This is a genomic window from Arthrobacter sp. SDR-2R (assembly GCF_057747955.1).
On record NZ_CM173231.1, the window covers coordinates 3,588,282 to 3,644,803 of the forward strand.

Annotated in this window: 52 protein-coding genes, 1 tRNA gene and 1 riboswitch (2 of these 54 cut by a window edge); of the genes, 11 read left to right on the forward strand and 42 right to left on the reverse strand. The window is 65.9% G+C overall.

Annotated features, from left to right (window positions below; all coding sequences use genetic code 11):
* On the reverse strand, positions 1–621 hold the 5' portion of the coding sequence (locus AC3ANU_RS16510) for an aldose 1-epimerase family protein (protein WP_134164550.1). It extends 342 nt beyond the left edge of the window; only the first 621 of its 963 coding nucleotides appear in the window; its start codon is at positions 619–621; its stop codon lies beyond the left edge, outside the window.
* Between the two features lie 98 nt (positions 622–719).
* Here AC3ANU_RS16510 and galT point away from each other — a divergent pair, with 98 nt between their 5' ends.
* Together galT and galK are read left to right on the forward strand one after the other, a co-directional pair.
* Complete coding sequence (gene galT, locus AC3ANU_RS16515; RefSeq protein WP_134164551.1) at positions 720–1,877, forward strand: galactose-1-phosphate uridylyltransferase; 1,158 nt, start codon at positions 720–722, stop codon at positions 1,875–1,877.
* Positions 1,874–3,064 carry a galactokinase gene (galK, locus tag AC3ANU_RS16520; RefSeq protein WP_134164552.1) on the forward strand — a complete coding sequence of 397 codons (1,191 nt, stop codon included), beginning with the start codon at positions 1,874–1,876 and terminating at the stop codon, positions 3,062–3,064. The genes galT and galK overlap by 4 nt, the downstream gene beginning before the upstream one ends.
* Before the next feature lie 106 nt (positions 3,065–3,170).
* Here galK and AC3ANU_RS16525 read toward each other — a convergent pair whose 3' ends face one another.
* The 28 genes from AC3ANU_RS16525 to AC3ANU_RS16660 all read right to left on the reverse strand — a co-directional run bounded on the left by AC3ANU_RS16525 (position 3,171) and on the right by AC3ANU_RS16660 (position 32,111).
* Positions 3,171–4,088: a Bax inhibitor-1/YccA family protein gene (locus AC3ANU_RS16525; RefSeq protein WP_056393472.1), complete on the reverse strand. Its 918-nt coding sequence runs from the start codon at positions 4,086–4,088 to the stop codon at positions 3,171–3,173.
* 151 nt (positions 4,089–4,239) lie between these two features.
* Entirely contained in the window at positions 4,240–4,953 is a 714-nt protein-coding gene (locus AC3ANU_RS16530; protein ID WP_018770189.1) for an ABC transporter ATP-binding protein, read from the reverse strand.
* Positions 4,940–5,887 (reverse strand): ATP-binding cassette domain-containing protein, encoded by a 948-nt coding sequence (locus AC3ANU_RS16535; RefSeq protein ID WP_018770190.1) that lies wholly within the window; start codon positions 5,885–5,887, stop codon positions 4,940–4,942. The genes AC3ANU_RS16530 and AC3ANU_RS16535 overlap by 14 nt, the downstream gene beginning before the upstream one ends.
* The gene (locus AC3ANU_RS16540) at positions 5,884–7,131 is read right to left on the reverse strand and encodes a branched-chain amino acid ABC transporter permease (protein ID WP_018770191.1); all 1,248 of its coding nucleotides are present in this window, start codon (positions 7,129–7,131) and stop codon (positions 5,884–5,886) included. Before AC3ANU_RS16540 ends, AC3ANU_RS16535 begins: the two co-directional genes overlap by 4 nt.
* On the reverse strand, positions 7,128–8,135 hold the full coding sequence (locus AC3ANU_RS16545; RefSeq protein ID WP_018770192.1) for a branched-chain amino acid ABC transporter permease: 1,008 nt from the start codon (positions 8,133–8,135) through the stop codon (positions 7,128–7,130). Before AC3ANU_RS16545 ends, AC3ANU_RS16540 begins: the two co-directional genes overlap by 4 nt.
* 156 nt (positions 8,136–8,291) lie before the next feature.
* Complete coding sequence (locus AC3ANU_RS16550) at positions 8,292–9,524, reverse strand: branched-chain amino acid ABC transporter substrate-binding protein (RefSeq protein WP_018770193.1); 1,233 nt, start codon at positions 9,522–9,524, stop codon at positions 8,292–8,294.
* Positions 9,525–9,766: 242 nt separating this feature from the next.
* Positions 9,767–9,840 (reverse strand) — tRNA-Leu (locus tag AC3ANU_RS16555).
* Positions 9,841–9,951: 111 nt separating this feature from the next.
* Complete coding sequence (locus AC3ANU_RS16560; RefSeq protein WP_488314881.1) at positions 9,952–11,418, reverse strand: NAD(P)/FAD-dependent oxidoreductase; 1,467 nt, start codon at positions 11,416–11,418, stop codon at positions 9,952–9,954.
* 34 nt (positions 11,419–11,452) lie between these two features.
* Positions 11,453–12,862, reverse strand: coding sequence for a S8 family serine peptidase (locus AC3ANU_RS16565; protein ID WP_488314882.1), 1,410 nt, complete (start codon positions 12,860–12,862; stop codon positions 11,453–11,455).
* A gap of 3 nt (positions 12,863–12,865) precedes the next feature.
* Positions 12,866–13,813: a Ppx/GppA phosphatase family protein gene (locus AC3ANU_RS16570; protein ID WP_134164555.1), complete on the reverse strand. Its 948-nt coding sequence runs from the start codon at positions 13,811–13,813 to the stop codon at positions 12,866–12,868.
* Entirely contained in the window at positions 13,810–14,481 is a 672-nt protein-coding gene (locus AC3ANU_RS16575) for a DUF501 domain-containing protein (RefSeq protein ID WP_018770197.1), read from the reverse strand. The genes AC3ANU_RS16570 and AC3ANU_RS16575 overlap by 4 nt, the downstream gene beginning before the upstream one ends.
* 27 nt (positions 14,482–14,508) lie before the next feature.
* Entirely contained in the window at positions 14,509–15,189 is a 681-nt protein-coding gene (locus tag AC3ANU_RS16580) for an FtsB family cell division protein (protein ID WP_488314883.1), read from the reverse strand.
* Positions 15,190–15,326: 137 nt separating this feature from the next.
* Entirely contained in the window at positions 15,327–16,607 is a 1,281-nt protein-coding gene (gene eno, locus AC3ANU_RS16585; RefSeq protein ID WP_018770199.1) for a phosphopyruvate hydratase, read from the reverse strand.
* Between the two features lie 118 nt (positions 16,608–16,725).
* Positions 16,726–17,298 (reverse strand): MazG nucleotide pyrophosphohydrolase domain-containing protein, encoded by a 573-nt coding sequence (locus tag AC3ANU_RS16590; RefSeq protein WP_018770200.1) that lies wholly within the window; start codon positions 17,296–17,298, stop codon positions 16,726–16,728.
* Positions 17,299–17,359: 61 nt separating this feature from the next.
* Entirely contained in the window at positions 17,360–18,496 is a 1,137-nt protein-coding gene (locus AC3ANU_RS16595) for an adenosine deaminase (RefSeq protein ID WP_018770201.1), read from the reverse strand.
* Positions 18,497–18,549: 53 nt separating this feature from the next.
* Positions 18,550–19,275: a DedA family protein gene (locus tag AC3ANU_RS16600; RefSeq protein ID WP_018770202.1), complete on the reverse strand. Its 726-nt coding sequence runs from the start codon at positions 19,273–19,275 to the stop codon at positions 18,550–18,552.
* A gap of 134 nt (positions 19,276–19,409) precedes the next feature.
* A complete protein-coding gene (locus tag AC3ANU_RS16605; RefSeq protein ID WP_018770203.1) occupies positions 19,410–20,039 on the reverse strand; it encodes a DedA family protein in 630 nt (209 codons plus the stop codon).
* Between the two features lie 6 nt (positions 20,040–20,045).
* On the reverse strand, positions 20,046–21,362 hold the full coding sequence (locus AC3ANU_RS16610) for a thymidine phosphorylase (protein WP_478222149.1): 1,317 nt from the start codon (positions 21,360–21,362) through the stop codon (positions 20,046–20,048).
* The gene (locus AC3ANU_RS16615; protein WP_018770205.1) at positions 21,359–21,766 is read right to left on the reverse strand and encodes a cytidine deaminase; all 408 of its coding nucleotides are present in this window, start codon (positions 21,764–21,766) and stop codon (positions 21,359–21,361) included. Before AC3ANU_RS16615 ends, AC3ANU_RS16610 begins: the two co-directional genes overlap by 4 nt.
* A 5-nt stretch (positions 21,767–21,771) precedes the next feature.
* Entirely contained in the window at positions 21,772–23,097 is a 1,326-nt protein-coding gene (locus AC3ANU_RS16620) for an ABC transporter permease (RefSeq protein ID WP_018770206.1), read from the reverse strand.
* Positions 23,094–24,488: an ABC transporter permease gene (locus AC3ANU_RS16625; RefSeq protein WP_056393460.1), complete on the reverse strand. Its 1,395-nt coding sequence runs from the start codon at positions 24,486–24,488 to the stop codon at positions 23,094–23,096. The genes AC3ANU_RS16620 and AC3ANU_RS16625 overlap by 4 nt, the downstream gene beginning before the upstream one ends.
* On the reverse strand, positions 24,481–26,052 hold the full coding sequence (locus AC3ANU_RS16630; protein WP_018770208.1) for an ABC transporter ATP-binding protein: 1,572 nt from the start codon (positions 26,050–26,052) through the stop codon (positions 24,481–24,483). Before AC3ANU_RS16630 ends, AC3ANU_RS16625 begins: the two co-directional genes overlap by 8 nt.
* Positions 26,053–26,231: 179 nt before the next feature.
* A complete protein-coding gene (locus AC3ANU_RS16635; RefSeq protein WP_018770209.1) occupies positions 26,232–27,341 on the reverse strand; it encodes a BMP family lipoprotein in 1,110 nt (369 codons plus the stop codon).
* 254 nt (positions 27,342–27,595) lie between these two features.
* The gene (locus AC3ANU_RS16640) at positions 27,596–28,612 is read right to left on the reverse strand and encodes an NADP-dependent oxidoreductase (RefSeq protein WP_488314884.1); all 1,017 of its coding nucleotides are present in this window, start codon (positions 28,610–28,612) and stop codon (positions 27,596–27,598) included.
* Complete coding sequence (locus AC3ANU_RS16645) at positions 28,609–29,040, reverse strand: organic hydroperoxide resistance protein (RefSeq protein ID WP_134164562.1); 432 nt, start codon at positions 29,038–29,040, stop codon at positions 28,609–28,611. Before AC3ANU_RS16645 ends, AC3ANU_RS16640 begins: the two co-directional genes overlap by 4 nt.
* Before the next feature lie 41 nt (positions 29,041–29,081).
* Complete coding sequence (locus tag AC3ANU_RS16650; RefSeq protein ID WP_018770212.1) at positions 29,082–29,516, reverse strand: MarR family winged helix-turn-helix transcriptional regulator; 435 nt, start codon at positions 29,514–29,516, stop codon at positions 29,082–29,084.
* A 144-nt stretch (positions 29,517–29,660) separates the two neighbouring features.
* The gene (locus AC3ANU_RS16655; RefSeq protein WP_018770213.1) at positions 29,661–30,878 is read right to left on the reverse strand and encodes an amidohydrolase; all 1,218 of its coding nucleotides are present in this window, start codon (positions 30,876–30,878) and stop codon (positions 29,661–29,663) included.
* Positions 30,879–30,977: 99 nt separating this feature from the next.
* Positions 30,978–32,111 carry a mannose-1-phosphate guanylyltransferase gene (locus AC3ANU_RS16660; RefSeq protein WP_134164563.1) on the reverse strand — a complete coding sequence of 378 codons (1,134 nt, stop codon included), beginning with the start codon at positions 32,109–32,111 and terminating at the stop codon, positions 30,978–30,980.
* A gap of 320 nt (positions 32,112–32,431) precedes the next feature.
* On the opposite strand from AC3ANU_RS16660, the gene sdhC reads away from it, so the two are divergent.
* The 5 genes from sdhC (at position 32,432) to AC3ANU_RS16685 (ending at position 36,788) form a co-directional block, all read left to right on the forward strand.
* The gene (gene sdhC, locus AC3ANU_RS16665) at positions 32,432–32,767 is read left to right on the forward strand and encodes a succinate dehydrogenase, cytochrome b556 subunit (RefSeq protein WP_026265921.1); all 336 of its coding nucleotides are present in this window, start codon (positions 32,432–32,434) and stop codon (positions 32,765–32,767) included.
* A gap of 3 nt (positions 32,768–32,770) precedes the next feature.
* Positions 32,771–33,232 (forward strand): succinate dehydrogenase hydrophobic membrane anchor subunit, encoded by a 462-nt coding sequence (locus tag AC3ANU_RS16670; RefSeq protein ID WP_018770216.1) that lies wholly within the window; start codon positions 32,771–32,773, stop codon positions 33,230–33,232.
* A gap of 108 nt (positions 33,233–33,340) precedes the next feature.
* Entirely contained in the window at positions 33,341–35,140 is a 1,800-nt protein-coding gene (gene sdhA, locus AC3ANU_RS16675; RefSeq protein WP_018770217.1) for a succinate dehydrogenase flavoprotein subunit, read from the forward strand.
* Between the two features lies 1 nt (position 35,141).
* Positions 35,142–35,924, forward strand: a complete 783-nt coding sequence (locus AC3ANU_RS16680; protein ID WP_134164564.1) for a succinate dehydrogenase iron-sulfur subunit — start codon at positions 35,142–35,144, stop codon at positions 35,922–35,924.
* A 90-nt stretch (positions 35,925–36,014) separates the two neighbouring features.
* A complete protein-coding gene (locus AC3ANU_RS16685) occupies positions 36,015–36,788 on the forward strand; it encodes an alpha/beta hydrolase family protein (RefSeq protein WP_018770219.1) in 774 nt (257 codons plus the stop codon).
* A gap of 25 nt (positions 36,789–36,813) precedes the next feature.
* On the opposite strand, the gene AC3ANU_RS16690 is transcribed toward AC3ANU_RS16685, so the two are convergent.
* Positions 36,814–38,115 (reverse strand): ABC transporter substrate-binding protein, encoded by a 1,302-nt coding sequence (locus tag AC3ANU_RS16690; RefSeq protein WP_488314885.1) that lies wholly within the window; start codon positions 38,113–38,115, stop codon positions 36,814–36,816.
* Between the two features lie 304 nt (positions 38,116–38,419).
* On the opposite strand from AC3ANU_RS16690, the gene AC3ANU_RS16695 reads away from it, so the two are divergent.
* Positions 38,420–40,708 (forward strand): hypothetical protein, encoded by a 2,289-nt coding sequence (locus tag AC3ANU_RS16695; protein ID WP_488314886.1) that lies wholly within the window; start codon positions 38,420–38,422, stop codon positions 40,706–40,708.
* A 45-nt stretch (positions 40,709–40,753) separates the two neighbouring features.
* Here AC3ANU_RS16695 and AC3ANU_RS16700 read toward each other — a convergent pair whose 3' ends face one another.
* The 10 genes from AC3ANU_RS16700 to glyA form a co-directional block, all read right to left on the reverse strand.
* Positions 40,754–41,725, reverse strand: coding sequence for a YihY/virulence factor BrkB family protein (locus AC3ANU_RS16700; RefSeq protein ID WP_186447786.1), 972 nt, complete (start codon positions 41,723–41,725; stop codon positions 40,754–40,756).
* A gap of 58 nt (positions 41,726–41,783) precedes the next feature.
* Positions 41,784–42,488, reverse strand: a complete 705-nt coding sequence (locus AC3ANU_RS16705) for a 2'-5' RNA ligase family protein (RefSeq protein ID WP_081620213.1) — start codon at positions 42,486–42,488, stop codon at positions 41,784–41,786.
* Positions 42,489–42,492: 4 nt separating this feature from the next.
* Complete coding sequence (trpS, locus tag AC3ANU_RS16710; RefSeq protein WP_018770224.1) at positions 42,493–43,536, reverse strand: tryptophan--tRNA ligase; 1,044 nt, start codon at positions 43,534–43,536, stop codon at positions 42,493–42,495.
* Positions 43,537–43,551: 15 nt separating this feature from the next.
* Positions 43,552–44,385 (reverse strand): exodeoxyribonuclease III, encoded by an 834-nt coding sequence (locus AC3ANU_RS16715; protein ID WP_488314887.1) that lies wholly within the window; start codon positions 44,383–44,385, stop codon positions 43,552–43,554.
* Between the two features lie 10 nt (positions 44,386–44,395).
* Positions 44,396–44,959, reverse strand: a complete 564-nt coding sequence (locus AC3ANU_RS16720; RefSeq protein ID WP_488314888.1) for a hypothetical protein — start codon at positions 44,957–44,959, stop codon at positions 44,396–44,398.
* A gap of 77 nt (positions 44,960–45,036) precedes the next feature.
* Positions 45,037–45,882 carry an ABC transporter permease gene (locus AC3ANU_RS16725; protein WP_488314889.1) on the reverse strand — a complete coding sequence of 282 codons (846 nt, stop codon included), beginning with the start codon at positions 45,880–45,882 and terminating at the stop codon, positions 45,037–45,039.
* The gene (locus AC3ANU_RS16730; protein ID WP_488314890.1) at positions 45,879–46,763 is read right to left on the reverse strand and encodes an ABC transporter permease; all 885 of its coding nucleotides are present in this window, start codon (positions 46,761–46,763) and stop codon (positions 45,879–45,881) included. Before AC3ANU_RS16730 ends, AC3ANU_RS16725 begins: the two co-directional genes overlap by 4 nt.
* Entirely contained in the window at positions 46,756–47,697 is a 942-nt protein-coding gene (locus tag AC3ANU_RS16735; RefSeq protein ID WP_018770229.1) for an ABC transporter ATP-binding protein, read from the reverse strand. The genes AC3ANU_RS16730 and AC3ANU_RS16735 overlap by 8 nt, the downstream gene beginning before the upstream one ends.
* Positions 47,698–47,858: 161 nt before the next feature.
* On the reverse strand, positions 47,859–48,761 hold the full coding sequence (locus tag AC3ANU_RS16740; protein WP_018770230.1) for a bifunctional methylenetetrahydrofolate dehydrogenase/methenyltetrahydrofolate cyclohydrolase: 903 nt from the start codon (positions 48,759–48,761) through the stop codon (positions 47,859–47,861).
* A gap of 3 nt (positions 48,762–48,764) precedes the next feature.
* Complete coding sequence (gene glyA, locus AC3ANU_RS16745; protein WP_018770231.1) at positions 48,765–50,063, reverse strand: serine hydroxymethyltransferase; 1,299 nt, start codon at positions 50,061–50,063, stop codon at positions 48,765–48,767.
* Positions 50,064–50,209: 146 nt separating this feature from the next.
* Positions 50,210–50,295, reverse strand: a riboswitch (ZMP/ZTP riboswitch).
* 43 nt (positions 50,296–50,338) lie between these two features.
* Between glyA and purU the strand changes: the two genes are divergently transcribed.
* Together purU and AC3ANU_RS16755 are read left to right on the forward strand one after the other, a co-directional pair.
* Entirely contained in the window at positions 50,339–51,199 is an 861-nt protein-coding gene (gene purU, locus AC3ANU_RS16750; protein WP_142068086.1) for a formyltetrahydrofolate deformylase, read from the forward strand.
* 98 nt (positions 51,200–51,297) lie between these two features.
* Positions 51,298–51,816, forward strand: a complete 519-nt coding sequence (locus tag AC3ANU_RS16755; protein ID WP_488314891.1) for a gamma carbonic anhydrase family protein — start codon at positions 51,298–51,300, stop codon at positions 51,814–51,816.
* A 16-nt stretch (positions 51,817–51,832) separates the two neighbouring features.
* Here AC3ANU_RS16755 and AC3ANU_RS16760 read toward each other — a convergent pair whose 3' ends face one another.
* Both AC3ANU_RS16760 and AC3ANU_RS16765 read right to left on the reverse strand, forming a co-directional pair.
* On the reverse strand, positions 51,833–53,569 hold the full coding sequence (locus AC3ANU_RS16760) for a flavin monoamine oxidase family protein (protein ID WP_268002795.1): 1,737 nt from the start codon (positions 53,567–53,569) through the stop codon (positions 51,833–51,835).
* Positions 53,566–54,996 carry an amino acid permease gene (locus tag AC3ANU_RS16765; RefSeq protein ID WP_018770235.1) on the reverse strand — a complete coding sequence of 477 codons (1,431 nt, stop codon included), beginning with the start codon at positions 54,994–54,996 and terminating at the stop codon, positions 53,566–53,568. Before AC3ANU_RS16765 ends, AC3ANU_RS16760 begins: the two co-directional genes overlap by 4 nt.
* A gap of 214 nt (positions 54,997–55,210) precedes the next feature.
* On the opposite strand from AC3ANU_RS16765, the gene AC3ANU_RS16770 reads away from it, so the two are divergent.
* Positions 55,211–56,522: the 5' portion of a PucR family transcriptional regulator gene (locus AC3ANU_RS16770; protein WP_134164626.1), read on the forward strand. 308 nt of this gene lie beyond the right edge of the window; only the first 1,312 of its 1,620 coding nucleotides appear in the window; its start codon is at positions 55,211–55,213; the stop codon falls past the right edge of the window.

A 56,522-nucleotide genomic window follows, 5' to 3' on the forward strand; every position in this document is an offset into this window, starting at 1 on the left:
GGCCGAACTGCGGGGAATCAATCGCTCATCGGTCACCAGTTGGGTGCCGGCGGCAACGGTCAGCTGCAGTTCCTCAACCGGGGTGTCACCAAGCCGCAGGTAGGGGTGGGCGCCCAGAACGAATGGGGCGGCCGCCGCCGAGTCGTTCGTGAGGGTCTGCCTGACCTGCAGCCCCAGGTCTTCCGAAAGCCGGTACTCCACCCTGTGGCGCACCAGGAACGGATAGCCGTGCTGCGGGAAAACTGTGGCCTCCAGTGCCACGGCGTCCTGCGACTCCGCAACCGCCGCGTAGCCGGTATTCCGAAGCAGGCCATGGCTGGCGTTGTTGCGGGACACTTCGGTGATGTCCAGCTGCTGCTTCCGGCCGTCGAGGAACCAGACCCCGTCCTCCACCCTGTTGGCCCAGGGCGCCAGGGTGATGCCTGCCCCACCGGGGGCGATCTGATCATCGCCGTAGGTTTCGGTCAGCAGGACCCCGCCCCGGCTGAAGGAGCGGAGCCCTGCAGCGAGCTCCGTGACCACGGCGACGGCGTCGCCCCGGCGAAGCTCGTATTGCCGGCCGGTGGCGCAGGACAGGGCGGATGAGCGGGTGGAGGTTCCGTGTTCGGAAGAGGCTGTCATGGGCATTACCGTACATGGCACGAATGGCCCTTCCATCCCCCTTTGTTACTTTTTGTTGTTAACTATTCATTCTTGATCGTTTATGCAAGACTTTTTGTATGACAGGGATTACCAGTACCAGACTCTCCGATGGGCGGGAGCTGATCTACTTCGACGATGACAGCACCAGCACGTCACGCGCCGGGCACCTCACCACCGACCACCGCGGCCTGCCCCCTCGCGGGGAGCCGGGCGAGGTGCGCTTCGATGCCCTGACGGACGAATGGGTGGCCGTCGCCGCGCACCGCCAGGCCCGCACCCACCTGCCGCCGGCAGACCAGTGCCCCATCTGCCCCACCACGCCCGCCAACGCTTCCGAGATCCCTGCCCCGGATTACGACGTTGTGGTCTTCGAAAACCGGTTCCCCTCGCTGGGACCGGCCCTGGGACCCGTGCCTGACAACGCCGCATGGGGAACGAAAGGCCCGGCGTACGGCCGCTGCGAAGTAGTGTCGTTCACCCCCGACCACACCGGGTCCTTCAGCGGCCTCAGCGGGGAGCGGTCCCGCACGGTGATCGAGGCCTGGGCGCAGCGTACCGCTGCCTTGAGCGCCATGGCCGGCGTCAAGCAGGTGTTCCCGTTCGAAAACCGCGGCGCGGACATTGGCGTGACACTGCATCACCCACACGGGCAGATCTATGCCTACCCCTACATCACCCCGCGGGCCGGCACCCTGGGGGCGGCCGCCCGGAAGTACTACGACGCGCAGGACGGCAGGGACACCCTGACCGGTTCCCTGCTGCGGGCCGAACGGGAAGACGGCAGCAGAATGGTCCTCGAAGGCACGCATTTCAGCGCCTATGTGCCCTTCGCGGCCCGTTGGCCGCTGGAGATCCACCTCGTCCCCCACCGCCGGGTGCCGGACCTGGCTGCACTGGGCGGAGAGGAAAAGGACGAGCTGGCACACGTCTACCTCGACCTGCTCAAGCGGGTGGATGCCCTGTACCCCACGCCCACTCCCTACATCTCCGCCTGGCACCAGGCGCCGCTGGATGACTTCCTCCGGCCGGCGGGCTACCTCCATCTTCAGCTCACCTCCCCGCGCAGGGCGGCCGATAAGCTGAAGTACCTGGCCGGCTCCGAAGCGGCCATGGGCGCTTTCATCAACGACACCACCCCCGAAATTGTGGCGGAACGGCTGCGCAGTGTTGCGGTCCCGCCGTCGTCCGTGCCTGCCGCCGCCAGGGCGGCCACCCCGGAAGGAGCTTCCGCGTGAGCACCCAGGATCCGGCCAAGGCCGCGCCCGCATCCGCACCCGCCGCCCAAAGTCTCGGCGCCCGCTTTGAACTCGAGTTCGGAGGCGCTCCCGACGGCATCTGGCAGGCACCGGGCCGGGTTAACCTCATCGGCGAACATACGGACTACAACGAGGGCTTCGTCCTCCCCTTCGCCATCGACCGCACCGCCCGGGTGGCCATCGCGGCCCGCCAGGATTCAACCGTGCGGCTCCTGTCCACGTACGGCGACCAGGGCGTGGTCACCACCACCCTCGGCACCCTGCGGCCGGGAACAGCGAAGGGCTGGACCAAGTACCCCCTCGGCGTCATGTGGGCCCTCCGGGAGCGGGGCATCACCGTTCCCGGGCTGGACCTGCTCCTGGACTCGAACGTCCCGCTCGGTGCCGGCCTGTCGTCGTCGCACGCCATCGAATGCGCCGTCGTCACGGCGCTCAACGACCTCACGGGTGCCGGGCTGTCGGCCCAGGACATGGTGCTGGCAACCCAGCGTGCGGAGAACGACTTCGTGGGTGCGCCCACCGGGATCATGGACCAGTCAGCGTCCCTTCGCGGCTCGAAGGGCCACGCCGTCTTCCTGGACTGCCGGGACCAGAAGGCAAGCCTGGTTCCTTTCGAGACCGAACCCGCAGGCCTGGTGCTCCTGGTGATTGACACCAAGGTGTCGCACTCCCACGCCGACGGGGGCTATGCGTCACGCCGGGAATCCTGCGAGCTTGGGGCGGAAGTGCTGGGGGTTAAGGCACTGCGGGACGTCGAGGTGGCTGACCTTGAGGAGGCAAGCGGCCTGCTGGATGAGGTGACGTTCCGCCGGGTGCGGCATGTTGTCACCGAAAATGACCGCGTGCTCCAGGCCGTGGAGCTTCTGGGCGGCCCCGGTCCCAGCGCCATCGGTCCCCTGCTGGACGCCAGCCATGCCTCCATGCGCGATGATTTTGAAATTTCCTGCCCGGAATTGGACTTGGCCGTGGACACCTCGCGGGCCCATGGGGCCATTGGTGCCCGCATGACCGGGGGCGGCTTTGGCGGAGCTGCGATTGCGCTGACCCCGGTGGACGCCGAGCAGAAGGTGCGCGCCGCCGTCACCCAGGCTTTTGCCGACGCCGGCTTCAAGGCGCCGGACATCTTTACCGTTTCCCCTGCCGCCGGCGCCATGCGCATTGCCTAGGGACGCCGCGGCAGCCTGATGCCGTCAGCCCTTAACGGCCGTGGGCCCCACCAGTCTGGTGGAGCCCACGGTTGTTGGTTTACGACGGCGGAAGCTGGCCGGGTGCCTAGTCGTCGCCGCGCAGGATGGCCAGCAGGCGGATGATCTCCACATACAGCCAGACGAGGGTGACGGTCAGCCCGAATGCAGCCGTCCAGGAGAAGCGCTGCGGGGCTCCGCTGCGGACCCCTTCCTCGATGCTGGTGAAGTCCATGATCAGCGAGAAGGCGGCGAGGCCGATGGCGAGCAGGCCGATGAAGACGCCCAGCGGGATCCCGAAGATCTCGACGCTGCGCAGGCCGAAGGGCTGCTGCAGGGCGCCGGTCCACATCAGCACCATGTTGACCAGGGCAAACACGGCGTAGCCGATGATGGCGATCATGAAGAACCGCATGGCCTTGGGGGTGGCCCGGACCTTGCCGCTCTTGAAGAGCACCAGGGTCACGGCAAATACGGACAGGGTACCGATGACCGCCTGCAGCCCCACACCGGGGAATTGGGTGTCAAGGATCCTGGTGAGTCCGCCGAGGAAGAGGCCCTCCAGCGCCGCGTACGCAAGGATCAGTGCCGGCGAAGGCTGCTTCTTGAAGGTGTTGACCAGGGCCAGCACGAACCCGCCCAGGGCGCCGACAATCATCAGCATTGACGCCAGCGGCAGGCCCACCGTGAGGGTGATGGCTGCGCCCACCAGCACGGCGCCGAGGCAGGCCGCGGTCTTCATGATGACGTCGTCGAACGTCATCCTGCCGGTGTCTGCGGGGCCGGCCGAGGGCTGGCTGTACATCTGCCGCAGCTGCTCGTCGGTCATGCTCTGGGGTTGCGTGCCCCAGCCCTGCTGGCCGTAGGGCTGGCGGCCGTACGGTGCCTGGCCGCCATAGGGCTGCTGGCCGTAGGGAGCGCCGTAGGGAGCCTGCGGGACAGGCGGTGCCTGGGTGGCTCCACGGAAATTCTTTCCGTTGAAGATCGGGTTGCCGCCAAGTGCCATTGCGGGATTCCTCCATGTGGATGTGGGTGATGAGCTTTTTGTTACGCTACCAATTCCCACGCGGAGGCAGCAGGGAAAGTTCCCTTGGGGCCCGGTTGCAACCGAACCGTGACCGTTGCACCTTTCCAGGCACCGGGCCCCGTGCGGCGAACTACCCCACCCCCAGGTAGGCCTCCTTGATGGACGGGTCGTCCAGCAACTGCTTTCCTGTTCCGCTGTGGGTGATCTCCCCGGTCTCCAGCACGAAGGCGCGGTGTGCCCCGGCCAGGGCCTGGTTGGCGTTCTGTTCCACCATCAGGACGGTGGTGCCCTGGTTGTTGATTTCCTTGATGATCTTGAAAATCTGGCGGATGAACTGTGGTGCCAGGCCCATGGAGGGCTCGTCCAGGAGCAGCAGCTTCGGGTTGGACATCAGGGCCCGCCCAATGGCCAGCATCTGCTGCTCGCCGCCGGACATGGTGCCCCCGTACTGCTTTTCCCGCTCCTTCAGGCGCGGAAACAGGTCGAACACGCGGTCCAGGTCCTTCCCCACCCCGCTTCTGTCCTTGCGTCCGAAAGTGCCCATATCGAGGTTTTCCATGACAGTCATGCCCGGGAAGATACCGCGGCCTTCGGGGGCCTGGGAGATTCCGTGGACCACCCGGATATGGGCCTTCATCTTGGTGATGTCCTGGCCGGCGAACATGATCCGGCCTTCCGAGCAGTTCAGCAACCCGGAGATTGTCCGCATCGTGGTGGTTTTGCCGGCACCGTTGGCGCCGATCAACGCCACGACTTCACCTTCATCCACGGTGAAGGAGATGTTCCGCAGGGCCTGGATGCGGCCGTAGTGCACGGAAACGTCCTTAAGTTCAAGCAACGTCATCTTCGGGCTCTCCTAGGTAGGCGGCAATAACGCGCGGGTCCTCGCGGATCTCGCGCGGCAGTCCATCCGCAATCTTCTTCCCGAATTCGAGCACGACGATCCGGTCCGTGACGCCCATCACGAGCTTCATGTCGTGCTCGATCAGCAGCACGGTGTAGCCCTCATCCCTGATGGTGCGGATGAGCGCCATCAGTTCTTCCTTTTCGGCAGGATTGAATCCGGCCGCAGGCTCGTCGAGGCACAGGACCTTGGGATCGGTTGCCAGGGCCCGGGCAATCTCCAGGCGGCGCTGGTAGCCGTACGGCAGTTGCCGGGACAGGACATGCGCGTGGCTGCCGATGCCAACGAAGTCCAGCAGGGCCATGCCCCGTTCGATGGCGGACTTCTCCTCCCTGATGTGGGTGGGCAGGCGCAGCAGCGCCCCGCCGACGCTGGTCCGGTGCCGGGCGTCCAGGCCCACCACCACGTTTTCGAGGGCGGTCATCTCACCGAACAGGCGGATGTTCTGGAAGGTGCGGGACAGGCCCAGGCGGGTGATCTTGTGCTGCTTGATGCCGTTCAGGACCTGGCCTTCCAGCACCACCTTCCCGCTGGTGGGCTTGTAAACGCCCGTCATCGCGTTGAAGCAGGTGGTCTTGCCGGCGCCGTTGGGCCCGATGAGGCCCAGGATCTCGCCCCGCTTGATGTTGAAGCTGATGTTGTCCAGCGCCACGAGGCCGCCGAACTTGATGGTCAGGTTCTGGACTTCCACGATGTTGTCGCCCACCTTGACCGCGATGTCGCGGTCCGGGGCCACCTTCTCGGCAAGTTCCGGGTCCACGCCGGCCTCTGCCAGGGCTTCGATGTCGATCTCGGGCGCAACAGCCGCGGAGCCATCACTTGCCGGCTGTTCCTCCACGCTGCTGGAGCCGCCGTGCCTTTCCTCGGAGCTCATGCCTCCGCTCCTCTCTGTCCGGCCGCCCGGGTGTCGGGACCGGCTGGTGGATTGTCCGTGTCCTTGGGCTGGGTGACCTCGCGGGTGACCACCTTGTTCAGAGCAGTCCGTCCGTAGGCGAGCAACCGCTGCCGTGCCGGGAGCAGTCCCTGGGAACGGAAGATCATGATCAGCACCAGGGCAATGCCGAAGATCAGGTACTTGTATTCGGCAATGGCCGTGAACCTCAGCGGGATGTAGCTGACCAGGGCGCCGCCAAGGATGGCACCAACCTTGTTGCCCGCTCCGCCAAGCACGACGGCGGCGAGGAACAGGATGGACGTGGTGACGTCGAATTTCTGGTTGTTGACGAACCCCACCTGCCCGGCGAAGAGGGCGCCGGATAGTCCGCCGATCGCTGCGCCGATGGCGAAGGCCCACACCTTGTATTTGAAGGTGGGAACGCCCATGATTTCGGCGGCGTCCTCGTCTTCACGGATGGCGATCCAGGCGCGGCCAACCCGGCTGCGTTCCAGGTTGCCTACCAGGAGGGTGACGATGATGATGATGGTCAACGTCAGCCAGTACCAGGGCACGCCGTTCGAGTTGGAGAAGATGGGCGTTCCGTCAGCCTCGGTACCCGGCGGGTGGCCAACGTTCTGGAAGCCCACCTGGCCCTTCATTGCCGGGATGATCGTGGCCAGGATGCGGACGATTTCGCCGAATCCGAGCGTCACGATGGCCAGGTAGTCGCCTCGAAGGCGCAAGGTGGGGACGCCCAGCACTACGCCGAAGAACATGGTGACGGCCATGGCGATCGGAATGGTCCACAGGTATGGGATATGCAGGAAGGGCGAGTCCGGACTGGTCAGCATTGCTGCGCAGTAGGAGCCCACGGCAAAGAAGGCGACGTATCCCAGGTCCAGGAGGCCGGCGTATCCCACCACCACGTTGAGGCCGACGGCGATCAGTGCGAACCGGGCCATGTCGAAGCAGGCCAGGGCGAAGTTGTTGCCGGGCTCGGTGGTGATGATGGGCGGGTTCATCAGCGGGAGCAGGTAGGCCAGGACGACGACGATAATCAGGAACGCCCACTGCTGTTGCCGGGACAGTGCGTGCCACCGGTCGGAGAAGTACCCGGACTTGCGTCTGCCCCGCTGGCGGAGGTCGCTCTTTCCTGCGGCCTTCGAGGAAGCTTCGCGGTCCTCTGCTGCCTGTTGGGCCGCCGCTGTCTGCAGCGGTGTGGGGCCGTCCGTCATGCTCATGCTTTGCTCCTTCCAAGGGAGGTTCCCAGGATGCCTTCGGGCCGCAGCAGCAGCACGAGCACCAGCACCACGAAGGCCACGACGTCGGTCCACTGCGAGTTGCCCAGCAGGATCTGGCCGTAGTTGCCGATCAGGCCGAGCAGCAGGCCGCCCAGCAGGGCGCCGCGGACGTTGCCGATGCCGCCCAGCACAGCGGCCGCGAAGGCCTTGATGCCCAGGACGAATCCGCCGCTGTACTGGACACCGGACGGGATTTTCATGACATAGAACAAGGCGGCGGCTCCTGCGAGCAGGCCTCCGATGACGAAGGTGGTAATAATGATGCGCTCTTTGTTGACGCCCATCAATGTTGCGGTATCAGGATCCTGGGCAACGGCCCGGATGCCGCGGCCGGTGCGGGACTTGCTGATGAACCTGTCGATGCCCACCATCATGATCACCGCGGCGATGATGATCACCAGCTGCTGGGAATCGATGATGGTGCCGAAGACGTCGAAGATGGGGGTGGGCCGGAACATGGTCAGGGCAAGCTCGGGGCTGGGACCACGCCACAGGTAGATCAGGTACTGGATGGTGAAGGAAGCACCAATGGCCGTGATCAGGAAGACCAGGCGGGGGGCGTTGCGTCGCCGAAGGGGTTTGTATGCGATGCGTTCCAGCAGGAAGGCTGTGACGGCCGAGGCAACCATGGCCAAAACCAGCGCCAGCAACAGGTTCAGGATGATCGCCCAGATGTCGAGCCGGGGAACCGAGGGGCCGAAGCCCAGGCTGCTGAGGGTGAAGAAGACTGCGTAGCAGCCGACGATGAACACTTCCGAGTGGGCGAAGTTGATCAGGTTCAGCACGCCGTAGACCAGGGTGTAGCCCAGCGCTACGAGCGCGTAGATGGCCCCGAAGGTGAGGCCGTCAAAGGTGGCACTCCAGAAGTTCTGGGCCAGGGACGGTATGTCGAAGGTGATCCAGTCGTTTTCAGTCGGGAGTAGTGGGACAAGAGAGGGAAGCATGGGAACATCCTGATCCAGTTGCACGCGGCCTTGTGGGCCCGGCCGTGGGACTTGTGTCTATTGACGTAGTTTGGTCCTGGGCTGCTGCCAAGCGAAGAAAAGGCTGTGGGGGCCTGCTGATGCTGGCCCCCACAGCCATTGTCTTGCGCCGGGCTGCTACTCCCCGATGGGGCCGATGGGAACGATCTTCCCGTTTTCCACCTTGTAGCCGTACACGGTCGGGGCCTGGAGCTCGCCCTTCGCATCCCACTTGTAGTGCTTGCTCAGGCCGTCCTTGTCGTAGGCCTTGACCCAGGCAAGCAGGTCGGCGCGGTTCTGCTTGCCGGCGTCGATCCCGGACAGGAGCACGGTTGCGGCGTCGTAGCCCTCGATGGAGTACGTACCGGGTTCTGCACCCTTGGCGATGTCCTTGTAAGCCGATGCAAAATCAGGAATCAGCTCACCGGGGATGCAGGGGCAGGTGAAGTAGGCGTTGTTGGAAGCATCGCCTGCCTGCTTGATGAACTGGTCATCCTTGACGCCATCCGGTGCCACGAACGTTCCCGTGAACCCCTTGCCGACCAGCTGCTGGTCGAACGGCGCGCCCTCTGCGTAGTAGCCGGCGTAGAAGACGGCGTCCGCCTTGGCGTTCATGATCTTGGAAATGACTGCCGAGAAGTCCTTCTGCCCGGTGGTCACCTTTTCCGTCCCGGCCAGTGCGCTGCCCAGGCCGGCAGAGGTGGAGGTTCCCAGGCCGATGCCGTAGTCGGAATCATCCTGGACCAGGTAGACCTTCTTGGCGCCGAGCTTCCCGGTGAGGAACTTGGCGGCCGCCGGACCCTGGACGGCGTCATTGCCGAGGCCCCGGAAGAAGGTGGTCCAGCCGTTGTTGGTCAGGCCCGGGTTGGTGGCCGACGGCGTGATGTGCACCAGGCCCTTCTGCTCGAAGATGTTGCCCGTGGCTTTGGACTCACCCGAGAACGGGAGGCCGACCACACCCAGGATGTCCGGCTCGCTCACCAGCTGGGTGACGGGGCCGGTGGCCTTGTTGGGGTCGCCTTCGGTATCGAACTTCTTGAACTGCACCTGGCAGCCCGGGTTGGCCTTGTTGTGCTGGTCGATGGCCAGCTGGATGCCGTTGAAAATGTTGACGCCGAGCTGCGCGTTGGGGCCGGTCTGGGCGCCGGCGTAGGCCAGCGTGGTGGTGGCCGGGCAGGTCGCCTTGCCGTCGCCGGCGGGCTTGACCGCGCCGGAGGGAACGTCCACTTTCGAAATGGCGGGGATGTTCACTTTGTTGGACGAGCCGGAGCTCTCGGTGTTGCTGGGGCCTGCTTGGTTGGCGCAGGCCGACAGCAGCATGCTGAACGTGGCTGCCGCTGCCAACGAAGTGAGGACTTTCTTTCGGTACATTAATCTGCCTTCCGAAACAGGACCGTGCGATGCGGGTGCGGAACGGGCGCTGTGGCGCCCGGAGCGGGACCAGGTATTCCTGATTTAGCTTCAAGCTAGTGCATAGACGCCAGCGAACCTAAGTGACTGAGGTCACAGCCTTATAACAGTAGTTTCCTGTGGGGCATTAAACGCCGAAAGCCGCCTGCTGGGCAGGCGGCTTTCGGAACGCCGGGACGGCAGCGCCGTGCCGGGACAGTCTGTACCCCAGGTGGGACTCGAACCCACAACACGCGGATTTTAAGTCCGCTGCCTCTGCCAATTGGGCTACTGGGGCGCCGGGGTCAATGGTACCTGTGAATGGCACGTTGGCTGGAAACGCCGACGGCGGCCGGCCCCGCAAAGGGGGACGGCCGCCGTCGGACGCTGTAAAGCGGGAGCAGACGCACTACTTGGCGTTGGCCGCCACCGTTTCCTTGGCAGCGGTGGTGGCGGTTGAACCAGAGCCGCCGGCCGGAACTGCCGCTGGTGCGGCTGCCGGCTTCGGGGCGGGGGTAGCTGCGGCGACGAAGGCGCCGCGGGGGTTGTCCAGGTCCATGAGCTGGGTGGTGTCCCGGCCGGCGAAGAAGCCGATGATCCAGTTGAAGATGACGCGGAACTTGCGCTCGAACGTGGGCATGGCCATGCCGTGGTAGCCGCGGTGGGCCAGCCACGCCAGCGGGCCCTTGAGGCCGATCCGGCCCAGGAGGTTGATGTTGGCAACGCCCTTCCATTCGCCGAAGCCGGCCACCGCACCAAGGTTCTTGTGCTTGTAGTCAGCCAGCGGCTTGTCCCAGCGCGAAGCCCACAGGTTCTTGGCAAGGCGCTTGGCCTGGCGCAGGGCGTGCTGGGCGTTGGGGACGCAGGTGCCGTCAGGCAGGCCCTTGCCGGTGAGGTCCGGAACGGCGGCGATGTCGCCTGCGGCCCACGCGTTCTCCACGATGCCTTCGTCCCCGGCAATGCGCAGGTCCGGCAGGACGCGGACGCGGCCGCGGGGCTCGAGCGGGAAGTCGGTGGAGCGGACCATCGGGTTGGCCTGCACGCCGGCCGTCCACACCAGGGTGTCGGCTTCGAATTCCTGGGCGGAGGTTTTGTCCGGAAGGTTGATGAGCTTCAGGGTGCCTTCGGCGCTGTCCAGCGAGGTGTTCAGGAGGACCTCGATGCCGCGGCTGCGCAGGTGTTCCACAACCCACTCGGCCTGCTTGGCGGTGACCTCGGGCATGATGCGGCCCATGGCTTCGACCAGGACGAAGCGGACTTCCTCCTGCTTGATGCGGGGGTTGTTGCGCACGGCTGCGCGGGCGAGGTCTTCCATCTCGGTGATGCACTCGATGCCGGCAAAGCCGCCGCCAACCACCACGAAGGTGAGGGCGCGGGCGCGTGCGGCGGGGTCCGTCATGGTGGAGGCAACCTCGATGCGCTCCAGCAGCTTGTTGCGCAGCGCAACGGCTTCCTCGATGGTCTTCAGGCCAATGCCCTTGTCCGCCAGGCCCTTGATGGGGAACGTGCGGGTGATGGCGCCGGCTGCGAGCACGACGTCGAAGTACGGAATTTCAAAGTTTTCGCCGCCGTCGGCGGGAGCCACCACAGCTGTGCGGTTTTCGTGGTCGATCGAGGTAACGCGGCCCTGGATCAGTTCCGTCTGCTTGAGGTGCTGGCGGTGGGACACCACCGCGTGGCGGGCCTCGATGTTGCCGCCGGCCACCTCGGGGAGGAACGGCTGGTAGGTCATGTAGGGCAGCGGATCGACGACGGTGACGATGCCACCGGCATTCGCGATCTTCTTCTGCAGTTTCAGTGCTACGTACAGGCCGACGTACCCGCCGCCGACGACGAGTACCCTGGGACGGTCCTGGAGCTGTGGGGTGGTTGCCATAGTTTAAGGATAGCGCAGTTTGTGAAAATCTTCACTAACTAGCCCCCCGGTCCGTAACGTGCGGATTACTGCGCGATTGCACCTGTTCCACTACCCCTGTCTCCGGCTCCTCCCGGGCAAGGGCCGGGTTCCGGGCAGCCCTCCGGAGCGAGATGCCGGCAGCAGCGATGATCGCCACGAACAGGACGGCAAAACCGATCACGACGGCGGCGCCGATGGCAGTGTCGCGCTGAGAGGGTGCCTTGGCGGCCGGGACGGTGGCGTCCGGCAGCGTGGGTGCCGCGATGGGCGCTGAGGTGGCGGTGGGCTGGGGAGTTGCGGGCGCGGCGTTGCCGCGCCTGTGCACGCGGATCCATTCGGCTACGGTGCCCAACGGGTTCACCGACACCTGGGGGACGTCGGCCTTGAGCGCGGCCTCGGCGTTCAGGATGCCATAGCCGTACAGCGGGTCCTTGCCCGGAGGGCCGGCATCCTTTGCCGTGGAGACGATCCTGTTGATCACCTGTTCGGCGCTCATGTCCGGCCACTTGGACCGGATCAGGGCGGCGACGCCGGAAACGATGGGCGTGGACCCGGAGGTCCCGGCCCACTCCGCGTAGCTCCCGCCGGGGAGGCCGCCGAGGAGGTTCTCTGCGGGGGCAGCCACCCCGATGCTGATCCCCTGCGATGAGGCGTCCACGCTGGCCACGTTCTTCCGGTCCAGGCCGGCCACGGTGAGTACGCCGGGGATGGTGGCGGGGGCGCCCACCTGGGTGTTGCCGCCCACGCGGTTGCCCGCGGCGGCAACGATGACCACGTCCTTTTGTTCTGCGTACAGGAACGCGGCGTCCCAGCTTTGCGGCCACTGCGGGGTGGTGCTGCCCAGCGAAATGTTGATCACCTTGGCGCCGTTGTCCACGGCCCAGCGGACAGCCTCGGGAATCTGGTCCTGGTCGCTTTTGCCCGAGGGGTTGGCCGAGCCCAGCCAGGTGGAAACGGACAGAAGCTGTGCCTCCGGCGCCACGCCCATGATCCCGTCCGGCGGAGTGCCGGGCTGCCCGGGACCCGGGCTGGGGCTTGCACTGGCCGGCTGGTGTCCGCGGCCGGCCAGCATGGTGGCCACCAAGGTGCCGTGTTCGGGTTTGGAGCCGACGCTTTTCTGGCCGTCGGGCTGGCCGGAGCCCGAGGCGTCGTAACCACCGACAACCGCGCCTTTGAGGTCCGGGTGCTGGGCGTCGATGCCGCTGTCAATGACGGCCACCTTGACGCCGGCGCCTTTTGACACCTCCCAGGCCTTGGTAATGCCGGAGTCTGCCAGCCAGTATTCCTTGTCGCGCCATTCGTCGGCGTTTGCGGCGGGTGCAGTGAAGAGGCCGGCGCACAGGCAGGACGCTGCCAGGAGGACGGCTACGGCGGCGGCCGCCGCACGGGGCAGGCGCGGGATGGAAGCTGGGGTGGAGTGCATGGCTTAACCGATGCTCAGCGCGATGCCGTCGAGGATGTCGTGCTCGCTTGCGGTGGCCGCGGTGATGCGCCCCCCGGTCAACTCCCCCATCCGTTCCAGGATGCGGCGCCATACCAGTCCCCCGGCGCCGATGACGTCCACGCGTCCCGGGTGCATGTACGGCAGTGCCGCGCGGCGCGCCCGGGTCATGCCCAGCAGGTCGGTGGCGGCGGCGCGGACTTCCCCGATGGGGAGTTCGGCGCCGTGGATTGCGGCGGGGGAATACCCGGGCAGGCGGAGCGCGTGCGCGGTGATGGTGGTGACGGACCCGGCAACACCGACGACGGCGGTGGCGCGTTCCAGCGGTACGTCGCGCCCGGCGCGGGCCATGGCAGCGTCCACGTCGGCTTCCGCGGCAGCGATCTGTTCGGCGGTGGGAGGATCGTTGCGCAGGTGCCGTTCGGTGAGCCGGACACAGCCGATGTCCACGGACTTTGCCGCGGTTACCCCGGCTGCGGTGCCGAGGACGAATTCGGTGCTTCCACCGCCGAGGTCCACCACCAGCACCTGGTGGCCGTCGAGGATGGGCAGGACGCTGCTGGCGCCGGCGAATGACAGTGCCGCTTCCTCGTCCCCGGAGATCACCTCAGGTTCCACTCCCAGCAGGTCCCTGATGCCGTCCACGAAGACGTCCCGGTTGCGCGCATCGCGGCTTGCGGAGGTGGCCACAAAGCGGATCCGCTCCGCGCCGTGCTCCTTGATCAGCCGGGCGTAGTCAGCCGCTGCGGCAAAGGTCCGGTCCAGCGCCTCCGGGGCCAGTTCGCCGGTAGCATCCACGCCCTGGCCCAGCCGGACCACGCGCATCTCCCGGACGACGTCGGTGAGGTTCGCGGCGCCGCTGCTGCGGTCGATGTCCGCAATCAGCAGCCGGATGGAGTTGGTGCCGCAGTCTATGGCGGCCACGCGGGTCATTCGGCGGCCTCTGCGGCGCCGGCGGACTTCCGCACGGGGGCAGGGCGGCCCACGATGTCCGGCAGGCCCTGCGGTCCGTGGCGGCTGAGGTCCCTGGACGGTGCCTCGCCTGTGGTGTCCCAGGCACCGTCGCAGTAGCACCTGTCCGCCGTCCACCATTCGCTGATCATGTCAAGCGCCTGGTCGCCCAGGGGATTGACGCCGCTGCCTGCCGCCAGGGAGTGGCCCACCAGGACGTGCAGGCATTTGACGCGCGTGGGCATCCCGCCGGCGGAGACGCCGTCGATTTCAGGCACAGCGCCGATGCCCGAACGCTCCCCGATGGCCGCACGGGCAGCGAGGTACTCCTCGTGTGCTGAGCGGTAGGCAGCCGCGAGCCCGGCATCGCCTGCCAGTTGTTCATTCATGCTGTTCATGACGCCGGCCGCTTCAAGCCTGGAAACCGCGGACGTGATCACCGGGTGCGTCAGGTAGAAGGTGGTGGGAAAGGGGGTGCCGTTGCTGAGGCGCGGGGCGGTGGCAGCCACCAGGGGGTTTCCACAGACGCAGCGCGCCGGAATCTCCACGACGTCGCGGACGGGGCGTCCCAGCTGCCTGCTCAGTACTTCAAGGTCGTGTGCTGTCGGTTGGCGGGATTCGTCCCGGGCGGCTGCCGTGTTGTGTTCCATGTTCGCGGGCCGTCCTTCCTGTGCGGTTCAGTCTGTGGCCGCGCGCCTGATGGACTCCCACAGGGAATCCACCCACGGCAGATCGGCGGGGTCTTGTGCTGCTGCGCCGGCGGGGCTACTGCTTTCTCCGGCCGGCTCATCGCTGCCAAAAACCCAGTAGCCGGTTTCGCCCGGCATAACCATGTTAATGCGGTCGCGGGCCTGCTGTTTGACGTAGTTGGGGTCCTGCCACCGCGAAACCTGCTGCCGGAGGGCATCGCCTTCCGCCTGGCGTGCGGCGATATCGGCGTTCAGCGCGTCGATTTCGGCCTTTTTGTCGAAGAAGATCTTTACCGTGGGCGCCAGCATGATGGTGATGGCAATCATCACCACGGCCAGCGCCAGCATGCGGCCGGAGAACGCCTTGGCGGGGACAGGGTGCTGATCCTCATCGCCGTCCCGGACGCTCTTGCCGTCAACGGAACTGCTGCCCTTGCGTGCGGCGGAAGGCCCGGACTTGGCTGCCTGCGATGCCTTCGCCGCGGCCTTGCCCGCAGTTCCACGCCCCGGGTTATCGCCCGCCGGTGCTTTGCCCGTCGTAGCGGCGCCCTTGCCCGGCCGGAAATCCGCCCGGATGACCTCGGCACCGCCGGCGGATCCGTCGTCGGCCGTTTCCCTGGCTGGACGGGCGGGGGCGACCTTGGGAACTTTGGGGCGGCGGGTAGCCATGACACTCCTGAAACGCAGCCTGCCTGGGCAGCCACTATCTGTGCTGGACAAACACTGCTGAAACAAATGCTGCTGGAAACAACAGCGGTGGCTATGGTCTTTCAACCATAGCCACCGCGGATGGGTTTAGGCGGTTACTAGCCCTTGAAACGCGGGAACGCGCTGCGTCCGGCGTAGCGTGCGGCGTCGTCGAGTTCCTCTTCGATGCGCAGCAGCTGGTTGTACTTGGCGACGCGCTCGGAGCGGGCCGGGGCGCCGGTCTTGATCTGGCCGGCGTTGGTGGCCACCGAGATGTCGGCGATGGTGGTGTCCTCGGTTTCGCCGGAGCGGTGCGAGGTGATGGTGGTGTAGCCGGCGCGCTGGGCCAGGCTGACGGCGTCCAGGGTCTCGGTCAGGGAACCGATCTGGTTGACCTTGACCAGCAGGGAGTTGGCGGTCTTGGTGTCGATGCCGCGCTGCAGGATGGAGGGGTTGGTGACGAACAGGTCGTCGCCCACCAGCTGGACCTTGTCGCCGATGGTGTCGGTGAGGGTCTTCCAGCCTTCCCAGTCGTTCTCGTCCAGCGGGTCTTCGATGGAGACCAGTGGGTAGTCGGCCACGAGTTCGGCGTAGTAAGCGCTCATCTCGGTGGCGGAGAGCGCTTTGCCTTCGAACTGGTAGGCGCCGTCCTTGAAGAACTCGGAGGAGGCAACGTCCAGGGCCAGGGCGATGTCCTTGCCCGGGGTGTAGCCGGCGTTCTTGATGGCTTCCTGGATCAGGTCCAGTGCTGCACGGTTGGACGGCAGGTTCGGGGCGAAGCCGCCTTCGTCGCCGAGGCCGGTGGACAGGCCCTTTTCCTTGAGCACGGACTTGAGGTTGTGGTACACCTCGACGCCCCAGCGCAGGCCCTCGGAGAAGGTCTCGGCGCCGATCGGGGCGATCATGAATTCCTGGATGTCGACGTCGGAATCGGCGTGGGATCCACCGTTGAGGATGTTCATCAGCGGCACGGGCAGGACATGCGCGTTGGGGCCGCCCAGGTACTTGTAGAGCGGCAGGTCGGCAGAGGCCGCGGCTGCGTTGGCGACCGCCAGGGAGACGCCCAGGATGGCGTTGGCGCCCAGCTTGCCCTTGTTGGGGGTGCCGTCCAGGTCCAGCATGGCCTGGTCGATGCTGCGCTGGTCGGTGGCGTCGAAGCCGGTCAGGGCGGGGGCAATCTGGTCGATCACGGCGTCGACGGCCTTCTGCACGCCCTTGCCGAGGTAGCGGCCCTTGTCGCCGTCGCGCAGTTCGACGGCCTCGTGCTCGCCGGTGGAAGCGCCGGAGGGAACGGCCGCGCGGCCGATCTGGCCGTCGGAAAGCAGGACTTCAACTTCTACGGTGGGGTTGCCACGGGAATCGAGGATCTCGCGGGCGTGGATGGCATCGATAAGCGCCATGAATTTGCTCCTTATGGGCGATTAACGGGGGGAATCAGGCAAAAAACTCGACGTACTCGTCAGGGACTAGCGTAGTCGAGAGTGGTCCGGGTTACTCAAACCGGCCGGGGCCGTGACGTCATGATGGCGCGTGGCCGCCTTGGTAACGGCGGACCGCGGCACGGAGGGCACGCTCAGCGTCCATGCCGTTGTCACGGGCGGAACGCACGACGGCGAGCAGCAGGTTTCCGAGTTCCTCCTCGCTTTGAGGGACGGCAGCGCCGTCGGGAAGCCCGAGGCCCGCGCGGGCGGCACGGTCCAGCGACTTTTGGGCCTTGGCCAGCGCCGGGAGGGCCTCCGGGATGCCCTCAAAGGCGCTGGGCCGCTCCGGGCGTTCGGCCCGCTTGACCTCGTCCCACTTCTGCTCGATCTCCTCAACGGTGGCCGGGAAGCTCTCCTGCAGGGAACCGTCAGGTTGGAACACGTGCGGGTTCCGGCGGATCATTTTGGCAGCCAGGCCGCGCGCCACGTCGTCGAACTTGAACGCACCGCGTTCCTCGGCCAGCCGGGCGTGCAGCACCACCTGGAGCAGGACGTCGCCCAGCTCGCCCTGGAGTTCGGCGTCGGGGTGGCCCTCCTCGATGGTTTCGGCCACCTCGTACGCCTCCTCCAGGAGGTACTCCACCAGCGAGGCGTGTGTCAGGGCGCCCATCCAGGGACAGTGCTCACGCAGCTGCCCTATGACAGTGACGAGCCTCCCGACGGGCGCCTGGTCAGCCAAGGTTGGCGTAGGCGTCGTTGATGTATTCCACCAGCGCTTCCTTTTCCTCCAGGGGCAGGAAGGACGCTTCGGCGGCATTGAGGGTCAGCTCCAGCAGGTCGTCGAGGTCGTAGTCGAAGGTTTCCACCAGCAGGTTGAACTCGTCGGTCAGGGTGACGCCGCTCATCAGGCGGTTGTCCGTGTTGATGGTGACGTTGAAGCCCAGCTGGTAGAGCATGTCCAGCGGGTGGCTCTCGATGCCCTCACCGAATTCTGCAATCGCGCCGGTCTGGAGGTTTGAGGACGGGCAGATTTCCAGGGCGATGCCGCGGTCGCGGATCCAGCTGGAGAGGTCCCCGAGGGTGACCAGGCCAACAGTGTCCCCGGCTTCCCCGTCGTCGTCGAATTCCACCATGATGTCCTCGGCGATCCGGACGCCGTGGCCCAGGCGGAGGGCGCGGCCGTCCACCAGCGCGGACTGGATGCTCTCCAGCCCGGCCGCCTCGCCGGCGTGAACCGTGGCAGGGAAATTGTGCTGGGCCAGGTAGGTGAAGGCGTCCCTGAAGCGGCTGGGCAGGAAGCCGTCCTCGGCCCCGGCGATGTCAAAACCCACTGCGCCCTTGTTGCGGTGGCGGACGGCCAGTTCGGCGATCTCCTGGCCACGGTCGGCGTGCCGCATGGCGGTGATCAGCTGGCCCACCTGGATTTCGCGGCCACTTTCGGACACGGCTTCGACGCCGGCCTCCAGGCCATCCTGAACCGCTTCCACGGCTTCATCAAGGCTCAGGCCCTTCTGGAGGTGCTGCTCGGGGGCCCAACGCACTTCGCCGTACACCACGCCGTCGTCGGCGAGGTCCTCAACGAACTCCTTCGCGACGCGGAACAGACCGTCGTAGGTCTGCATCACGGCAACGGTGTGGTCGAACGTCTCCAGGTAGCGGACCAGGGATCCGGAATCCGCTGACTCCCGGAACCACTGCCCCAGGGCCACCGGGTCGGTCGAGGGGAGTGTGTGGCCTACGGCCTCCGCCAGTTCGATGATGGTGGCCGGACGGAGTCCTCCGTCCAGGTGGTCGTGAAGGGAAACCTTGGGCAGGCTCTTCAGGTCAAAATCGATGGCAGGGGCAGCGTCAACAATAGGCTCAGTCACGTTCCCACCTTAGGGTGGGCCAGAGTTCAAAGCCAGCCGTTCAAAGCCCGGCGCTATTTGGCCGCGGGACCGGCCTCTGCCGACGGCATTACAAGGGCCTGGGTGCCGGGTCGTCCCTCGTGGCCGGAGCCGGAGGTTTCATCGCTCCACCCGTCCGCGTCAGGTGCGTCGTTCCGGCCCAGCCGTTTGTGCCACCAGCGCAGCAGGTGGTCAATGACGATGCCCAGGACAATCGCGAACACGACGGCGATACCTGCGCTCAGCAGGGGGTTGTGGTGCAGCCAGGGGAACGAGCTGGCCAGCACGCCGATACCAAGGGAGTAGCCCACCCAGGTGACGCAGGCGAAGGCGTCGAAGACGAAGAACCTGCGGTGCGAGAAGCCGGTGCTGCCGGCGACGTAGTTGACCGCCACCCGGCCCCAGGGGATGTAGCGGGCGGTGAAGATCAGTACGGCACCCCGCTTTTCAAGCTCATACCGCGCCCAGGCGAAGACCTTCCGGACTTTGGGCCGGCGCATCCACCCCCACCGGTCCAGGCCAATCTTCCGGCCGAGCATATAGGCCATGTTGTCGCCGCAGATGGCGCCGACCAGGGCCGTCAGGCCCAGGATCCAAAGATTGGGCTCGCCGCTGTGACGGGAAAAAGCCGCCAGCGCAACGATCAGCGTCTCACTGGGGACCACCATGGCGAAGCCGTCCACGAAGAAGAACACCAACAGGACGGGGTAAATCCACCATTGGCCCGCTGCATGGAGCACGGCCTCATTAATAAACTCCACGCGGTGTTGCTCCTGTATAAAAAATGACACAGCCAAAGTGCCGCAGCCAAAGCGGAAATCGTTCCTAAGTGTCCCATGCGGGAGCCGCAATGCGCTACGCCCCGAAGCCCGGAATTACAGGTTAAACGCGCTGGTCAGGCACCGGGTTCCCGGATCCGCTCCACGACGTTGGGTTTGCCCCGGAATTTGTTGATTACCAGGTCCACCACAATGCCCAGGGCTACGGCGCACACGATGGCGATTGCCGCGCCCAGGAGGTGGTTGTCCTCGAACCACTGGCCGAAGAAAAGCCCGATCGCCACCGAGTAGCCGGCCCAGAGGCTGGCCGACAGGATGGTCAGGCCCACGAACCGAAGATGCGGGTAGTGGGTGACGCCGGCGGTCAGGTTGACCGCCACCCGCCCGATAGGGACAAAGCGGGCCACCAGGATCAGCGAGGCGGGACGCTTCCGCAGTTCGCGGCCCGCCCAGCGGAACGCGCTTTGCATCCGCGGGCCGCGCATCCAGGCCCAGCGCCCGGTGCCCACCCGCCGGCCCAGGAGGTAGGCGATGTTGTCACCGGAGAAGGCACCGGCGGCCGCCACCAGGGCCAGGAGCAGCGGGTTGGGCACATCGGCGGTGGCGGCGACGGCTGCAAGGCCCACCACCACGGATTCGCTGGGGACGGGCGGGAAGAAGCCGTCAATGATGCAGCAGGCCAGCACCAGTACCAGCACCCAGGGCTGCCCGGCTGCGGCGAGGATGAAGTCATTGATGGCCTGCATTGGTGCCTATGCTATGCGGTCGATGATGAGCTGCTGGGCAGGCCGCGAACCTTCCGGAGCGATGACCACGGCATGTTCAAGGGCTTCCCTGGCCCGCGCGAACCGCTCAGGGGTGTCCGTGAGCAGGGTCATCAGGGGTTCCCCGGCGCGCACTGTGGCGCCGGGCTTTGCGTGCATGCGCACTCCCGCCCCCGCCTGGACCGCGTCCTCCTTGCGGGCACGTCCGGCGCCCAACCGCCAGGCGGCCACCCCTACGGCGAGTGCATCCAGTTCCACCAGCACACCGTCCGCCGGAGCGTAAACGACGTCGGATTCCCTGGCCACCGGCAGGCCGGCCCGGGGGTCGCCTCCCTGGGCGGCGATCATCCGGTTCCAGATGTCCATGGCCCGGCCGTCCTTGAGGGCAGCAGCGGGGTCGGCGTCATGCACTCCTGCGCAGGCGAGCATTTCCTCGGCGAGCCGGACGGTCAGTTCCACAACGTCATCGGGACCGCCGCCCGCCAGCACCTCCACTGATTCCTCCACCTCGATGGCGTTGCCGGCGGTGAGCCCCAGCGGGGTGTTCATGTTGGTCAGCAGCGCCACCGTGTTGACCCCCGCATCCTTGCCCAGCGCCACCATGGTCCCGGCGAGTTCGCGGGCTTTGGCCTCGTCTTTCATGAACGCGCCGCTGCCCACCTTAACGTCCAGGACCAGCGAGCCGGTGCCCTCGGCGATCTTCTTGCTCATGATGGACGACGCGATCAGCGGGATGGCCTCCACGGTGCCGGTCACGTCGCGCAGGGCGTAAAGCTTCTTGTCCGCCGGCGCCAGGCCCGCTCCGGCGGCGCAGATCACAGCCCCCACGTCCTGGAGCTGGGCCAGGATCTCGTCATTGGAGAGGTTGGCCCGCCACCCGGGAATGGATTCCAGCTTGTCCAGGGTTCCGCCGGTGTGCCCCAGCCCACGGCCTGACAGCTGCGGAACGGCCACGCCGAACACTGCGACGAGCGGGGCCAGCGGCAGGGTGATCTTGTCCCCCACACCGCCCGTTGAATGCTTGTCCGTGGTGTACTTCAGGCCGCCATCGGGGCGCCGGAGGCTGGAGAAATCCATCCGTTCGCCGGAGGCAATCATTGCGGCGGTCCACCGGGCAATTTCGGCGCGGTCCATGCCGTTGAGCAGGATGGCCATGTTCAGGGCTGCCATCTGTTCATCCGCGATCGCTCCGCGGGTGTAGGCATCGATGGTCCAGTCGATCTGTTCGGGGCTCAGCGTTCCCTTGTCCCGCTTGGTGCGGATGATGTCAACGGCGTCGAACGCCTCAGTCCTGCTCTCGTTCACCGGGTCTCCTCCAGGTGTTCGGGACCAAAGGCGTCGGGCAGCACCTGGTCCATGGTTTTGATGCCCTGGGCAGTCATGAGCTGCATATCCGGGGCGCGGAATTCGTACAACAGCTGCCGGCACCGGCCGCAGGGCATGAGGATGTTCCCCGCCCCGTCAACGCAGTAGAACGCTCGGAGCAGGCCTCCGCCGGTCATGTGCAGGTTTCCCACCAGGGCGCATTCCGCGCAGAGCGTCAGCCCGTAGCTGGCGTTCTCCACGTTGCAGCCGCTGACAATCCGGCCATCCCCGGTCAGGGCCGCGGCTCCCACCGGGAACTTCGAGTACGGGGCGTAGGCGTTCTTCATGGCGGCGACTGCGGCCGCCTCCAGGGCGGCCCAGTCCACCGGCTGCGTGCCGGCCATGGCCGTCATCCCTTGACGTAGGGGATGCCGCTGGCGGCCGGGCCCCTGGATTTGCCTACCAGGCCGGCGACGGCGAGGACGGTCACCAGGTAGGGCAGCATGGCCATGAACTGGCTGGGCACCGGGGTGCCGATGATGGTCACGATGCTCTGCAGGTTGTCGGCGAAACCGAACAGGAGTGCCGCGAAGAAGGCGCCCACCGGGTTCCAGCGGCCAAAGATGAGGGCGGCCAGCGCGATGAAGCCGCGGCCGCCGGAAATCTCCTTGGTGAAGCTGTCGATCGCTACCAGGGTGAAGAAGGAGCCGCCAATTCCGGCGACGGCACCGCCCAGGGTCACGTTCCAGAACCGCGTGGCGTTGACGTTGATGCCAAGGGTGTCTGCGGCCTGGGGGTGCTCCCCCACTGCCCGGACGCGCAGGCCCCACCTGGTCTTGAACAGGCCTACCCAAACCACCGCGACGGCCACATACATGAGGTAGCCCACCAGCGACTGCCGGAACAGGATGGGGCCGATGATGGGGATGCTGGAGAGGATGGGGATGTCGATGACGTCCAGCCCCGGCGGTGAGTTGAACTGGGCTTTGTTGGCCTGCATCACGGTGCTGAAGAGGAAGCCCGTCACCCCTGAGACCAGGACGTTGAGGACGACGCCAACGATGATCTGGTTCACCAGGTACTTGATGCTGAACAGCGCCAGCACCATGGACACGACCGCCCCGGCAATGGCCGCGGCCAGCAGCCCGATGAAGGCGTTCTTTGTCATGCTGGCAACGATGGCTGCGGTGAATGCACCGCCCAGGAGCTGTCCTTCAATGGCGATGTTGACCACGCCCACCCGCTCGCACAGGACACCGGACAATGAACCGAACACGAGCGGAACCGCAAGCGTGACGGACCCGGCGATGAGCCCCGCCAGCGAGATGGCGGGGGTGCGGGCCCCGCCCACCACCCAAATAAGGAAGGCCGCCACGAAGATCACGATGAAGGTGACCGCCAACCAGCCCGGAGCCGGCTGGTTCTTGGTCTTCAGGTAGACGGCGTACCCTGCCAGCGCCATGAGCACTACTGACAGTACGATGCCGCCGGCAAACGCATTGATCTCCAATGCAGGCAGCTGGAAGAAGTCGCCGCCGGTGGAGATGCCAAAGCTGGCCGTCTGGCTGGGCGCCAGGAATCCGAAGAACACCAGGGAGACCAGGGCGAAGACAGCGAGCAGGACGGGAGTCTTCCAGCTGACGGGTTTGCCGGCCGGCGCTGCGGAAGGGGCGTCCGCCTTGGGCCCTCCGGGCTGGGGTTTGCCCGGCCTGGACGATGAAACTGTTGTGCTCATGCGGCACCTCCGGTAGTGGCTGCCTGCCCGGACTTGGCTGCGCGCGCGGGCTTCCTGCGCCGCGGGTTCAGTCCAAAGACGGCCCGCACCAGCGGCGGCGCGGCAATGAAAAGGACAATCAGGGACTGGACCACCAGGACGATGTCGATGGGGGTGCCGGTCTGGATCTGCATCTGGACCGCCCCGGCGCGGAAGGCGCCGAACAGCAGGCCGGCAGCGAAGGTGCCCCACGGCGTCGAACGTCCCAGCAAGGCGACCGTGATGGCGTCAAAGCCGTACGTGGCGGCGACTCCGTCCGTGAGCACCTTCTCCGTGCCCGCGACCTGGGCCACGCCTGACATGCCTGCGAGCCCGCCGGCGATGGCCATGACCAGGATGGTGGAGCGGGAGACGTTGATGCCGGCGGTCTGGGCTGCCTTGGGGTTGGCGCCCACGGCACGGAACTCGAAGCCCACCGTGGACCGGTTGAGGAGCCACCACACCAGGACTGTGGCCGCGATGGCCAGAATGAAGCCCAGGTGCAGACGGTACTGGCTGCCCAGGATCTGGGGGTAGACAGCGCTGGGATCCAGGATGGGCGAAATGGGATTCGACTCCCCCGGCCGCTGGAACGCCGGGGTATTCAGCAGGTAGCGCAGGAAGTACAGCGCGATGTAGTTGAACATAATGGTCAGGATGACTTCGTGGGCTCCGGTGCGGGCCTTCAGCAGGCCGGCGAGGCCGCCCCAGAGGGCGCCGCCAATGATGCCGGCCACCAGCACCAGCAGCAGGTGCAGGCCGAACGGCAGGTGCAGGGCGAAGCCCACCCAGGCCGCCAGGATGCCGGCCACGATGATCTGCCCCTGGGCGCCGATGTTGAAGAGCCCGGCCCGGAACGCCAGCGCCACGCCCAGGCCGGCCGTGATGAGCGGCGTGGCGATGGTGAGGGTCTCCATGAAGGGTGCGAACTGTGCGGCCAGCCCATTGCCGCGGGGGTTGAACACCGAGCCTTGGAACAGCGCTATGTAGGAGCGCGTGGCAGCATTCCATACGGCCGTCAGCATGTCGGTGGGCCGGGCGAAGAAGTAGCCGGCGGTGGTGGCCACCTGCTTGTCGGTGCTCGCGATGAGCAGGCCGCCAATGATCAGCGCCAGCAGCACTGCCAGCACGGACACCATGCCGCTTCCGGTGAAGATCCTGCGCAGGACGGTGTCGGAGCCGCCGGGAAGCAGTCCGCTTTGGGCCGTGGCTGGAACAGCCGAGGGCTGCATCGCCCCGCCGGCGGTGTCGACGGCCACTACTGCGGCCGTTTCCTCCGCAGCATCCTGGCCGGCGGCAGACCCGGCGCCGGGCTGTTCGTTGTCGACGTGCCGGCTTTCGTCTGCGTGTTTGGGGGAAGGCTGGTCAGGCATGGTCGGCTCCCTCGGCGTTGGAGGTGGCGGCCGGGGTGCCGGCCTGCGGGGTGTGTGCGTGTTCTTCCGGCGGGATGCCAGCCATCATGAGGCCAAGGACGTCCCGGCTGGTTCCGGCGGGGACAGTGCCCACCAGCTTGCCTTTGTAGAGCACCGCAATGCGGTCCGCCAGTTCCATGACTTCGTCCAGTTCGGTGGAAATGATCATCACCGGGGTCCCTTGGTCACGCTCCGCGACAATCCGCCGGTGCAGGAACTCGATGGAACCCACGTCCACGCCGCGGGTGGGCTGGGAGGCGATGAACAGGCGCAGTGGACGGGAAAGTTCGCGGGCCATCACAAGTTTTTGCTGGTTGCCGCCGGACAGGGTCCCGGCGGCGGCTGCGGCGGAGGGTGTGCGGACATCGAATTCGCCGATGCGCGCCTTGGCATTCTCCATGATTTTCGCAGGGCTCATGCTGATCCCCTTGGCGAAGGGCGGCTTGTCATAAAGATCAAGGATCAGGTTCTCCGCCACGGAGAAGGTGCCCACCAGCCCGTCCACCTTGCGGTCTTCGGGAACGAACCCGACGCCGGCCTGCAGGACTTCCTTGACGGACCGGCCCACGAGCTCCTTGCCGTCCAGGACAATGGAACCGGTGACCCGCTCCTGCAGGCCCAGGATCGCTTCGGTGAGTTCGGTTTGCCCGTTGCCCTGGACGCCGGCAACGGCCAGGATCTCGCCGCGCTTGATGTGGAAGCTGAGATGGTCCACGACGTGCTGGCCGTTGGGCGCGATGACGGTGAGGTCGCGGACTTCGAAGGTGGTGTCCTTGGGCTGGGCCGGAGCCTTGTCCAGGGTCAGGCTTACGGCACGGCCCACCATCATCGAGGCAAGTTCGGTGGTGGAGGCGGCGGGATCGGCCGTGCCCACTACCTTGCCCCGCCGGATCACGGTGATGGTGTCCGAGACTTCCTTGACCTCGCGCAGCTTGTGCGAAATGAAGACGATGGAGGTTCCGCGCGACTTCAGCTGGCGCATGATATCCAGGAGCTCGTCGGTCTCCTGCGGAGTCAGCACGGCGGTGGGCTCATCCAGGATCAGCACCTTGGCGTTGCGGACCAGTGCCTTGATGATCTCCACCCGTTGCTGCACGCCCACCGGCAGGTCCTCCACCAGGGCGTCCGGGTCCACATCGAAGCCGTATTGGTCCGAGATTTCCTTGATGCGCTGCCGGGTCTGGTCCAGGTTGAGGAACCCGGCCGCCTTGGTGGGTTCGGCGCCCAGCGCTACGTTCTCGGCCACGGTGAAGACCGGCACCAGCATGAAGTGCTGGTGCACCATGCCGATCCCTGCCGCCATTGCATCGCCCGGGCCCCGGAACGTGACGGGCTTGTCATCGATGAGGATTTCGCCTTCGGACGGCTCATACAGCCCGTAGAGCACATTCATCAGGGTGGATTTCCCCGCCCCGTTTTCACCAAGGAGGCAGTGGATCTGTCCCGGCTCAACCACCACGTCTATGTGGTCGTTGGCCAGGAGCGTGCCAAAACGTTTGGTGATCCCTCTGAGTTCAAGTTTCAAAACTCTGACCAATCTCGAAGCGTCCGGTGATCGACCGGACGGGATATATGGCTGCAGCACCAGCCTAGTGGCTGCAGTCCCGGGAGGAGCCGGCCGGGCGCTGTAAACGTTCGGCCAGCAAAAAGCGCCACCGGCCGGCCAGTGGGTGACGGACCGGCGGTGGCGCTTCCTGTGGTGGATCAGGCCTTGGGGCTGGCTGCGGACTCGACCTTCAGCTTGCCGTCGACGATGTCCTTCTTGATCTTCTCGAGGTCGGACTTCACGTCGGCGGGGACCTGGGAGTCGAGGTCGTGGAAGGGTGCCAGCTGCACGCCGTCGTTGGCAAGGGTGCCAACGTACGGGGTGTTGTTGAACTTGCCGTCCTTGTCCTCAGTGACAACGGTCTCCACGGCCTCGCCCATCTGCTTCATGACAGAGGAGAGCATGATGCCCTTGTAGTCCGGGGCGGTGAGGTAGCCGTCCGAGTCAACCCAGATCAGCTTGACGTCCTTGCCGGCAGCCTTGGCCTCGTTAAGCGCGGCTCCTGCGCCCTTGCCCACGGGACCGGCCACGGGCATGACGATGTCCGCACCCTGGTCCAGGAAGTTCTTGGTCAGCTGCTTGCCCACGTCCTGCTTTTCGAAGTCGCCGGTGAAGCTGCCGTCCTGGGCATCCTTGTTCCAGCCGAGCAGCTTGACGTTCTTGCCCTTCTGCTGGTTGTAGTACTTCACGCCGTCGGCGTAGCCGTCCATGAAGATGGTCACGGTGGGGATCTTGATGCCGCCGAAGGTGGCCACGGTGCCGGTCTTGGTGGTTCCTGCAGCCAGGTAGCCGGCGAGGAAGGCCGCCTGCGCGGTGTCGTAGATGATCGGCTTGACGTTGCTGATGGGCTTGTCGTAGCCAAAGTCGATGATGGCGAAGTGCTTGTCCGGGTTGGCGGTGGCCTGGGCCTTGGTGGCGTCGCCGAGCAGGAAGCCCACCGTGATGGTCAGGTTGCAGCCGGCCGTGACCATGGCCCGCAGGTTGGGTTCGAAGTCGTTATTGGTCTTCGACTCGATCTGGTTGACCTTGATGCCAAGGTCCTTCTCGGTCTTCTTCAGGCCCTCGTAGGAGGACTGGTTGAAGGACTGGTCGTCGAATCCACCGGAGTCCGACACGATGCAGCCCGTGTAGTCGCTGGCACCTGCGGATGAGGTGCTTCCGGCTTCGGGGGCTGCACCGCAGGCGGTGAGCACAAGCGCGGACGCACCGAGGGTGGCCACTCCGGCCATTGAACCGCGCTTGAAGCTGGCACGCAGTGATTTCTTCAATTTTCCTCCAGGGATGATGCGAGTGGCGCTACGGGCTGGAATTCAATGAGTGTCCGTTTCGGCGCTGAAATTCTGTTTTCACTGAAGGCACGCAGCACTGCGCCGGAGCGCACTGATGGCACTTACTTTAGTGGCCTGCGCCACGTCCCAATAGCACGCCAGGAGCCCATCCGGGAGATTGTTTACAAGTTGTTACCAAGCAGTAGGGACACCGCGGATGCGGTGTCCCTACTGCTTGTGCGTGATGGTGGCGGCTACAGCCGGACGAGCATTTTCCCGGTGTTTGCGCCGTCCAGGAGGTCCATGAAGGCCTGCGGCGCGTTCTCCAGTCCGTCAACGATGGTCTCGTCGTAGCGCACGGTCCCGTCCGCCAGCCAGCCGGCCATCTTCTCCGCAAACTCCGCCGCGTGCTGGCGCTGCCCGCCCACCAGGAAGCCCCGGAGGGTGAGCTGCTTCCCGATAGCCTGCATCAGGTTGTGGGGTGCAGGAGTGGGTTCGGTTGAGTTGTACTGCGCGATGGCGCCGCACATTGCCACCCGGCCGCCCACGTTGAGGACCGACAGGGCTGCCTCGAGGTGCTCGCCGCCCACGTTGTCGAAGTAGACGTCAATGCCGGCCGGGCCGGCCGCCTTTTCCAGTTGCCCGACAACGGGACCGTCATGGTAGTCGAACGCGGCGTCGAAACCGAGCTCCAGGAGCCGGGCCACCTTGGCGGGCGAGCCGGCCGAGCCGATGACCCGGGAGGCGCCCATGGCTTTGGCGATCTGTCCCACCAGCGAGCCCACGGCACCCGCCGCGCCCGAAACGAACACGGCGTCGCCCGGCTTGAATTCGGCAACCTTCAACAGACCGGTGTAGGCCGTCAGCCCGGTCATGCCCAGGGCACCCAGGAAAGCGGACGCCGGGGCCAGGTCAGTGCGGGCGGGGGTGGCAGAAGCGCCGTCGACCACCGCATACTCGCGCCAGCCAAGCGGATGCACGACGACGTCGCCCTCCTGGTGTGTGGACGACCGGGACGCCATCACCTCGCCCACCGCCCCGCCGTCGAGCGCCTTGCCCACGGCGAAGGGCGCCGAGTAGGACTTGACGTCATTCATCCTGCCCCGCATGTACGGGTCTACGGAGATGAAGAGGTTCCGCACCAGGATCTGGCCGTCTTTGAGTGCGGGCAGCGGAGACTCGGCAAGTTCGAAGTTCTCATTGGACGGGCGTCCCTCGGGACGCGAAGCCAACCGGATTTCGCGGGTGGTGGTTGCAAGGGCTGTGCTCATGCTGCGTACTCCAGGATCTTGAGGTCGACGTTGATGTTGCCGCGGGTGGCGTTGGAATAGGGGCAGACCTGGTGCGCCTTGGCCACAAGGTCTTCCGCCGTGGCGAGGTCCAGGGCGGGCAGGGCGATTTCCAGTTCGGCGGCCAGCCCGAAGCCGGCTCCGCCGTCCAGCTGCCCCAGGTGGATTTTCGCTGCCACTGCCGAGTCCGTCAGGTCAGCGCCTGCCTTGCGGCCGACCAGGCGCAGTGCGGAATGGAAGCAGGCGGCATACCCGGCGGCGAAAAGCTGTTCGGGGTTGGTGCCGTGGCCGCTGCCGCCGAGTTCGACCGGGCTGGCGAGATCCACTGCGAGCCTGCCGTCGTTGCTGCGTGCAGCGCCGTCGCGCCCTTCGCCCGAGGCCAGCGCCTCGGCGGTGTAGAGAGTCTTCACGAAAAAATCCGTCCTGTAGATGGGAGGTGCAGTATTCGGGTTCACAGCGATTCATGCAGGGCAGCCGTGAGCTTGCCCAGGGTGGTCCGCAGCTGTTCGAGTTCGTCCAGCGAAAGTCCTGCGGCATCGGCCAGCCGCTGCGGAATGGCGCTGGCCGCGCCGCTGAGGTTCCGCCCGGCATCCGTCAGGTGGATGGCGACGCGGCGTTCGTCCTCGCCGGACCGCCGCCGTTCCACCAGCCCCAGGGCTTCCAGGCGCTTAAGGAGCGGCGAGAGGGTGCCGGAGTCGAGGCCAAGTTCCCCGCCGAGTTCCTTCACGCCCCGGGGTTCGCTTTCCCACAGGACCAGCATCACCAGGTACTGCGGGTAGGTGAGCCCCAGTTGGTCCAGCACGGGCCGGTAGACGGCGGTGGCGGCACGGGAAGCTGAGTACAGGGCAAAACAAACTTGCCGGTCCAGGCGGGGTGCTTCGGTCATACAGAAACGATAGCCCACAATTAAGTTGTGCACAACTTACTGCAGGTGGGACAGCCCCTGTTGCGCCGCAGTCGGCATGCGAACGACGGCGGCAGGGCACCTTTCCGGCCGGGCTCTGCCAGGCGCGCCCCCAGGCCAAAGAGGTTACGGAAGCGGTGCCTGCTCGAGGTCCCGGATGGTCCGCAGCGCCGCTGCGGTGAGGACCCGGATGCCCAGGCCAAGGGCGCGCTCGTCCAGGATGTAATCGCCGCGGTGGAGGTCGTAGTCCTCACCGCCCGGCGTCTTGGTGCCCAGCCGCATCATGGCTCCCGGAAGTTCCGCCAGGAACCAGGCAAAATCCTCGCCGCCCATGGACTGCGGCGTCAGCACCACGGCGCTCTCGCCGATTTCGGCCCGGGCGGCAGCTTCGATGATGGCTGTCTCGTGTTCCGAGTTCACCACCGGCGGCACTCCTCTGGTGTGCTCCAGGTGGACGTCCACGCCGTACGGTGCGGCCACCTGGTGGACCACTTCGTCAAGGAGTTCGCCGGCAGCGTGCCAGGCGTCGCGGTCCAGGCAGCGCATGGTCCCGGCCATGTAGCCGCTGCCGGGAATCGCATTGGGTGCCGAGCCCGCGGTGATCTGGCCCCACACCACGGAGACGCCGCTGCGGACGTCCACCCGGCGGGACAGCACGGCCGGTACGTTCACGGCGATCTGGGCCAGCGCGAACACCAGGTCCTCGGTGAGGTGCGGGCGCGACGTGTGGCCGCCACGGCCGGAGAGTTCGATCCGGATGGTGTCCGAAGCCGAGGTAATGGCACCAATCCGCGTTCCCACCTTGCCCACCTCAATCCGGGGGTCGCAATGCAGGGCCAGGATCCGGGGGACGCCCTCCAGGACGCCCTGTTCGATGCAGGCGTGCGCGCCGCCGGGCATCGTTTCCTCGGCAGGCTGGAAGATGATCCGGACGGTGGCCCCGAGGGGTGCCTCCTGGTGCATCCGGTTCAATACCAGGGCGATGCCCAGCATGGTGGTGGTGTGCACGTCATGGCCACAGGCGTGCGTGACGCCGTGATTCTTCGACGCGAACGGTAGGCCCGTCTCCTCGATGATGGGCAGGGCGTCAATGTCGCCGCGCAGCGCCGTGGCGATGGGACCTTCACCCACGTCCACGGTCAGCCCGGTGCCTTCCAGGCGGCGGGGACTCAGGCCGGCGGCTTCGAGCCGCTCGGCAAGCTTGTCCGTGGTGCGGAACTCCTTGAAGGACAGCTCCGGGTGCGCATGCAGGTCCCGCCGGAATTCGATCAGTTCCGGCAAAAGCGGTTCGAGCCAGGGAGCCACCAGGGCGGTGGGCTCGGCTTCAGTAGTGTAGTTGCGCACTGTTTCACTCTAGCGAGGGTGCCGGCTTTAGTGCCCATTCACTGACGCCTCATTACATTCCGGAGACTGCCGGCACCGGTGGCGCCGGCAGGTTCCGGGTCAGAGGACGTCCGTGTCGCCGCTTGCCTTAAGTGCGTCGACGGCAGCCTTGACGCGCTGGGAATTGGCCATGGTGGTCACCAGCAAAGCGTCCGGGGTATCCACGATGACCACGTCCTGGATGCCGATCAGGGCGATCACGCGCTTGGTGTCGGTAACCACAACGCCGCTTGAGTTCTCGGTGAACACGCGGGCACCTTCGCCGAGGACGGTGACGTCGTCCACTTCCTTGGCACTGTTGAGGCGGCCAACGGAGGCGAAGTCGCCAACATCGTCCCAGCGGAAAGTTCCGGGAACGACGGCGACGTCCCCGGCTTCGGCGGCGGGCTCGGCCACTGCGTAGTCGATGGCGATCTTCGGCAGGGTGGGCCAGATGCGTGCCGTGACCTCGTCGCGCTGGGGGGTGTCCCACGCCCGGGCGATTTCCTGCAGCCCCTGGAACAGTTCGGGCTGGTTCGCCTCAAGGTGCTTGAGCATCAACGCCACCGGTGCCACGAACATGCCGGCGTTCCACACGTAGTCGCCACTGTCCACGTACTGCTGGGCCACCACTTCGTCCGGCTTTTCGACGAACTCCACCACGTCGTGGGCGCTGGGCGCGCCTTCAATGTGCAGGGCCTTGCCGGAGCGGATGTAGCCGAAGCCGGTGGACGGGTGCGTGGGCTTGATGCCGATGGTGACGATCTTGCCGGTGGCAGCGGTGTGGATGGCTTCGCGGACGGCCTGCTGGAACAGATCATCCGGGCTGATCACCTGGTCGGCTGCGAAGGAACCCATGATGGTGTCGGGATCGCGCTCGTGCAGGATCGCCGCCGCAAGGCCGATGGCGGCAGCGGAGTCCTTTGGCTCTGACTCGAGGACAAGGTCGGCGTCCTGCACCTCGGGCAGCTGGCGGCATACGGCGTCGCGGTGCGCCCGGCCGGTCACCACCAGCATTCGGTTGCCCGCCAAAGGGTGCAGCCGGTCATAGGTGGCGCGCAGCAACGTGCTGCCCGATCCCGTGAGATCGTGAAGGAACTTGGGAGCTGCTGCACGTGACAGGGGCCAGAGGCGGGTCCCCACTCCGCCTGCCGGAATCACCGCGATGAAGCGGTCAAGGGGTGAAGCCGGGCTTGTCACTTTGTCTGTACTCATCACGGCTACTTTAGCGGAACGGCCCCAACCGGCTCCTTTGGCGACACATCAGACCTGCGTTTTGCGGCGCCGTCGTACCCAAAAGCCTGCAGGGATGTGGCGTTCGTCTCATTTCCCCGGAAAATCCGCTCCAGTACTGGGCACCAAGAATCTCCGAAATTGAATAAGCTGTTAGCGGAGCCTAGATTTAGGCCTGAGCTACGAGTGCTCTCGCAGCAGGCGTTCCCCCGCATGGATCTCATGCCAGCGCCGCTGTGTTGCAGGGAGGTTTATCAGTGCCGACAAAACCAGCTGGCACCTTGTACCGCGGCCGTGAAGGCATGTGGTCCTGGGTAGGACACCGCATTACCGGTGTAGTGATCTTTTTCTTCTTGTTGGTCCACGTCCTGGACACCTCCTTGGTGCGTGTGTCACCGGAGGCCTACACCGCTGTGATCGGCGCCTACAAGAACCCCCTGATGGCGCTGGGCGAGACCGGCCTTGTTGCCGCGATCGTGTTCCATGCCTTCAACGGCCTGCGGATCATTGCGGTCGACTTCTGGAAGAAGGGCGCAAAGTACCAGCGGCAGATGCTGTGGGCAGTCCTGGCCCTTTGGGTCGTGACCATGGTCGCCTTCTCCATCCGCCACCTGTCCCTCGCCCTCGGAGGTCACTAAGCCATGACTGCAACGATCGAGAGCCCCCGCAGCGGGCGGATCGCCCCCCAGTACCGCCGCAGCAGCGGCTCACGGGGCAACTTCGAGATGATCGCCTGGCTGTTCATGCGTCTCTCCGGCGTAGTACTGGTGGTCCTCATCTTCGGCCACCTGTTCGTGAACCTCATGGTGGGCGAAGGCATCCACGCCATTGACTTCGGCTTCGTGGCCGGCAAGTGGGCAGACCCGTTCTGGCAGTTCTGGGACCTGGCCATGCTCTGGCTGGCAATGCTGCACGGCACCAACGGCGTCCGGACCATCATCAACGACTACGCAGAGAAGACGTCCACCCGCCGCTGGCTGAAGACCGTCCTCTACGCGGCCGCCGTAGTCATCATCCTCCTCGGCACGCTGGTCATCTTCACCTTCAACCCGTGCCCCGTGGTGAACGGCGTTGCCCTTCCGGGTGGATTCTGCCCTGCCTAGAACTGGCACAACCCCGGGCCCGCGGGCTTTTCCGCGGGCCCTGTTTTGCGGAGCAGGCAAAGCCGCCCCGTTGTTTTATAGCGAATTTTGAGAGAAAGAGCGTCTGGTATGCAGGTCCATAAGTACGACGTCGTCATCGTCGGTGCCGGTGGCGCTGGCATGCGCGCCGCGATCGAGTCCGGTCAGCGCGCGCGCACAGCAGTACTGACCAAGCTCTACCCCACCCGCTCGCACACAGGTGCGGCCCAGGGTGGCATGTGCGCAGCCCTTGCCAATGTCGAGGAAGACAACTGGGAATGGCACACGTTCGACACCGTCAAGGGCGGCGACTACCTGGTTGACCAGGACGCCGCGGAGGTCATGGCCAAGGAAGCCATCGACGCCGTGCTGGACCTGGAAAAGATGGGCCTGCCCTTCAACCGCACCCCCGAGGGCCGCATCGACCAACGGCGCTTCGGTGGCCACACCCGCGACCACGGCAAGGCTCCGGTCCGCCGTGCATGCTACGCCGCGGACCGCACCGGCCACATGATCCTGCAGACCCTGTACCAAAACTGCGTCAAGCACAACGTTGAGTTCTACAACGAGTACTACGTTTTGGACCTGCTGACGGTCGAAGAGGATGCTGTCCGCGAAGACGGGACGCCCTACAAGCAGAAGCGCGTGGCCGGCGTCGTCTCCTACGACCTCGCCTCCGGTGAACTGCACGTGTTCCAGGCCAAGTCCGTGGTGTTCGCCTCCGGTGGCGCCGGCAAGGTCTTCAAGACCACGTCCAACGCCCACACCCTGACCGGTGACGGCATGGGCATCGCCTTCCGCCGCGGCATCCCCCTGGAGGACATGGAGTTCTTCCAGTTCCACCCCACCGGCCTGGCCGGGCTGGGCATCCTGCTGTCCGAGGCCGCCCGCGGTGAAGGTGCCATCCTCCGCAACTCGGAGGGTGAGCGCTTCATGGAGCGCTACGCCCCCACCATCAAGGACCTGGCACCGCGCGACATCGTGGCCCGCTCCATGGCCAACGAAGTCCGCGAAGGCCGCGGCTGCGGCCCGAACAAGGACTACGTCCTCCTGGACCTGACCCACCTGGAGCCGGCGCACATCGATGCGAAGCTGCCGGACATCACCGAGTTCGCCCGCACCTACCTGGGCGTGGAACCGTACACCGAGCCGGTGCCCGTGTTCCCCACCGCGCACTACGCGATGGGGGGCATCCCCACGAACATCGAGACCGAAGTGCTCCAGGACAACGACACCGTGGTCCCCGGGCTCTACGCCGCCGGTGAGGTGGCCTGCGTGTCCGTCCACGGTTCCAACCGGCTTGGCACCAACTCGCTCCTGGACATCAACGTGTTCGGCAAGCGTGCCGGCATCGCTGCCGCGGAATACGCCAAGACCGCCCAGTTCGTGGAACTGCCGGAGAACCCGCTGGCCTACACCACCGAACTGCTGGACATTGCCCGCAACGGTACCGGCGACGAAAAGGTGGCGCAGATCCGCAAGGAACTGCAGGACACGATGGACGCCAACATGCAGGTGTTCCGTACGGCGGACACCCTGAACCAGGTGCTGCGCGACATCGCATCCTTCGAGGAGCGGTACAAGCGCATCAACGTCCAGGACAAGGGCAAGCGCTTCAACCTGGACCTGCTCGAGGCCGTTGAGCTCGGCTTCCTGCTGGAACTGGCCAAGGTCATGACCGTGGCCGCCCTGCACCGTGAGGAATCCCGCGGCGGACACTTCCGCGAGGACTTCCCCGAGCGTGACGACGAGAAATTCATGAAGCACTCCATGGCGTACAAGGATGACCATGCGCCGGCTGACGGATCGGCGGAGTCAATCGCCGGTATCCGCCTCGCCACCAAGCCGGTTGTCTTTACCCGCTACGAGCCGATGGTGAGGAAGTACTAAGATGACCGCTGAAATCGCTGAGCCAGCCTCAAAGGTTGAACTTCCTGCCGGCGTTGGCGGGGGCGGGGAAATCCCCACGTTCGACGTCCACATGCGGGTCCGCAGGTACAACCCGGAGGTTTCCGAGGAAGCCACCTGGGATGATTTCCACCTGACCATGTACGGCACGGACCGTGTCCTGGATGCCCTGCACAAGGTGAAGTGGGAGATGGACGGCACCCTGTCCTTCCGCCGCTCCTGCGCCCACGGTGTGTGCGGCTCTGACGCCATGCGCATCAACGGCCGCAACCGCCTTGCCTGCAAAACGCTGCTGAAGGACCTGGACACGTCCAAGCCCATCACCGTGGAGCCCATCAAGGGCCTGCCGGTGGAGAAGGACCTGATCGTGGACATGGAGCCCTTCTTCCAGTCGTACCGCGAAGTCATGCCCTTCCTGATCAACAAGGGCCACGAGCCCACCCGGGAACGCCTCCAGTCCGCGGAGGACCGGGAGCGCTTTGACGACACCACCAAGTGCATCCTCTGCGCCGCGTGCACGTCCTCCTGCCCCGTGTTCTGGACGGACGGGCAGTACTTCGGTCCCGCCGCGATCGTCAACGCACACCGCTTCATCTTCGATTCCCGTGATGATGCCGGCGACATGCGCCTGGAGATCCTCAACGACAAGGAAGGCGTGTGGCGCTGCCGCACCACCTTCAACTGCTCCGAGGCATGCCCCCGCGGCATCCAGGTCACGCAGGCCATTGCGGAAGTCAAGCAGGCCATCCTGGCCCGCAAGATCTAGGCACGTTCACCAACAGATATAACGGCCGACGGCGTCGCTCACCACACGTGGTGGGGGCGCCGTCGTCGTTTCAGCAGAAAGGGGTCCTCCTTGTCCCGCTCCGAAAAAGTGTCCTTTGCCGGTTCCACCGGCGAGATGCTGTCCGGCATCATTGACGTCCCGGAGGGCCCCGTCAAGGGCTGGGGTGTCTTCTCGCACGGTTTCACGCTGGGCAAGGACAGCCCCTCCGCAGCGCGGATGTGCAAGGCGCTGGCGGACAGCGGCATCGGCATGCTTCGTTTCGACAACCTGGGCCTGGGCGGCTCCGCCGGGGAATGGTCCGCGGGCTCCTTCAGTCACAAGGTGGCAGACACGGTGAAGGCCGCGGAGTTCATGCGCAGTCAGGGCAAGGAGATCTCCCTGCTGGTGGGCCACTCGTTCGGCGGCGCCGCGGTTCTTGCCGCAGCGCGGGAGATTCCGGAGCTCGACGCCGTTGCCACCGTGGGAGCGCCCTTTTCCCCCAAGCATGTGGCCCACGTTTTCGATGCCGCGCTGGACAGGATCCTGAGCGAGGGCAGCGCCGAAGTTGACCTCGGAGGCAAGCGGGTGGAGATCCGCCGGCACTTCGTGGAGGACCTGGAGAACGCGGACCTGACGGACTGCATCAAGCAGCTGCACAAGCCGCTGATGGTGCTGCACTCCCCCACCGACAACACCGTGGGGATCGAGAATGCCAGCACGATCTTCCAGACGGCCAGGCATCCGAGGAACTTCGTGTCCCTTGAGGGCAGCGACCACCTGCTCACCGGCAAGGGCCAGGCCGCACGGGCGGCCAGGATCATCGCCGCCTGGGCGGACCAGTACCTCGACGCCGCACCTGCCTGACCCTCCCCGGCCTGTTTGGCCGGCCCTACTTGCCGATAGCCGCCTTGCTCTCGCTGATCCACTGTTCGGCTGCCTTGTCCGGCGTGACCCGCTTGAAAAGGACGTCCGTGTTGATCCGGGCGGTGATCTCCGAGACGGCGGTTGAACCGGTGGGGCCGATGTACGTTGGGGCGAAATCCATCTTGCCGATCTGGTTGATGTACTCCGCCTCCACCTTGCCCTGAGGGGTGAGCATGTCCTGGATGGCGGCGCGCATGTCGGAGTTGCCAGGGATGCCCCGGTCGCTCTGGATGATCCTGGCCGCGGCCGGGTTGTTGACCAGGAAGTTCACGAGCTTGGCGGCAGCGTCCGTGTGCTTGCTGCGTGCGGAGATGGTGTAGAACTGCGAGGACTGCAGCCAGATCCCCGGGGTGGGCTTCTCCCCCGGTAGCTTGAGCAGTTTCAGGTCTGCGCCGGAGGCTTTGCTGAGGGCGGTCAGTGAATTGCTCCACGTGAGCATCATTGCGGCCTTGCCCATGCCCATGAGGGTCTGCTCAGTGCTGACATTGAGCTTCTCCACCGTCTCCGAAGCACTCGGAGCGGCACCGGATTCACTAAGCTTCAGCGAGTAGTGGAAGTAGTCCTGCACCGTTTGCTTGCCCAGTCCCAGCTGTCCGTCCTGGGTGTACAGGGATTCGCCGCGCTGGCGGGCGAAGGCGTCCAGGGAGTCATGGGTGAGCACGGTTGCAGTTCCGTAGGTGTCCTGGGGGCTGTTGGCGGTGATGTCACCGGCAATCCTGGCGAAGTCGTCCCAGCTCCAGCTGCTGTCATCTGGCAGCGGAACCCCTGCCGCCGCGAAGACGGCGGGATTGGCCACAATGGCCAGTGCGTTGGCGCCGGTGGAAACGCCGTACTGTTTGCCCTTGACCTGTCCGTTTTCCAGGGCGCCCTGGTCGATCCTTGACAGGTCCAGTGAGCCCTGCACCGTGGTCAGGTCCAGCAACGCGCCGCGGTTTGCGTATTCGGCGGGGTAGGCGCCCCCCATGGTGATGACATCCGGCGCGTCGTTGGCGGCCATCTGGGTTGCGAGCTTGTCGAAGTAGCCGCTGATGTCGCCATATTCCGGCTTGACCTTGATGTTGGGGTTGGCGGCCTCAAACTCGGCAATGGCCTTGTTGGTCAGCTCGGCCCGGCCGGCATTGCCCCACCAGGAAAAGCGGATCTCCACGGGCCCCTCCCCGGCCTTGTTGGACGACGGGCTGGAACAGCCGGCCGTCACGGCCAGAAGGGCTGCGGCTGAGAGGACGGCAAGGGATTTACGGATTGTTCCGGTAGCAGGGCGCGTCATTGGGCAAGCTTCTTCCTTGGTGAGAAGGGTGGGTGAGCGAGAGAAAGCGGTTTCGTGAAACGTATCAACGGCGGGCAAAGCCCGTCAATAGGATCCCGTCATGGTTTCCGTACCGGTTATCGACCTGGAGTTCTCGGCGCACGATTTCACATGGCGGCCCCTTGACAGCGCTGTGGAACCCGCCAAGGATGGAATCGCCAGAAACCGCTTTCTCCCCGGTGCCGCGTTTCCGGGGAGGCGCGCTGGCCATGCCCGGACATTTCGCGGCATCAGTCACCACACACCTGTAAGGAGGGCGTGCACCGTGCACAGCCACGCCAGCACCGTACGGCCGGAGGCCACGACCACGTCCCACCGGCGGCACAAGCAGATTGACAGGAAGGCGCTGGTCCGGCGGCACAACGTTCGTCAGCAAAGTCTTGATCCGCGAAGCCCTGTCTCAGTGGGCAACGGGGAGTTTGCCTTCACCATGGACCTCACGGGCCTTCAAAGCCTGCCAGCCGAGTACCCCGTGGGGCCCCGTGAGGACTCGCTTCCCCCGGGAACGCTGCTGGGCACCCAATCCACCTGGGGCTGGCACTCCATGCCTGGCGGCGATCGTTACAGCCTGGCAGGTTCCACGGTCCTCTACGACTCCCCACGTGGTCCGGTGCCGTACGTGGACATGGTGGGGGACATCGTCAATGACCGTGAGACAGGCACCTCAACGGCCGAAGCATGGCTGCGGGCAAACCCGCACCGCCTGGATCTGGGACGCATCGGTTTCCAGCTGCTGCAGGACGGAACCAGCCGGCCCATCAGCAGCAGCGAGCTTTCCCACGCCAGCCAGATTCTTGATCTTTGGACGGGCATCGTCACCAGCACCTTCGCCATCGCCGGCCACCAGGCCACGGTCACCACAGCCTGCCATCCGGACCGCGACGAACTCGGCATTCGGGTGGAGTCACCCGCGCTGGGTGACGGCCTGGTGATCGGCATCGACTTCCCGTACGGCTCCGAGGCGTGGCACAACGGCGCAGGGTGGGATCTGCCGGGCGCCCACACCACCATCCTCAACAGACCGCAACCTGCAGTACTCCATGCAGGGGCCAGCAGCTGGACGGTGGACCGCGAACTGGACAACGCGCGCTACCGCGTGGTGATCACCGGTCAAGGCCTGGTCGTGGAGCAGACCGGGGCGCACCACCTGCGCATACGGCCGGATGTCCACTCAAGCACCGAGGCGCTGGACCTGTCCATTGAGTTCATATCCGCCGCGGACGGGGACTGTATCCCCCGGGGCGGTGCGGGCCTTTCCAGAGTGGCAGGCAAGGCGTGCGTTGGCCGCCATGCGGGTCCCGCCGTCGGGCCTTCCCCTTCGGCGCCGTCGGTTCCCAGCGCAAACCAGCCCGGCAGCAACGTTGCAGCCGCCTCCATGGACCGTTGGCCCAGGTTCTGGTCGTCCGGAGGTGCCATCGAGCTGGCTGCCACGCCGGACCCACGGGCCAGGGAGCTCGAACGCCGGATTGTCCTCTCCCAGTACCTGACGGCCGTCAACTGCTCCGGATCGCTGCCGCCGCAGGAAACAGGCCTGGTGTGCAGCTCGTGGCGCGGCCGCTTCCACCTGGAGATGCATTGGTGGCACGCCGCCCATTTTGCGCACTGGAACCGGACGGAGCTCCTCCTCCCCTCCCTGCGCTGGTACTCAACGGTGCTGGAAACGTCGCGGGAAACCGCCCGGGCGCAGGGCTTCGACGGCGCCCGCTGGCCCAAGCAGGTAGGCCCGGACGGCAGGGAGAGCCCCAGCCCGATCGGGACGTTCCTGATTTGGCAGCAGCCGCATCCCATCCATTTGGCCGAGCTGCTGTACCGGGCCAATCCGGGCCCTGACGTGCTGGAGGAGTTCGCTGACATCGTGTTCGAAACCGCCGCGTTCATGGCGGGCTTCGCTCATCGCACCCCGAGGGGTTTCGAACTTGGGCCGCCGCTCATACCCGCACAGGAGAGCTATGGGTCCATGCGGGCGAAGATCAAAAACCCGACGTTCGAACTCGCTTACTGGCAGTGGGGCCTCAGGACTGCCGCCGCCTGGCGGGAACGGTTGGGCCTCGAGCCCGTTGCATGCTGGCAGGAGGTTGCTGACGGGATGGTGCGCCCGCGCGTAGTCGACGGCGTCTATGCGGCAATGGACGTGGAGCCCTTCACCATCAGGACGGACCATCCCTCGATGCTCTGCGCACTGGGCGTCCTGCCGCTGACAGACCTGATCGATGAGGCAGTCATGCGGGCCACCCTTGAGGATGTCCTGGCCGACTGGGACTGGACCACCACATGGGGGTGGGACTACCCGGTGATGGCGATGACCGCTGCCCGGCTCGGGGACCCGGAGTACGCCGTCGACGCGCTCCTGCAGGAGGCCGGTAAGAACACAGTCCTGACGAACGGTCACAACCGGCAGACGGACTCCTTGCCGTTGTACCTTCCAGGCAACGGGGGGCTCCTTGCCGCGGCCGCGCTGATGGCTGCCGGCTGGGACCACGGCCCGGACCGCCACGCTCCGGGCTTTCCGCCCGGCTGGACCGTTGCGTGGGAAGGTCTGGTGCCGGCCCCCTGACGTCGCTGTGCTGGAGGGCCGGACAATTCTACGGCCGGGCGCGCGTCAGGTTTGGGGCGTGGTTCGGCGTGCGCCGAGGATCGTCTTGCGCGGAGGAGCGTCCGACTCCAGGTCCGCTTCACGGACGGCTGCCCATCCTGCCGAGACAAGGTAGACCTGGCTGACGAGGTTGAACCAGATGAGCAGGCCGATGATGATGGCAAACGGCGCCAGGATGGGATTGCGGCTGGCCCCGCCAAGAAGTTCAGTGCTGAAGATCTGCAGTATGGTGGTGCCCACGGCGGCCAGGACGGTGCCTTCGACCAGTGCCTGGCGGGACAGCTTGAGCCCCGCGGCCAACCGGAACATGATCAGCGCCGTGACCCAGTTCAGGACCAGCGGGACGACGATTTTGACGGAGGTGGTCAGCGGGCCGGCCAAGGCGTCGCTGAGGTGCAGGAAGTCCGCTACCCAACCCGCCAGCGTGCCGAACACCAGCGATGCACCGCCGCTGATCACCAGGGCCACGCCCAGCAGCAGCAGGGTTCCGGCGTCGCGCAGCTTCATCACGATGGGATTGACGATCAGCGGCGGCAGCTGCAGGACGCCGCGCAGGCCGTCCCGGAGGCCGTTGATCCAACCGAGTGATGTGACCACTGTTACCAGCGCACCGATGACCGCGGTCCAGCCGAGGCCGTTGGGATCCAGCATGTCCTTGGGGTCCACCAGCCCCGGTCCGCCGTTGACTTTCAGTAGGCCCGGTGCGCTGGCGGCCACGCTGCCGATAACGGTGTCCAGCAGCGCCGGCTGGCCGCTGAGGACCAGCCCGGCGATGGAGAAGCCGGTGGCCAGCAGGCCTGTGACGGAGAAAAACATGTTGAAGCCGATGCCGGCGCTCATCAGCGGCCCGTAGTGGAGGGTGTAGTGCCGGAAGGCGCGCATGGGGCGCAGGACGTTCAGGCGGGCGGTGAGCCACTGAACCAAGGCCATCAGGGCACCGAATTTTTTGCCGGACCTGCGCGCCCGGTTCCATTCCATCCGCTTTTGGATGACCTCCAGCTTCAGCCTGGCCTGCTCGGTGGGCAGCGGCTGCTGGTTACCCTGCGTCGGTTGGGGTGTCCGCGGCAGCGTCCGTGAACCGGGTGCCGGCGTTGTTGTCAGTTTCGGTCCCAAAGTCCAGCTCTTCCCGTAGCTGCCAGATGCCGTCGGCATCGTGCTCGTAGAGTCCCATGCTAACCACAGGGAAGGTGGCCTTGTAGTTCTTCAGCACCGTTTCGGCCTCGTCAAGGCTTTCCGGGGCGACGTCGTGGGCGATGGTGACGTGCGGATGGTAGGCAAAGGGCAGTTCACGGTGGAGTGGGCCCTGCTGGAGCTTGCGGTGCAGGTCCACGCAGTGCTCGAACCCGTCCTCCACATTGATGAAGACTACGGGGGAAACGGGCCGGAAAGTTCCGGTCCCGGCGATGGTCACCATGAACGGGCTCTGGCAGCGGGCCACTTCGCGGACATGCCGGAGGGTCGCTTCCCAGTCCTGGGTGGGGGTGGTGGTGACCAGCGTAATGTGGGCCGGTACCACGTCCGCCAGCGGGTCACCGAACGACGCCCGCCAGCGCTGCAGCTCTTCGGCGATGTCTGCTGGAAAGCCCAGGATGACGCCCACGCTGACCTCTTCGCTGCGGGCCACCTCATGGTTCGCCGCCGCATTCCGGCCTGGCTGGTCTCCCAAGCGGTCAGCCAGGGTCTGCTCCACCTGGCCGGCAGAGCAGGCACCTCCCCTGGCGGTGACTTTTCCCGAAGACATGGCGCTAGCGGACTCCCGCGAGGCTGAGGGACGGCAGGAAGCCCATGCGCTCGTAGACCTGGGCCAGGGTGACGGAGGCGATCTCGCGGGCCCGCTCAGCGCCAAGGGCCAGCAGCCGGTCAAGCTCGGCGGGATCTGCCATCAGCTCATTGGTCCGGTTGCGCAGCGGGGTGATGAAGTCCACCACAACTTCGGCGAGGTCAACCTTGAGGTGGCCGTACATCTTGCCCTGGTACTCGGCTTCAAGCTCCGCCACGGACTTGCCCGTCAGCGAGGAGTAGATGGTCAGCAGGTTGGACACGCCGGGCTTTTCCTCAGGGTCGAAGCGGATGTCCGTGCCGGCGTCGGTCACTGCCGACTTGATGCGCTTGGCTGCGATCTTGGGATCCTCCAGCAGCTGGATGGCACCGTTGGGCGACTCCCCCGTCTTGGACATCTTGGCGCTGGGATTCTGGAGGTCGTAGATCTTGGCGCTTTCCTTGACGATCGTGGCCTCCGGAACCGTGAAGGTGTGGCCGAACCGGGTATTGAAACGCTGCGCCAGGTTCCGCGTCAGTTCCAGGTGCTGCCGCTGGTCCTCGCCGACGGGCACGAGGTCGCTCTGGTACAGGAGAATGTCCGCGGCCATCAGGGTGGGGTAGGCGAACAGGCCCAGTGTTGCGGAGTCCGCGCCGGACTTCTGGGTTTTGTCCTTGAACTGGGTCATCCGGGAAGCCTCGCCAAACCCGGTAATGCAGTTCAGCGCCCACGCAAGCTGCGCATGCTCGGGAACATGGGACTGGACGAAGAAGATGCTCTTGTCCGGGTCGATGCCGGCCGCGATGTACTGGGCAGCCACAATGCGGGTCCGCTTGGCCAGCTCGGCGGGGTCGAAGTCCACTGTGATGGCGTGCAGGTCCGGGATGAAAAAGACGGCGTCGTACTCCGCCTGCATGTCCACCCAGTTGCGCACGGCACCGATGTAGTTGCCCAGGTGCAGGGAGTCGGCGGTGGGCTTGGCACCGGAAAGGATGCGCTTCTTGGCAGTGGAGGAAGTCTGGCTGGTCATGGAAAACTTTCGGGCTTAGAGCTGGTAATCCACTACCAGCGGGGCGTGATCGGAGAAGCGGGTGTCCCAGGAGGCTGCACGGTCCACGACAGCCGAAATGGCGGAGGCCGCCAGTTCGGGGGTGGCCATGTGGTAGTCGATGCGCCAGCCGGTGTCGTTGTCGAATGCCTTGCCGCGCCAGGACCACCATGTGTAGGGCCCGTCGACATCCCCGGCCAGGGTCCGGTGGACGTCATGCCAGCCGATCTCCTCACCGAAGAACCGGTCGAAGTAGGCACGTTCCTCCGGCAGGTGCCCGGCCTTCTTGAGGTTGCCCATGGAGTTCCTGATGTCACGGGGGGTGTGCGCCACGTTGAGGTCGCCCACCACCAGGGCGTGGTCGCTGTGCTTGGTCAGTTCCGGCAGGCGGGTGGTCATGACGTCCAGGAAGCGGAACTTGTCATCCTGCTTGGGCGTCCCCACTTCACCGGAATGCACATAGGCGCTGGCAACCGTGAGCTGCACGGGGTTCCCTGCGGCGTCGGGGACGCGGAAGTCGGCTTCAACCCAGCGCCCGGCGGTGGCGAAGTAGTCGTCCCCGATGCCGTTCCTGGTGGCCAGGGGCTCCTGGCGGGAGGCAATGGCGACGCCGGCACGACCTTTTGCTTCCGCTTCCGCGTGCAGGATATGCCAGTCCTCCCCCAGCAGTTGCCGGACGACGGCGTCAGGGGCTCGGACCTCCTGCAGGCAGAGGATGTCCACTTCCCGCGGCTCAAGCCAGGCCGCCATACCGTTCTTGTAGGCAGCCCGGAGGCCGTTTACGTTGACGGATGCGATGCGAAGGTGGTCCTTGTTCAATGCCGAGCTCACCCGCTCCACTCTAGTCGATGATGGTTCCGGTCACCGGCTCCCCGCTGCCGCCGGAGGACTTGATCATCTCCCGGGCGTTGGTGGCTGTGATCTCGATGGTTTCAAGTGCGCGGTTGATCGTGTCCTGGTTGGCGGCGGCGCCCTTGGCCCGCTCCTCCTCCACCACGCGGACCTGCACCTGGACGATCTTGAAGGAATGGTCCAGCTTCAGGTCGCGCACCTCGTCTGCCTCGGAACGTTCGTAGACCACCCGGGTGCCGCCGTGGTCGGCGGAGGTGCGGGCCGGTACGCGGCCGGTGGCGGTGTTGAAGGCGCTCTGGGCTTCGGACAGCTTTGCGCCCGCTTTCCTGGCGGCCCGCTGGATGCTGAAGACCACGAACGCAGCCAGTGCCAGCCAGAAGGCGGCGATGATGGCGACAACCCAGCCCACCACGTCGTTCTGGTTTGCGGCGAAGATCACGGCCACAATGAACGCCGTCACCAGGACCATCAGGCCCGGCCCGCTGATCCGGAACATGGAAAAACCGCCCCGGGCGGGTTTGGAAGATGACGAGGAGCTGCCCAAAGTTCGCATGCAGCCATTGTCTCAAACGGCGGACTGTGCTCCCGCCGCCTTCCACCCCCGGCGAACAGGGCAGCTCGCCGGGCAGGCTATTTCAGGAACAAACTCCGCAGGCGCAATGTGGTCAGCAGCATCCCCACGGCGGTCATCACCAGGTAGTAGCCAACATGCAGTGGCGTGGCAGCCGTAAAAGTGCCCACACTGATCTGCCGCAGCAGTTCCACCCCGTGCCAGAGCGGCATGGCCTGGATGAACCACTGGATGGGCTGTGGGTAGACGCTGAGCGGGTAGAACGTGGCGCTGAACAGGAACATGGGCAGCAGGATGAAGTTGATCCAGTCCATCTGCTGGAAGGTCTTGAGGAAGCTGGTGATGCCCATGCCCAGGCTGGCGAACCCAAAGGCGATCAGCACCGAGGCTGGGATCATCAGCAGTGCCCAGGGCGTGGTGATCAGTCCCATGATGCCCATGACCGCAGTGAAGCCGGTGGCGTAGAGCATCCCCCGCAGCAGGGCCAGGAAGATCTCGCCAAGCGCCACGTCCAGCGGGCCCAGGGACGTATACAGCATGCCCTGGTAGAGCTTGGCGAAGTTCATCTTGAAGAAGACGTTCCAGGTGGAGTCATAGACGGCGCCGTTCATCGCGGAGACGGCCAGCAGTGCCGGTGCGATGTAGGCCGCATAGCTGATAGTGGTTCCGTTGGGTCCCTGGACGCTGCCAACAATGGCGCCCAGTCCCACCCCCATGGAAAGGAGGAACAGCACCGGCTCAAAGAACCCGGACAGCATCACCAGCCAGTTGGTGCTCCGTGTGGCCATCAGCCCACGGGCAATGACTGCCCTGGCATTGCCTGAATACAGGGGCCCGAAAGTGCGGCTGCGGGCTTGCTCCGCGGCGCTCCGGGAGGCGCCGGCGGGACCGGAAAATGCGCTCACTGGCCCATCCTCAGGGCAAACCGGCGCCGCGTCAGGACCCAGCCGGTGACTGCCAACGCCGCCAGGACGGCCGCATGGAGCACGCTGAGGACCGCCGGTTCGCGGTATCCGAAGCTGAGCACCCGGCCCAGTTCGGTGCCATGCCAGATGGGCGAAATCCAGCCCACCCAGCGGACCGCCAACGGCAGGTTGTCCAGCGGGAAGAACGTCCCGGAGAACAGGAAGAGCGGCATCACGATGAACCGCATCACCAGTGCGAACTGCCCCTTGTCTTCGGTGATCGATGCGGAATATGCCATCAGCGGCAGCCCGAAGGCCAGCCCTGTCAGGGTGGCCACCAGTATCCCGGCCCAGCCCCAGCCCGACGGCGAGGCACCGAACAGCGCCACGGCCGCGAAGTAGATGGCCGACTGCAGCACCAGGCGCAGCGTCACGGCCATGACCTGCCCGGCGGCGATCTGCTGCGGCGTCAGCGGCGACGCGTGCGGGCCGTAGTAGACCCGGCGCCATTTGAATCCTGCCATGACGGGAAAAGTGAACTCGTTGGCTGCCGTCATCACGGCGGCGGCCACCAGCAGCGCCGGGGCGATAAAGGCGAGGTAGGACACGCCGCCAAAGGCCGCGTTGCCGGTATCCACCAGGGTGGCCAGCCCCACCCCCATGGCGAAGAGGTACGCCACCGGTTGGCCCACGCTGTACATCAGGATGGACCAGCTGTAACCCTTCATCACCCGGAGCACCTGCTCGGCATAGTAGAAGGAGCCCCAGCGCCGCGCCCTTGCCGCCGAAACCGCCGGCGCATGCGCGCGCAGGCCGCCCGGCTGCGCGGCCCCTGCCTGCCCTCCGGTCGGCTGCCGCCCGGACGCCTGCCTATCAGTCAATGAGGCTCCTGCCGGTGAGCCGAAGGAACACATCCTCCAGCGACGACCGCCGGACCAGCGATGTCAGCGGCCTCAGGCCGCGGGCCGACACCTGCTCAAGGGCTGACTCGCCGTCGTGCGCGTACATCAGCACCCGGTCCGGCAGCACCTCAAGCCGTTCCCCGATGCCTTCCAGCCGGGACGCGATTGCGGCGTTCCGCTCGGAACCAAACCGCAGTTCCACCACCTCCCGGGTGGAATGCCCGCGGATCAGCTGCGCGGGCGAGCCCTCGGCCATGATCCGGCCCTTGTCCACCACGATCAGCCGGTCGCAGAGCTGCTCGGCCTCATCCATGTAATGGGTGGTGAGGATCAGCGTGACGCCCTGCTCCTTGAGCCGGAACAGGCGGTCCCACAGGATGTGCCGGGCCTGCGGATCCAGGCCCGTGGTGGGCTCGTCCAGCAGCAGGATCTGCGGCTCGTTGATCAGTGAACGGGCGATGGTCAGGCGGCGTTTCATGCCGCCGGAGAGCGCGTCCACCTTGGACCTCGCTTTGTCCGTCAGCTGTGCGAACTCCAGCAGTTCATCGGCCTTGGGCCTGAGGTAGCTCATGGGCAGGCCGAAGTAGCGGCCGTAGACCAGGAGGTTGTCGCGGACGCGGAGTTCCTCGTCCAGGTTGTCCTGCTGCGGAACCACGCCCAGGTGGGCGCGTACCTCGGGTCCGTGCGTGTCCGGGTCCAGGCCCATGATGGTGAGCCGGCCGGCGGACCGGCGGGTCACGCCGCCGATCATCTTCATGGTGGTGGATTTGCCCGCCCCATTGGGCCCCAGGAGGCCGAAGGACTCCCCCGCTTGCACGGTGAACGAGATGCCGTCCACGGCGGCCACGTCGCCGTAGGTCTTGGTCAGGTTTTCGGCGGAGATGACGGTGCCGGACGGCGGGCCCCCGGTCATCGTGCCGGAGGGGGTAAGGGCGTGGTTGTGCACCTGTGCAGACTAGTGGAGGCGCGGCGCAGGTGGAAGTGTGCTTGCAGTTACGTTGAAACGGACGACGGCGGCACGGCGCCTTCCCTGCGGAAGGTACCGTGCCGCCGTCGTGCACTTAGTGCCGGGGACTAGTGCGCGTTGGCTGCCGCGCGTTCGGCGGCCTCCACCACGTTGGTCATCAGCAGCGCCACGGTCATGGGACCGACGCCCCCGGGGTTCGGCGAAATCCAGCCGGCCACATCGGCGGCGGCGGGATCGATGTCGCCGTAGACGCGGCTCTTGCCGGTGTCCGGATCGGTCTCGCGGGTAACGCCGACATCCAGCACCGCTGCGCCCGGCTTTACGTCCGCGGCCTTGACGATGTGCTTCACACCGGCCGCGCCCACGATGACGTCCGCCTGCCGGAGCAGTTCTGACAGGTTCCTGGTCCCGGTATGGGTCAGGGTCACGGTGGCGTTCACCTCGCGCCGCGTGAGCAGCAGGCCGATTGAGCGGCCGATCGTGACGCCGCGCCCCACCACCACAACGTGCTTGCCTGCCAGGCTGTATCCGTTGCGCTCCAGGAGCTCGATGACCCCGCGGGGGGTGCACGGCAGCGGCGTGGTGATCTTGTTGTTGACGTTCAGCACAAGCCGGCCAAGGTTGGTGGGGTGCAGGCCGTCGGCATCCTTGGCGGGATCGATGCGCTCCAGGATGGCGTCCGTGTCCAGGTGCTTGGGCAGCGGCAACTGCACAATGTAGCCGTGGCAGGCCGGGTCCGCATTGAGTTCGTCAATGAGGGCCTCCACCTGTTCCTGCGTGGCATCGGCCGGAAGCTCACGCTGGATGGAGTTCATCCCGATCTGCTCGGACTGCTTGTGCTTCATGGACACGTACAGCTGCGAGGCGGGGTCCGCTCCCACCAGCACAGTGGCGATGCCGGGCGTGACGCCCTTGGCCTTGAGTGCGGCCACGCGTTCGGTCAGCTCGGCCTTGATGGCGGCGGCGGTAGCCTTGCCGTCAAGGATCTGTGCGGTTGTGGTTTCAGCCATCGGTTACCACTGCTCGTGCTGCGGGTAGAGCGGGAAGTCGGCTGCCAGCTTGTCCACGCGGGCCTGCAGGGCCTCGACGTCGGTGCTGGTGCCTGCCTTGAGGGCGGTGGCGATGATCTCGGCCACCTCGGTGAATTCGGCGGCACCGAAGCCGCGGGTGGCCAGGGCCGGGGTGCCGATGCGCAGGCCGGAGGTGACCATCGGCGGGCGGGGGTCGAACGGCACGGCGTTGCGGTTGACGGTGATGCCCACCGAGTGCAGCAGGTCTTCTGCCTGCTGGCCGTCCAGCTGCGAGTTGCGAAGGTCCACGAGCACCAGGTGGACGTCCGTGCCGCCGGTGAGGACGGAGACGCCGGCCTCTGACACGTCGGCCTGGTTCAGGCGGTCGGCGATGATCCGGGCGCCTTCCAGGACGCGCTCCTGGCGCTCCTTGAATTCCTGCGTGCCGGCAATCTTGAAGGCCACGGCCTTGGCGGCGATGACGTGCATCAGCGGCCCGCCCTGCTGGCCCGGGAAGACGCTGGAGTTCAGCTTCTTGGCCCACTGCTCCTTGGCGAGGATCACGCCCGAGCGGGGCCCTGCCAGGGTCTTGTGCACGGTGGAGGTGACGACGTCGGAGTGCGGCACCGGGCTCGGGTGCAGTCCGGCGGCAACCAGTCCGGCGAAGTGTGCCATGTCGGTCCAGAGCAGCGCGCCAACCTCATCGGCGATGGAGCGGAAGGCGGCGAAGTCGAGGTGGCGCGGGTAGGCGGACCAGCCGGCGATGATGACCTGCGGCTTTTCGGCGATGGCCTGCTCGCGGAGCTTGTCCATGTCGATGCGGAAGGTATCTTCCTCGACCTGGTAGGCGGCCACCTGGTACAGCTTGCCGGAGAAGTTCAGCTTCATGCCGTGGGTCAGGTGCCCGCCGTGGGCCAGGGACAGGCCCAGGATCTTGTCGCCCGGGGTGATCATGGCGGAGAGGGCGGCGGCGTTGGCCTGCGCGCCGGAGTGCGGCTGGACGTTGGCGTATTCGGCGCCGAACAGTGCCTTGACCCTGTCGATGGCCAGCTGCTCTGCGATGTCGACGTATTCACAGCCGCCGTAGTAGCGGCGGCCCGGGTAGCCCTCGGCGTACTTGTTGGTGAGGACGGAGCCCTGGGCTTCCATCACGGCGCGGGGCGCAAAGTTTTCGGAGGCAATCATTTCCAGGGTGCCGCGCTGGCGGCCGAGCTCCTGGTCCAGCACTGCTGCAATTTCGGGATCGAGCTCAGCCAACGGCTGGTTGCTCACGGCTGTGGTTGAGGTGGCTGTAGTAGTCACGGAGAACTCCTGGCTAGGGATATGGGCACTGCTTAGGTCAGGCTACCGGGTGGCGCACTTTCGCACCGCGTTGATGACAGGGCGTGAAAGCTCGGCATGGCGCTGCTGCGCTGACGCGGGTGCAGCCCCATTTCCGGCAAAACATGACCCTCGGCCCAGGCGTACGATCCGTGGTCTTCGTGATTGCCGCTCCCTGGTGGTTAGCCACCCAACGCCAGTTGCGACCATCCCAGCCTACCAAAACCGGCGCCCCCGGCGCGGGTAGGCTATTACGCGTGAATGAAGAGCAGCTGAACCAAGCGTACGTTGTAACCCTGTCCTGCCCGGACCGTCCCGGAATCGTCCACGCGGTGGCCGGAGCGCTGCTGGTGGCGGGGTGCAACATCACGGATTCGCAGCAGTACGGCAGCCCTTCAACCGGGAACTTCTTCATGCGCGTTGAGGTGACCACTGCAGCCCCCAAGTCGGAGCTCCGTGCCGCGCTGGAGCCAGTGGCGGAGGCCTTCTCCATGCAGTGGAACCTCAATACTGTTGGCGACAAGGTGCGCACCCTGGTTATGGCCAGCACTTCTGCCCACTGCCTCAACGACCTGCTGTTCCAGCAGCGCTCGGGCACCCTGCCCATTGAGATTCCCGCCATTGTGTCCAACCACCAGGATCTCGCCGGGCTGGCCGAGTTCTACGGCATCCCCTTCCACTACATCCCGGTGACCAAGGACACCAAGGTGCAGGCGGAGGACAAACTGCGCGCCATCATCGCGGAGCACGATATCGAGTTGACCGTGCTGGCCCGCTACATGCAGATCCTCTCCGATGAACTCTGCACCGAGCTGACCGGCAAGGCCATCAACATCCACCACTCGTTCCTGCCCTCCTTCAAGGGCGCCAAGCCGTACCACCAGGCACATGCCCGCGGCGTGAAGCTGATCGGTGCCACGGCTCACTATGTGACGGCCGCCCTGGATGAGGGGCCCATCATCGAACAGGAAGTCATCCGGGTGGACCACGCCCGCACCCCTGAGCAGTTCGTGCAGATGGGCCGCGACGTGGAGGGGCGCACGCTGGTCCAGGCCGTGCAGTGGCACGCCGAGCACCGCGTGCTCCTGGACGGCAACCGAACAGTGGTCTTCAACTGACGCGGTCTTCAACTAGGTAGCAGTAGATGCCGTTTTGGGGCCTCAAAACGGCATCTACTGCGAGTCAGTTGGGTGCAGGGGTGGCTTAGGGTGAAGCCATGGCTCCTCTGTACCCTTTCGCCGGAAATTCCCCGGCTGTCCATGACTCAGCGTTCGTAGCCCCGTCGGCCTCGATCATCGGCAACGCCAGCCTGGGACCGGATTCCAGTGCCTTCTACGGCGTCTCCGTCCGCGCCGACACCGCGGCCATCACCGTGGGTGCCGGCAGCAACCTGCAGGACAACGTGGTGCTGCACGCCGACCCCGGCTTCCCCTGCACGGTGGGCGAACGGGTCAGCGTGGGGCACGCCGCCGTCGTCCATGGCTGCACGGTGGAGGACGACTGCCTGATCGGCATGGGCGCCACCGTCCTCAACGGCGCCGTGATCGGCGCCGGCTCGCTGGTGGCGGCCGGCGCCGTCGTGCTTGAAGGAACGGTGGTTCCGCCCCGGTCGCTGGTGGCGGGCGTGCCCGCCAAGGTGCGCCGCGAACTCACGGATGGAGAGTTCGACGGCGTCCGCGCCAATGCGGCGCGCTACGTGGAACTCGCGGCGAAGCACCGCGAGCTCCACGCCTGACCCAGTCCGGCCTGAATCAGTCCAGGCTGATGGGCCCGAACTCGTCCAGCAGGTCGCCCGGGCCGGGGTTGCCCGGCGCGGAGGACCCGCCCAGGTGCTTCACCACGCCCCACACCGCGTTCAGCCCCGTGGTGACGGCGCCTTCCGCCCAGCCGGCGGTGAAGGAGACGTCGTCGCCGGCCAGGAAGATGCCGCGCTGGGACTCCGGCAGTTTGTCCTGCTTGAAGTGGGTGAACAGCCTCTGCTGGTAGCGGTAGTGGCCGGGGAGGTTGGCTTTGAAGGCACCCATGAAGTTGGGGTCCGCCTCCCAGGACACGGTGATGGGCTGGCCCACGATGTGCCCTGCGATGTCCACTCCGGGGTAGATCTGTTCGAGCGAGTGCAGCATCAGTTCCACGCGTTCGTCGGCGTCAAGGGCCAGCCACTTCAGCGCGTCGTCGTTCCAGGTGTAGGAGAGCAGGATGACGGCGGGCTGGTCCGGGCCGTTGTCCAGCAGGTAGGTGGCGCGGTTCAGCCTGTCGGTCAGCGTCATGGACAGGACCTCGTTGCCGGTGTCCGGGTCGATGTCCTTCCAGAACGGCCGGTCCACCATGACGAACGTCTTGGAGGACTGCATGTAGTGCGAGCGCTCCATCGCGGTCCACAGCTCGGCCGGGAACAAGGCCTCCTCCGTGTGGATCCGGGTGGACAGCAGCCAGGACTGGCAGGTGGTCACCACCGCCGGGTAGCTGGCCTCGCGGCCCCAGCGTTCACGGATCCGCAGGTTCCCGTCCGGGTCGCGGCTGATCCTTCCCACGGCACCGCGGGGCGATCCGGAGTGCAGCGAGGAAAGGGAGGTGCCGGCGGGCCAGTGCACCATGTCCGACGGCGCGTGCTGCCAGAGTGCCTCGGGCAGGCGCTGTGCTCCCCCGCGGATCAGCCGGTGCTGGTCGTCCGCGTCGGTGTAGACCACGCGAAGGATTTCAAGTATGGAGTTGGGGAAGTCGGTGTCCCAGCCGCCGGTGCCGAACCCCACCTGGCCAAAGGCCTCCCGGTGGGCGAAGCCTGCCTTCTTGAAGGACTCGCTGGCTGCGATGAAGCCGTAGAAGGTCTGCTCGTCCATGAGCGGCAGCAGTTCGTTCCAGAGGTCCTTGATGCGGGCCATGTCCCGGGCCCGGATGGCGTCCTGCATTTCGACGAACTTGGCGCCGTCATTGACCGCGGCCTTCCAGGCGTCGGCCACCTCGCGGAAGAACGGCGGAAGGTCGCCCGGCTTCTCCGCATAGTGCTTCTTGCCGGCCAGCTCGATCACGGTGCTGGACGTGGCCTCGGCGAGGGGGTTTGGGAACTCCTGGGTCTCCAGGCCCAGCAGGTCCACGTAATGGTAGAAGGCCTTGCCCGATACCGGGAAGCGCATCCCGCCCAGGTCCGCCACCACTCCGGGCGCTGCGGGGAAGGCGGCGGTGCGGAGCCGCCCGCCGATCTGGTCCGCTTCATAGACCACGGGCCGCAGTCCCAGTTTCATCAGTTCATAGGCGGTCACCAAGCCGGAGAGGCCGGCGCCGATGACGGCAACTTCCGTGCCGTAAAGCTCCGGCGGGACGGAACCCAGGCCATCGGGGTGGGCCAGGTAGTGGTCGTAGCTGAACGGAAAGTCGGGGTTCAGCATGGTGATGGGGGCCGCGTTTCCGGCGATGCCCCGTCCGGCGGCGTCTGCGGGAGCCGCTGAGGTGCTGGAGGGGTCGAAGGCCGGCAGTTCGGTTGCGGTTGTCATGATAGTTCTGCTTTCACAGGTTCCTGGCGTGGGGCCTTGGCGGTCAGTTCACGGTAGTCGAGCTCACTGAGAGCCGCTACCTTCGAGTTCCGGCGTCCATAGCCGAAGTAGATGGCGATCCCCACCAGCATCCAGGCACCAAAGACAACCCAGGTATCGGCTCCAAGGTTGGCCATCAGGTAGGCGCACATCAGCGTGCCCAGCACGGGAGTCAAGGGATACAGCGGCACCCGGAAGCTTCGCTTGAGGTCCGGCCGGTTGCGCCGCAGGTAGATGACGGCGACATTGACCAGCGCGAAGGCGAACAGGGTTCCGATGCTGGTGGCATCGGCGAGGGCGCCGAGCGGGACCAGGCCCGCGGTGAGTGCGACGGCGGTGCCGACAATCAGGGTTCCCGCGGCCGGGGTGCCGGTCCGGGCGGAGACGCGTCCAAAGACCTCGGGCACCAGGCCGTCCCGGGACATCGAGAGCAGGATGCGGGTTTGGCCATACAGGACCGTGAGCACGATGCTGGCGATCGCAAGGACAGCGCCGACCGAAAAGACCAAGGCGATCCACGGCTGGTTGGTGGTCTCCTCCAGGATCTGGACCAGGGCGGCTTCGGTGCCGTCGAACCAGCCCCAGGGCCGGGCACCGATGGCGGCGACGGCCACGAGGACGTAGATGCTGGTGACGATCACCATGGACAGCAGGATGGCGCGGGGAAGATCGCGTTTGGGGTTCCTGGCCTCTTCGCCCGCAGTGGATGCCGCGTCGAAACCGATGTAGGAAAAGAACACCCGGGAAGCGGCCGCGGACACACCTGCGGCACCCATGGGAAGGAGCGGTTCGAAGTTGCCGGCGTTGAAGGCAGTAAAGGCAACAGCGCAGAAGAACAGCAGGATGCCGATCTTGATGATGACGACGGCGGTGTTGATCCAGGCGCTTTCACGGGCGCCGCGGACCAGCAGGACCATGGCCAGCACCACGATGGCCACCGCTGGGATGTTCACCAGTCCGCCGTCCCCGGGCGGCTGCGACATGGCATCGGGCAGCACCTGGCCGAACGCTGCCAGCGCCTCGTTGACGTACTGCCCTGCCCCCACAGCTACGGCAGCGACGGAGACGGCGTATTCAAGGACAAGGCACCACCCGCAGATCCAGGCCATCCCCTCGCCCATGGTGGCGTAGGAGTAGGAGTAGCTGGAGCCCGCGACGGGGACCAGGCCTGCCATTTCGGCGTAGGACACCGCGGAGAGCAGCGCGGCCAGGCCGGCGATGACGAAAGAGATCCAGATGGCCGGGCCTGCCAACGGAACCGACTCGCCAAGGATCACCAGGATGCCGGTCCCCAGGGTGGCGCCCACGCTGATCATGGTCAGGTGGAGGATGCCGAAACTGCGAACCAGTCCAGTGCCGTCCTGGCCTGTTCCGGCCTCGCTTACCATCTGGCCGATCGGTTTACGGCGCAGCAGCTGTGTCCGGAGGCTGGGCCGCACGCCGCTTGGCACAAGAGTTTGTTCGGTGGTCACAGGCACAGTCACCGTTGACGTCCCTTCAGAGTAGTTGTCGGTTTCCCCTTCCCAAGGTTGGCATGTGAGCCAACTCTCAGCGCGGTGCAAAATGACTTATAGTGATCCATCATGAGACTTAATGCACATGATGTCGGCTGAGCCGGCCACGTCAGGACGGCTGAGCTTCGTCACCCTCCAGCAGTTCCTCGACCAGCTGCCGCCGCTGTTGACAATGCTTCACGACGGCGGCAGCGGCGGCCGGCTGCTGCGGTGGGTTGAGCCCAGTGAGCTGGAGGACCCCACGCCCTACCTTCCGGAGGGGGAATTCCTGCTCACCGCCGGCCTCCCCTTCCTTGGTGACGGGGGATCACCCGCCAGCGTGGACGCCTATGTCCGCCGGCTGGTGGAGGCCAAGGTGGCGGCCCTGGGCTTCGGGATCAGGCCGTACTTCGACGCCGTCCCGGAGGTGGTCCTCGACGCGTGCCGGCGGCACAACCTCACCTTGTTCGAGGTGCCCGAGTCGCTTCCCTTCGCGGCGATCGGCCTGCAGTTTTCCCAGCTCCTGGAAACCGACAACGCCAGGGTCTTCCGGCAGCTGGCAGAGACCAACCGGCAGCTCATGCGCGCCGTCCTCTCCCCCAAACCGGAGCACGAACTGCTGGCTGCGCTGGTCCAGCGCGTGCCCGTGTGGGCCGTGATGGTGGGAGCGGACGGCCGGGTCCGGGCCCGGGGCACCAGCGCCGGCGGCAGCACCGCCGTCGAACTTTCCCTGCTGGAACCCATGCTGGAACGGCTGCTGTCCGGCCGTGGCCCCCGGGTGGAAATGGACGGCTTTGACCAGCCCGGCTCGGCGCTGGTGGTGGGCCATCCGCTGCGGAGCACCAGGGACGCCAACCTCGGTGCCCTGATCCTGGGCTCGGACGATCCGCTGACCCCCGCCCAGAACAACGTGGTCCAGTCCGCCGTCGGACTGCTGGAGCTGCTGGTCCGGCAGCGAACCAGTGGCTCGCTCGCCCCCAGCCAGCTGGCCACCGCCGTCCTGCTGCACCCCGAGAGCCTCACCACCGGCGGGAGCAAGCACGTCAACGGGCTCAAGGACCTGCTGGCGCAGAGCCTGTCTTCCACCCGGTCCGCGCCCATCCGCGTGCTTCAAGGCGTCAAGGTGGATGCCCCGGAGTGGCCGGCGGGAGACAGCCCCGTCAGGGAACTGCTGCAGTGGCGGCGCATGTTCGACACCAAGCTGGTGGAGATCACCGACTACGGGTTCGCCGCGCTGACCCGGCTCAAGGTGGACGACGCGCTGCTTGCCGACGTCGAGAGGCTCGGCTGGCGCCTGGTGATCGGCGAACCCACCGAGCTGACCAGCCTTCCCGCCGCGTACCAACGGGCCACGTCCCTGCGCAGCCGGGTCCAGCGAAGTGGACAGAGCCTGCGGGCCGACGAGGTGTCCTGGTCGGTCA

Excerpts from the sequence above, each read along its gene's own strand:
- galT (WP_134164551.1), top strand. The coding sequence starts at position 720 with ATGACAGGGATTACCAGTACCAGACTCTCCGATGGGCGGGAGCTGATC.
- AC3ANU_RS16525 (WP_056393472.1), bottom strand. The coding sequence starts at position 4,088 with ATGGCACTTGGCGGCAACCCGATCTTCAACGGAAAGAATTTCCGTGGA.
- AC3ANU_RS16530 (WP_018770189.1), bottom strand. The coding sequence starts at position 4,953 with ATGACGTTGCTTGAACTTAAGGACGTTTCCGTGCACTACGGCCGCATC.
- AC3ANU_RS16535 (WP_018770190.1), bottom strand. The coding sequence starts at position 5,887 with ATGAGCTCCGAGGAAAGGCACGGCGGCTCCAGCAGCGTGGAGGAACAG.
- AC3ANU_RS16540 (WP_018770191.1), bottom strand. The coding sequence starts at position 7,131 with ATGAGCATGACGGACGGCCCCACACCGCTGCAGACAGCGGCGGCCCAA.
- AC3ANU_RS16545 (WP_018770192.1), bottom strand. The coding sequence starts at position 8,135 with ATGCTTCCCTCTCTTGTCCCACTACTCCCGACTGAAAACGACTGGATC.
- AC3ANU_RS16550 (WP_018770193.1), bottom strand. The coding sequence starts at position 9,524 with ATGTACCGAAAGAAAGTCCTCACTTCGTTGGCAGCGGCAGCCACGTTC.
- AC3ANU_RS16560 (WP_488314881.1), bottom strand. The coding sequence starts at position 11,418 with ATGGCAACCACCCCACAGCTCCAGGACCGTCCCAGGGTACTCGTCGTC.
- AC3ANU_RS16565 (WP_488314882.1), bottom strand. The coding sequence starts at position 12,862 with ATGCACTCCACCCCAGCTTCCATCCCGCGCCTGCCCCGTGCGGCGGCC.
- AC3ANU_RS16570 (WP_134164555.1), bottom strand. The coding sequence starts at position 13,813 with ATGACCCGCGTGGCCGCCATAGACTGCGGCACCAACTCCATCCGGCTG.
- AC3ANU_RS16575 (WP_018770197.1), bottom strand. The coding sequence starts at position 14,481 with ATGGAACACAACACGGCAGCCGCCCGGGACGAATCCCGCCAACCGACA.
- AC3ANU_RS16580 (WP_488314883.1), bottom strand. The coding sequence starts at position 15,189 with ATGGCTACCCGCCGCCCCAAAGTTCCCAAGGTCGCCCCCGCCCGTCCA.
- eno (WP_018770199.1), bottom strand. The coding sequence starts at position 16,607 with ATGGCGCTTATCGATGCCATCCACGCCCGCGAGATCCTCGATTCCCGT.
- AC3ANU_RS16590 (WP_018770200.1), bottom strand. The coding sequence starts at position 17,298 with ATGGGCGCCCTGACACACGCCTCGCTGGTGGAGTACCTCCTGGAGGAG.
- AC3ANU_RS16605 (WP_018770203.1), bottom strand. The coding sequence starts at position 20,039 with ATGCAGGCCATCAATGACTTCATCCTCGCCGCAGCCGGGCAGCCCTGG.
- AC3ANU_RS16615 (WP_018770205.1), bottom strand. The coding sequence starts at position 21,766 with ATGGCCGGCACGCAGCCGGTGGACTGGGCCGCCCTGGAGGCGGCCGCA.
- AC3ANU_RS16620 (WP_018770206.1), bottom strand. The coding sequence starts at position 23,097 with ATGAGCACAACAGTTTCATCGTCCAGGCCGGGCAAACCCCAGCCCGGA.
- AC3ANU_RS16625 (WP_056393460.1), bottom strand. The coding sequence starts at position 24,488 with ATGCCTGACCAGCCTTCCCCCAAACACGCAGACGAAAGCCGGCACGTC.
- AC3ANU_RS16640 (WP_488314884.1), bottom strand. The coding sequence starts at position 28,612 with ATGAGCACAGCCCTTGCAACCACCACCCGCGAAATCCGGTTGGCTTCG.
- AC3ANU_RS16650 (WP_018770212.1), bottom strand. The coding sequence starts at position 29,516 with ATGACCGAAGCACCCCGCCTGGACCGGCAAGTTTGTTTTGCCCTGTAC.
- AC3ANU_RS16660 (WP_134164563.1), bottom strand. The coding sequence starts at position 32,111 with ATGAGTACAGACAAAGTGACAAGCCCGGCTTCACCCCTTGACCGCTTC.
- sdhC (WP_026265921.1), top strand. The coding sequence starts at position 32,432 with ATGTGGTCCTGGGTAGGACACCGCATTACCGGTGTAGTGATCTTTTTC.
- AC3ANU_RS16670 (WP_018770216.1), top strand. The coding sequence starts at position 32,771 with ATGACTGCAACGATCGAGAGCCCCCGCAGCGGGCGGATCGCCCCCCAG.
- sdhA (WP_018770217.1), top strand. The coding sequence starts at position 33,341 with ATGCAGGTCCATAAGTACGACGTCGTCATCGTCGGTGCCGGTGGCGCT.
- AC3ANU_RS16680 (WP_134164564.1), top strand. The coding sequence starts at position 35,142 with ATGACCGCTGAAATCGCTGAGCCAGCCTCAAAGGTTGAACTTCCTGCC.
- AC3ANU_RS16690 (WP_488314885.1), bottom strand. The coding sequence starts at position 38,115 with ATGACGCGCCCTGCTACCGGAACAATCCGTAAATCCCTTGCCGTCCTC.
- AC3ANU_RS16700 (WP_186447786.1), bottom strand. The coding sequence starts at position 41,725 with ATGGAATGGAACCGGGCGCGCAGGTCCGGCAAAAAATTCGGTGCCCTG.
- AC3ANU_RS16705 (WP_081620213.1), bottom strand. The coding sequence starts at position 42,488 with ATGTCTTCGGGAAAAGTCACCGCCAGGGGAGGTGCCTGCTCTGCCGGC.
- trpS (WP_018770224.1), bottom strand. The coding sequence starts at position 43,536 with ATGACCAGCCAGACTTCCTCCACTGCCAAGAAGCGCATCCTTTCCGGT.
- AC3ANU_RS16720 (WP_488314888.1), bottom strand. The coding sequence starts at position 44,959 with ATGCGAACTTTGGGCAGCTCCTCGTCATCTTCCAAACCCGCCCGGGGC.
- AC3ANU_RS16735 (WP_018770229.1), bottom strand. The coding sequence starts at position 47,697 with ATGACCGGGGGCCCGCCGTCCGGCACCGTCATCTCCGCCGAAAACCTG.
- AC3ANU_RS16740 (WP_018770230.1), bottom strand. The coding sequence starts at position 48,761 with ATGGCTGAAACCACAACCGCACAGATCCTTGACGGCAAGGCTACCGCC.
- AC3ANU_RS16755 (WP_488314891.1), top strand. The coding sequence starts at position 51,298 with ATGGCTCCTCTGTACCCTTTCGCCGGAAATTCCCCGGCTGTCCATGAC.
- AC3ANU_RS16760 (WP_268002795.1), bottom strand. The coding sequence starts at position 53,569 with ATGACAACCGCAACCGAACTGCCGGCCTTCGACCCCTCCAGCACCTCA.
- AC3ANU_RS16765 (WP_018770235.1), bottom strand. The coding sequence starts at position 54,996 with ATGGTAAGCGAGGCCGGAACAGGCCAGGACGGCACTGGACTGGTTCGC.